The sequence below is a fragment of the Paenibacillus sp. CF095 genome (assembly GCF_900101225.1).
Classification (GTDB): Bacteria; Bacillota; Bacilli; order Paenibacillales; family Paenibacillaceae; genus Paenibacillus.
The window spans coordinates 346029-403699 of record NZ_FMZN01000003.1 but is presented as its reverse complement, the minus strand read 5'-3'; the positions used below and the strand labels follow the sequence as shown (position 1 = coordinate 403699).

The window sequence follows — 57671 nt, the reverse complement described above, 5'->3', positions numbered from 1 at the left end:
GTTGAAGAGATTGTGTTCCCATTAGGAGTCGTGGTCTCCATTAGGTTGCCATTTGAATCATATTTGTTATCAGTCACCTTGCCAATGGCATCGGTCTTTTTCATTAACTGATTTTGACCATTGTATTCATACTGAACTACAGCCTGTTTTGGATTAATCGTTTTAGTCAAGTTTCCGGCTGTATCATACTCATACGTTGTCTCTTTTTGCTTGGGATCAATTACTGATTTCAGGCGATTTAACTTATCATAATGGTAATCAGTACGATTGTTATTTCCGTCGGTATTTGCGGTCATATTCCCAACCGCATCTGTTGTTACTGTTGTTGTGTTCCCTGCTGCATCAATTACCGATTTGATATCGTTACCTTTATCATCGTAGCTGTACGTTTCTATTGATTGGTCTGGATACGTCGTCTTTTTTAAGTTTCCATAGGCGTCATATTCATAACGCGTAACATTTTGCTTGGCATCCACGATGGTTTCCAAATCACCAGCTGCGGTATACGAGTAATTGGTAACATGTTGTCTAGGATCAATTTCTTTGAGAACATGATTCAGGTCATTGTACTCATAAGTTGTAACATTTCCAACCTCATCGATTTGAGTTAGAACATTACCTTTACTATCATATGTCTGCTCAGCAACAGTTCCATCTGGATTGGTTACTTTCTTGACATTATAGTTTGCATCTAGGACAAACTGAGTGATTTCACCCTTGGCATCTTGGATTTTCTCCGCCACAAAGTTAGCGTTCAGCGTATAGTTTGTCGTATGGCCGTTTGCATTTGTTACGTCTGCTGTACGTGCAGTGGTGTCATATTTGTACTGGGTTGCCGGCCGGTCACTTGCATCTGTAACCGAAACGGTTGAAGGTTCCTGCACTTTAACCAAGTACTCTTGATCATAGGTATACGTGGTTAATCGATTATTCGGGTCAAAAATGGTTTTAATGTAATTTCCACCATAACTAAACTGTGTTCGGCTATAAGTGCCATCCTCACTATACTGATCTACAGTGACTAACTTTCCATTCTGATACGTATAATCCGTTTTACGCCCTTCTAGCATGGCATAATCAACTAACCCATCTGAAGTATATTCAAATGCAATGGTACGTCCTGATGGGTCCTCTATACCCGTAAGTGCTCCGTCCCCATTCCGTTTATACGTAATTCGGTTTCCATGCATATCTTGTTCATAACTGAGTTTGGCTTGAGTGATGCTTACTTGATCATCGTTAGAAACCGTATCGAAATGCATCAGGTATCCATGTTTGTCCGTTAAGTCATAACCCGTCGTGGCCCCTGAGCTACTTTTCACCTTTTTTAGTGTCAGATAATCGCCCGCTGAAGGTGTATACGTATTGTTTGTTGCGTTATATTTAAATTCATAAGCAGCTCCAGTGTGGTCTGTAAACAATACGTCTCCGGTTTTGTATGCATCTACGATGGTTTCACCACCCGTATAATACCATCCGTAGCCAAACGGTGAAGATTCGCTAGATTTTGAGTTATATGTCCGCATGAAGTCTACGGAGGTATCTCCTCTACCCGTTAAGGAATAATCATTGAACTGGATGATATTGTTCCCCGTGCCCAAATTCGTATAACTAGTTCCGTTAGCTATCGGATGACTATCATATGTCCAATAATCTTTTAGACCAAGTCGGCTAGCAGAGGTGTATGTCACGCTTAAAAGCGGTGTGTAATCGGGATTGGCCGTGTCATCACCGGATATAAACTTCTTGTAGCTGTTTGTTGTTTCTGAATTGCTTTTCAACATAAAACCTTTGTTTGTTGTGGGGTCATTGATCCACTTTTCTAGCATATTGGCAGGCAAGGACCACTTATAGTTTGCTGAAAGTGATGTTAACGGTCCGACAGCAGTTGTAGCGACCTGCGAAGCATTGAAATCTCCACCCTGCTTACTCCACAAGTTCGTAGCATCTGCATACATCCAGGATGCAGAATATTCCGTCCATGCTGTATTGACACTATTTAGTGTGATATCTACATTAGTATTATTTGAAACGGACGCTAACCAGAGATTCAAGTCAGCCGTTAACACCTTTGCCCCCTGTGGGATGGTCGATGTGTCAAACTGAATAAGAGAACGGATGACATTAGAGCTAGTAGTGTCTTTATATAGACCTACCCCTAGTGTCGTGTCGGTTGCTCCAGTTTGTTTGGGAAAAGCACTACGTATATTGGTATCCGCTAAGCGGTATGTCGGTTGAAATTTAACAATGGTCGGATCGATGGTGACTGGGTATACACGGGACGCATCATTAAGCCATGCGATACTGGGGATCACGTCGATGTATAACTGTCCCTTTTTCTCTTTCAATTCATAGTGAATATCGTAGGAAAGAGATTCTTCAGGGTAAGCATTAACTCCCGCTACCTGCTGATAACCTTCGGGTATAAAAGAGTCATACATCAACGGTTTATCGATGATATATTCAATATCGCCAGTAGATGGGTTAATCAAGGAAACGGAGCCATCCTGTTCCTGGCGATAATCCAGATTACCTAGAGTTAAGGCAAAGGAGTAAATCACTGACTTTTTTCCTGTCGGCTTTTTGCTGAGTTTAAGCTCTTCTTTGAGTCTATCGTTTCCCAGGGTATAGATTAAATCAGTATCGGGATAAAGTCCCTTATACGTCATTACATTATTCTTAACAATCCCTGCCGGCTTTGTGCTAGAGATGCTTTGCGTAGTTGTTACCGAATTTGTTTCCGCTATGGGGTTTAAACCAATGCTGAATTTATCCTCTTTGATCTCTACCAAATTATCAGAAACAGAATGTTTCTTGTTCATTTCTACTTTGAATTCATGATCGTTATTGTAAGCCGTTTGACTCGTCGTATTTAAACGGTTATCAATAGGCTTCCACTCTTGATTTGAGGAATCTTGATAGTGAATAGGAGTTTCAGAGATTTGAGTTGTGTACGTTCCATTTTCATTTGCGAATGTCTTCGACTTCTCACTTCGAAGCGAAGCGATTTCTTTTGGGGTGTTGTTGGACGACAAGTTAGAATCGTCGGAAGCGTTGCTTTCTTGAAGCGTTGATCTTTCGGCTGAGGGACTCCCCCAAGCAGTGGTATTATTGAGAGATGATGTAGAGATTAAGGAACCAGCAATAATTAAGCTAATTACCTTATTCCAAAATTTGTGTTTCTTTTTCATGTTGTATCCCCTTGTCTATTTTTTGACAGCAAGAAGAGTTATACCATAACATTGGAATATTTTCTAAATGAAAAACTTTCCAATGTTAACCTTGCCTCCATATATTTATTGTATTCTGGGCTATGCACATCGCTACCCTAAGGTTGGTTTTATAAATTAAAAGCAAATTTCCTAATTGGGGATAGGAACATATTCATGTCCTTTTTCCCAATGCCTCTGTCGTAATTCTCTTGCTCGTTCAGCGACCTCTGTAATATCAATTCACTCTGGATTGAAGTTATTTCCAATCCCTTCATATTAATTCTCTTCTTTCTTAGTAGCTTCTTGTTAAATATAATCAAACACAGGAGTGACTTTCTTCAAATAGGTACTCACTAAAGTGAAAATCTGTTCTTTATAAAAGACTAGGGGAAGATTTTTAAAGTCTTGTTTATATCCCCCGGTACAAAAGACCAAAGCAACGTATGGGCATTCTGAAAGGTGACACCTCGGAATAGACAAATAGGACGGCTTCATCGCCGTCCTAAGTTGTGTGAACTATTCAATTATCGTCCGACTCTACGAGACAGACTGTACCAGCCGTTTTCTAAAGATTCACGCATTCAAGCTAATCAAATTATTGTTGTTTGTATAGCTTATTCTTTCACTTTAGAATTGAATTTAAATGATCACGTAAACGGTAGATCATTACAGCTGCCTCAGCACGTGTCAATCCGTGTTTCGGACGGAATGTATTGTCCGGATACCCTTGTACGAATTTCTGCTCGGTTGCCATTTTTACATCATCTAATGCCCATACTGCAATATCCAAATCATCAGAGAATGGTTGAACTGTAGTTGAAGCTGCTACACCTTTCTTAATCAACACATTGACGATCATCTTGGCTGCCTGTTCTCGATTAACTACAGCATTCGGTCGGAATTCATTGCTATTGAATCCTTTTGCAATACCATTAACAATAGCTGCGTTTAGTTCTGCACTATACCATGCATTATCTTTAACATCCAGGAAAGTCATTGTTATGGATTCATCCGGATTTACGTTTAGGACACGCACAATTAATGCTGCAAATTCCATACGTGTGATCTGTTTATTCGGAGCAAACGCATTTGTGCTAATGCCTTTTATTACACCATCTTTCGCTAAGGTTTCGATTTCATTCTTAGCAAAACTTGAATCGGAAACATCCTTAAACACACCCGATACCGGTCCAGACTGTTCATTATCCTGATGATCTCCTTTAACATGATCATCAGGTTTATCATTTTCAGGGTTATTAGAATCTTGATCATGATTTGAGTTAGGGGTCGGAGCTGAAGGACTACCTGGATTTACAGTTTGTTCCTGTTTCGTGATTTGTTCCACTTTAATCCCCTTCGTACTCTCTCCTCCAAGATTTACAGCCCTCACTTCGTATACATGCTTGGTATTTGGTGTAAGATTTTTGTCTGTCCAGGATTTTTCCCCAGCACCTACACGTCCTACTTCCTTCCCAGCTTTATAAATCACAAATTCAGTTAAATCTTTTGTATTCATCACATTGCTGAAGTTGAGCGTAACGGCTCTCTCTGAAGCACTAGACTCAATACCCGTAGGCACTGATGGTAGGGTCCACACAGGGACTGAAACCGGTTCTGATGGATACCCTGCTGCATTCTCTGTCACAATGTTTAGCATAGTTTTTATTCCTGGTTCTAATCCTTCCAGACGGATCAGTAAGGTACCTCCACGCCACAATTCGGTTCCATTCGTATCCAGAACCACATACTCATTTGCTTGATCTACGGCTTGGAAACTAATTTCTGCCCAACCATCCCCCGATTTCACCTCTGGAGCTAACACGGGTTTTGTTGCCGTTAAAGTAGTTAGTTTGACACCTTTTCCTTCGCCGCCCTCATTTACTGGCACAATCTCATATTCATATGACTTACCCGGTTCCACCTTTATATCTGTATAGCTCACTTGGCTTTCTGCTTCTACCTTCGTAATTTTCACACCATTTCGTAAAATGGCGTACTCCTGGATTTCCTGTCCTGCTGTCACGATTTCCATTGTTACTGAGTGAGATTTCACGTCAGTAATTTTGACATTGCTTTTCTTCAATTCAGCACGAGTCACCAGTTTTACAGGTACACCTTTTGACGCATGGTCCGTTTTATTGAATGCTGATAACGTTAAATTATACACATATCCCACTTGCAACTGTGTAAGCTGTGCAACAGGTTCCGAACCGCTGTAATACACTTGACCTGTTGCTTTATCTGTAATCTCGTATCGCAATGCTCCCTGAGGTTCAGTCCAACTCAATGTTGCATCTGAATTTTGTACATCCACTCGTTCCAGTTCTGGCGCTTCAGTTCGGGTACTCCACACGATCTCAGATTCAGAACTCATGCCAGTCTCATTTTCGGTTGCTACTTTAAAGCGGTATTCTGTTCCTGGTTGCAAGTCCGTAACGTTAAATTTTGATCCTGTTACATCCGTTACATTACCTTGCTCATCCGTGATCCAGTAGCGAGATGCCTTTTTATCTTCCTCCCAGGTTAATGTCATCCCCGTTTCACTGAATGTACTCACCGTCAATAATGATGGTCGCATAGGTTTAGTCAAAAAGCTGAATGATGTCGGTTTGCTCCAACCGGAGCTATTACCAGCTTGAACGGTCCCGCTATATTCTGTGCTTCCTTGAAGCGGTGACAGAACATAGTTAAGATCATTCGTCAGGAATTCTTCTCCATTCAGATCTATTTTATAATGAGTTGCACCCGTCACGGATGAAATACTGAATTCCGCTTCCGTTTCTCCAATCCCAGTAACTTGTACAGATTCAACATTACTCGGTAATGTAACCGTCCTTACAATCTTCTCTTTCCCTGCACCTGTTCGATTGAACGCCACCAGTGACACGCTGTATTCCGTTCCTGGTTCAAGTCCTGAAGCTGTATATTCCAGATTTGGACCTTGATACTCGGCTACCAGATTTTGTTCCAGATCATACACGTGAAGGTGATACATAATTCCACTCGGTACGCCGTTCCATTGCGCTGTGAATCCAGTCGTACTGAAACTGTTCAGTTTTAGGGAATTATCCTGATCAGGCAATGTCATTACATTCAAAGGTTCCGAGACATCACCTTCACCCGTTTCATTTTCAGCTGCGATTACGTATTCATACTCTGTTCCAGGGGTTAAGCTTGCATCCTTGTAGTTTAGATCGGCCCCGTTATACAAGAGTTCGTTAAACCGATAGAGATTATAATAGGTTGCCGTTGTAGCGCTCTGCCACTTTGAATTTACACTATCTTCTTTAATCTCGATAGTTGTGAACCCAGTTGGCGTTTCCGGAAGGGTTATAAATCCGACACTAGTTGCCAAACCCTCACCACTATCATTAATTGCTGATATTTGAACTGTGTAGCTGGTTCCTGGAATTAGTCCTGTTAATGCTTTTTGAGTGCCTGCAACTAATCCGTTTTCTATGATCTGACCGTTGTTATCAATCAACTTCAGACGATAAACGGTTGCAGTCGGTACAGGATCTATGTTGATCAACATTTCTCCTGGTGTCCGAAAGACAGGACTGATCTCGACTCCAGGGCTACTTGGATATGTTAATGCAGAGGCTTGTATCTCCACTGATCCGACATGATTTCGAATCGTCAACTGATAGTTATAAATTTGACCACCTTGTAGCTGTTGGTCCACGTATTCATGAACCGGATACTCCAATATCTTCTCTGTACCGGTATTCATGTTTTTGATGGTATACGTGTAGCCTGATGTGTATCGCTTTCCGCCAGGTAGATCCCAGCTTAGTTTGACTTCAGAAGCACTAATCGCTGTTGCTTCCATTATTGGTTCATCAGGTTCAGTCTGTACTTGATAAGGGTTGGACGTATGTATAACGGTATTGCCAGCTTTGTCCTTCACTTGTGTATGCACATACCAGATACCTTCTTTGCCCTCTACGGTAACTTTGCCGTTGTCTGGCATTGCCTGCCAAGCTTCACTCGGTTGTTCGCTTTGACTAATTTCTACATATACTGGTTCAATCACACCAGACAACCTATCAGATGCCTTAATTTGAACATCGGTCCCCTGCATAGACCATTGAAGTCCATTGGGTACAAAGTCTACAAGCGGTAATTCATTATCAATTCGGATGTCAAAATGAATTTCTGGACTGATGAGGCCTACTGCATCCACGGCACGTGCTGTAATTGTATGCTCACCTGATTCTGTAAGGGAGGCACTGTTACCCCTAACGTAAGGACTATCGCCAATTTTGTACTCGTAATATACATCCGATGCATCTTGACTACCAGTTAGGTGGAATGTCACATCTTTGTTTGTCCATTGACTCTCTGTGAGAGTATAACTCGGTTCTGTCGGTGCAGTGCGATCGATGAGAACCGTTGCAGTTGCTTTAGGACTGATATTACCAGCGACATCAATCGTCCGCGCCCAAACATCCGTTTCTCCTTCCTCATCGACAATCATTTCCCCATTATATGTTGTCCAATTCCCTGTCCCCACTTTAATCTCGGTCCGATCTACCCCGCTCAGGTCATCTATTCCATTCTTCAGGGTAATCGTTACCGGATCTTGTGTATAGGATTCCTCAGACAAACTCAACTCTGGTGCTGTGGGTGCTTGCTTATCGACTCGCACAGTGACTTCCGTTGGTTGGCCAACATTCCCTACCTTATCCGTTGTACGGAACTGATATGTCCATTCTCCAGAATCCCCGATGATTACAGGTTCATTGTACGGGTTCCATGTTTCTCCGTCTCTCGTATATTCCGTGTAATTCGCACCACTACCAATATCGACCCCGTGCTTAGCTATCAGCTTCACATCTTTGTTTGTCCATGTGTTTTCAGATAAGGTTACCTCTGGCTTTCCAGGAGCTATCTTATCGAATATGACTCTCCCGTTGTATGTTATTGCGTCAGTCCCTTGATTACCATCCGTTCCATTAATTTTAATATTGGTATACGTTCCTTCTGGTATTTCATTAACAGACCAATCAAGTTGCCAAGCTCCTGAACCAGTAACACTGGTTGATTTAGTTATTCCATTCAAGGTTGCTGAAATAGTAATTTTATCTCCATCTGAGTCAAATGCAGTACCCTTCAAACTAATTTTCTTAGATGCGGTACCGATCATTTGATCAGAATTCTCTACTACAAGTACTGGCGGCATATTCGTAGTTGACTTTTTGATATACCAATACCCATCGGTGTGTAAACCATCATCAGGATAGGTTTTATCTATATCTAGTATATTACTCTGCTGCAAGGTATCTTTAACTTTTACTGTTGTATTAGCTACAGCTTCATAGCGTGTAACTTGAGTTTGCTCTAGATTAGTAACTTCATACTCTGTCATACTTTTATAACCTATTGCAAATAATCTAGTACCTGCCCAAGTTGGGTAAGTTGGGGCCGTTTCGTACTGACCCACACCAGAGAAATCTCCGGTAGTACTATTAAAAGTGTAGTTTCTATACCCAGAAATATTAGATATATCACTTTTATACGTTGTACCTCTAGATTCCCTGTAACCTGTTATCTGATTCTTTGTACTATACTTATCCCAGTAGTACAAAGCTTTTGTATCTACGGATAGATTTCCTGTGTAAGTTACTGTAGAAACTCCTCCCTTACCGTCCACCACTGTAATAACCGGCTTACTGAAAGTTCCGCTATGACTAAACTCGGATGTACGCCAGACAAGAGACCACGCCTTAGCATCCTTCGTTTGGCTTACAACTACTTGTTTTTCTACCCCATCAATGCTTGCTGAAATGGTTACGGTATCATTATCCGCATCAGAGACAGTACCTGAAAGTGTAAAGGTATCATTTCCCGATTTTAAGTTAATAGACTTATTGCCTGACTGCGTTACACTGATCCCTGGGTTCGTGTTAGGTACTAGACCAATTCTAGTGTACCAGTACCCATCGGTATGAATGCCATCTATCGGATAAGTGTTTTGTGTTGCCTTAATGTTAGCTTCCATCAAAGAACCCTTAGTGGACTGACTACCTTGAGCACTCCAGTATAGATCTCCTTGCTGATATGCACTGTCACTGATCCTTGTATATCTAATTACATTATACGGGTCATTAAAGTGAGTGGTGTAGCCTACCGGTTGTTCGGCACTTAAATGATAAAAGTAGGTACCTTGAACTTTTGAAGTTCTCATATCCGGATCTGCCGTAAACCCAGTGTAAAACCCAGGAACATTTGGACCTTGGCCGGTTAATTGCCAGGTACTCCAACTGTAAGGTAAGGTTTTAGTTACCCTAAATTTGCTCCAGTAGTAATAGATTTGCTGTTGTATGGTGAGCTTACCTTGATAATACAATTCGCTTCCTGTTGTATAATCTGTTACCCACACCATTGTAGTAGCATAGACACCTACAGGTATCTCTTTCGCTGACCACGTAAGACTCCAGTTCTTGGTAGTTTGAGTATCTGTTATTTCTATAGACTTTGTTACACCACCTACAGATGCAGTAATGTTAACAGGATCATTATCTGCATCTTGCACTGTACCAGTAATACTAAATTCTCCACCATCGTTATACAAAGTTTTGTCACCAGATGATGTAATCGTTGCTACAGGTGTAGAATTTACTAATGAATCTTTGACATACCAATAACCATCAGTGTGTATACCATTATCTGGGTATGTACCATCGGGAGCAGTGGTAGACAAAATAAAAACATCACCTTTACTTCCGTTCACAACGTTGTAAGCTTCGTAATGATACATATTTGTTGCATACATACGTGTATCGCTGAGAGTAGCCGTAATTAAAATAAAACAGAAAAAGGTAATGATGGACTTGTACAGATATTTGCGAATCATTATATCCTCTCCTTTTTTCATAAATTTCGTTTTCAAAACCATTTTTAGACGTAATACACCGTTCTTGGACTTTGATTTAAGAGTATGTACAAGCTGTTTTTATCTCGATGTGAATGATGTGAAATACCACTATCGGACCGCTCATACCTTTACTAAACTGCTAAAATTAACATCATTTATAAAAATTGAAATGCCCCTTTTGATTAGCCTCTCTCACGCTCCCTACCTTTTCTGGTCTTATTGATAAACTTTGAATAACGTTTGCTGTTGCCTTACTGAAACTACAAATAAAAACAAAAAAAGCACGCAATTATCCCTCGGTTAGGATAATTGCGTGCTTCGCAATTTAGAGTTATTCAGTTATTATCAATGTAACATTAATTAATATATCTATCAACATACAAGCACAGATTACTATAAATGGACGAAGAATAATTCAATACATACATTGGCATATCAGCTCCCACGCCGAAAATAACGCCCTGTTAGCTTCTTCTCTTCAAGCTTGGCGTAACTCTGAGTTGTATACTAAATCCCTGAGCTCCTCTGTACACACGTGTGTGATTGAAGGTTCGACCGTGAAAACACAGTGTTTTCATTCAAAGCAGTTTAAGTCATGACCTCCACCATCAAACGGCAGAAGTGCCTCTGTTAACTCATACTTTTCAGCAGTTCTGTGATACAAGTATACCTACGAATTCTTCTCCAATACCTTCTGTTTCATTGATTGTATAGTGATACTCACCAAACCATCGAAACGTGGACTCCCTCCAATATTGAATTATTGATAATTCAATATAGTGGAGGGAGTCGTACCAATACTTAAGCTACAATTAATGTTTTTGATCAATGTATCTCAACAACCGACTAACAACAGCACCCAGTTCTTCTCGAGTGACTGTTGCACCAGGTCTTGTACCATCGAAATACCCCTTGTCCGTTACTTCCTTCCAAGACGTTTCTGCCCACTTACTGGGAGCGTTGATATCCTTCTCTAGCTCTACTGATTTTTCTTCCTCTATTGAAGTGTCCGGCGAGTTAAACAGGTCTAACTCAGCTTGTCTACGGCGTACTAGCCCGGATAACGTAGTACCACTAGACTTGTTGTACTTGGGGATGCTTTGTCCTACCTGTGCAACGTTACGCCCGTCACATAACGTCTTTAAATTTCCAGCTCCACAGTTGTATGTAAAGGAAACCAATGCATCAAATTGGTATTGTGTGAGTTGATCAGTGATCGGGACATATGCCTTGTTATTAACATAATCCTCATATTTGGACAAGTCTTCTACCAGCATTGCATCAGCTTGCTCCTGTGTGATGGTTTGTCCCTGCAATACGTCTGGACCATAGTGCCCCCAGCCAATTGTCCAATGTTTCTCTGTTTGAACAGGCTTGTATGAAATAAGCCGACAGCCTTCAAATGATTTGATTAAAGCAATGCCTGATGTTGAAATTTTACGCATCCCTGATATATCTCCTTTTTATTTGATCTAATCACATTTTTCATATTTGTTGAGATCGATGCATTTAAAACGTCAGAGTTCCCAATTCCTCAAAATAAGAATGAAACTAATAATCCTGGTAAAATTCTAATATTGGTCAGCCTAATCACATCAAATCAACATTGGCGTGTTCTTGCCTTAATTCATAACATCGGAATTAACAGTCTTATAATTTATAGTGTTTGGCCAAACTTGTAAATAGTTAACGGTTATCACAAAAAGATTGAAGATCAGCCCCAAACTACGGCATCCCAAAGGCACATAATCTGAGCTGTTTCTGTGAGGGAGGAAGAAGTTCAGAAGATAACTAAAAAACCGTCTCCTATTAGAATACTGGGAAACGGTCGTGGCTTAGTGGTGTTTATTTTCCATAAGATATTTTATGTTTTGCTATTGTAGTAACTGATTTAATTGATGTTTTTTAAGCCAAGGCCGCATGCGATGAAGCATTTGGTGGCAGTTTGAACACACCAAAGCAATATCTTCTATTTTGGTTTTAGAATCTTCATCCAATTCACTGAGAGGAACGGTGTGATGGGCTTCAATAAAGTTTTCTCCTAAAGCTCCGTAGACTACTTTAAAATCAAAACCACATACCTGACAAATTAATTTACCCTCACGTTGCATAGCTTGCTGCTTAGCAAGTTTAATCAAAGTTGAGTTTCGCTCTCTTTGTAAGTGACGTTTCTCTAACAGGCGACCTTCCGGAAACTCAGTCATTCTATCGGGTATTGCTATTGATAAGTCATCTGTCGTCATCCTGATTTTGCACAGCAAGAAGAGATCCTCAATAAAAACCTCAACCTCTGAGTTAACTTGAGGTAGAGATAAAGTAACGTTCAAATCACCATAGTAATTTTTAAAATACTGTTTTCTTTCTTGATTTTTCCCATCTCGTTTCATAGGTTTATACTTCCAGACAAGTGAAGTAACCGCCGTGTTACCGAAAGTTTCTGTTTTATGTAATTCTGTGATAGGTCGTGACCTATTATAAGGGAATGTTACTAAATAATAATTATCCTTAACTTTTTGATTCCATGCAATTATCAGAAAATAAAGTTGTTCTCCTCCAGCGTTACCTATTAGAAAAAGACCAAGAACTGGCTTATTATCTGCCCATTGATGGAATGATGTTACCGTATCTCCCCCACTGAGCTCAATGACTTCAAATGTATAATTTACAAGCTGATGTGCACTAGTAGTCAACATCGAAATCAATTTTTCTGCCGTTTCTCTTTTCATAAGTCACCCCGAATTGGTTAGCTAAATCATAAGCAGTATTGCAAGTGGCCACGGATCTTCTCCTAAGGCTAAACTATATATCAATAATTCATAGTCAAACTGGAAGTTGTATCGGTAGGTAGGCCGCAATAACTGCTTTAGATTTTTTTAGAACTAATTTCCGTTGATAAGAAGTCTTTTTAATTGGGAGATGCGTCCTTGACTAATGCCCAACTTATCTGCTATTTGCTGTTGAGACAAGTCAGGCTGTTGTTCAATGATTTCTTTTAACTGTTTGAGTTTTATGGCAGTTTTTGGTCTTAAATTTGGGTAATCCTTGGTGGCTTTCTCATTGAATTCGTTAGAGGTATCTTGTTTAGAATCAGGAATGATACGCTCTGGGGATGTAGGAGTTTTTATTATTTGAGGAACGAACTCTTGGGGAATGTCATCTTGAAGTTTTAAGTCTAATGCACAGGTTCGACATATGAATTGTTCTTTAAAATACATATCGGTATCCATATCTCCGCAGAACACACATAATGTAGATTTATACTTTCTTAAAATCAACTCTTTGCCCTCAGTGAAAAACTCAAGCGGATCGCCGATATGAATCCCCATCGTATCCCTTAATTCCTTTGGAAGGACAATACGTCCAAGTCGGTCCAAAGATCTCTTCATTCCGGTGCGTTTCATCAAAATTCCTCCCACGAAAATATTAACTGCGTGCCTTACTTTTATTGTAAGAGTGAACATGATTTTTTACAACAAGTTTACGTTATTGAGTGTTATTAGTGCTAGACCAAAAGCAAATATTTTATGAGAACATGAAACACACGTGTAAGCAGTAATCTGAATCCGTCCTTCTCCCCCTGATAGAAGAATAATGCCTAAAAAGACAAAAAGCCGCCTAAAGAGCGACTTATATTGCAACTACAATTATCATCTGAGTAAACTAAGACAGATCATTATAATACCGTTGTTGTTCAATTTTTCCACCTTTGATGTGATGGGTTGACTACTGGACAGTTAAAAGCATAAGCTTCTTGTCAAATCCACCGCGCTCATCATGTTTTTGTTTACGAATATTCTCTAGTTCCTCGACCGTCGTACCTTGGCTAAAGGCAAAACTATAGACCACCTCTAACAAGTCAGCCAACTCAAGTATCTGCTCGTTACTGTCTTTTGCTTCGAGAAATTCGTTTAATTCTTCTTGCATTTTCAGCTTAAGTGCGGTTTCATATTCCTCTTCATTAAGGACTTTCACATTATATGATTTGCCGCTTGTTTCAATAATTTGCGGTATCTTATCACGCACAAGTTTGTTATAAGTCTTCATCTCAATCCCCCTATCTTTTTCAACCCTGACATGCAATCCAGAACTTCCGTACGATGTTGCTCTCGATAGCCAATTCAAGCTCAGATACATGTTTATTCAGCTTACTACTCTCCTTCAAACGATGAAGAAGCACTTGATTTCTTGCTTCTAGCCGAATAATCTTTTCCTCATGCGGTATCACATTTGACTTACTACTGTTACAAGATTGATGTGCAAAAACCAAATTCCAAAGATCATCGGAGTAGAGGTATGACCATGGGATAACATGATCAATAGCAGGTGTCTCAGTTACTATTTTTTCTCCACATAAAAAACAGTGAAATTCAGGGTTCTCAGCTTCAATGAATTCTGCAAACTTACCTAGTGGTTTTCGACGTACCTGATCTTCGTCAATTATTCGTACTTTCTTAGAAAGTCGTGGAGAGTGATTGAAATTCTCTAACATCTGGGTCCATCGATAATTAATGGCATCGAATACAATTAGGCGACTACCTTTAAGCGCAAGTACATCCTCTCCTTGCATAAATAAACTATCCGCCTTCTGTTCATACTGATATACGCCTTCCACGTCCTTACCTTCAACACGTAAGAAGCGGTAACTCACGTCCGATTTCAGTGCTCTTACGGTAGAAGAAACAGCCTTCTCATACTCTGAACTGCATACCGCCTCAATATTCGACTTAAACCATTTTACTGGCTTAATCGAGCTTGTACGGGCCTGATAAATAGCTATCAGTTCCCTCGTAATGGTCACGATGACAGGCGGCTTCACAGGATTCGAACTTTGCTGAAGACCAAAGAATAGGGTTTGTTCAAAATAATAGCGAAGAACCTTTTTGGCAATATCCCTTAACTGAATTTCAACCAGAAATGCTTCTTCTATTTGAATTGAATTTTCTTGCTCTACTGCGATTTCTGTAATTGCTTTAGCCCAAGCCATTTTGTAGGTGTTATCAAAAGAACAATTACGGATTATGTGTAGCCATTTTTCTAAGAAGTCCACTATTTTACCCCGATCTATCATATTGTGATTTCACAATGCTGATACAACATCCATCTATGAACTATGAGAGATTTTACTTTCATTACCAATACTCGCAATCGAAGTTTGTCCAATGAGAATTCGGCAAGTCCACTGCACTGCAACTAACAACATTCTATTCGATATTAAAGTGTATATTTACTCACATTACTAGTCAGTGGATCCACAATGTAAACAACCCTGTTACCGGCATAATTAAATTGTTTATCCGAAGTGTCTATTTTATATGAGGTTATGGTTTTTAGCGTTCTTCGATCTAAAATTAGAAGTCCATCTTGTTTTTCAACGAGAAGAGTTTTGTCATCTGCTGATTCACGTATCCAAAATGAACCTGTAGTTGAAACTTTCGATTTAGTTACAAAACCCTTAGAATTAAAAGCATAAATGGAGCTAATACTTTGTAGCATAAATGAGTTAGATGAATTTTTTGTGTTTCCAATTAAAAAATCAGCAGACTCTGATATTGTTTTCGTCCAGATCGTTTTTCCTTGTGGATTTTTAGCAATGACTGCCGTTGACCCAGCTTGATCAAATTTTGTAAATATCATCGTTTTATCTTTCAAGATTCCCCGAAAAGACAAACCATTGTTTCGATAACTAAATTCTTTTCTCAATTGATCATCATAAAAAGAAAGTGTACTTTTATACTCCCCAGCAAAGGACCAATTAGAAATGGTTGAGATATATCCATTTTGTTGATAATACATAAATTCATTAATCATTTTCTTACTAAGTAATTTTCCATTTACACTATAACGGTATGTCATATATTTAGAAGAATTAAGTTTTAAATAAACGAGCAATGTACCATCGTCCATAATATAAGACCCAACTTCATTCGTAGTTTTTTCTGTGAACGTGTAATCCAAAAGCTTATTTCCTTTTGGTGAAAAAATGCGAAGTTGAGGGAATTCTCTATTTTTTTTCTTATCCTTGTACGATGTAATAAATGACATATTTCCGTTGGATAATATTTGATTCTTATAATCAAATCCACCACTATATTGCACCCATGATGAAGAAATGACATCAACAGATCCTATTTTAGTCTTTGTTTTTTCTTGATAGACGGTGACCTTTCCTGAGGAATCCATCAAATAAAGATAATCTTTTATTTTTCCAAAGTTACTAACTTCATCGTGTGTAACAACCCAGTCTGGCTTAGGTAGGGAGTCATAGGATGTTGGTGCTGCATACATAGGAGTAGCCGTCATTAAGAGTAGAAAAATAAAACCGGTCAGTGTTAATAGTGTTTTTCTCATAAAGTAGCTCCTTAAAATTATTGATTTAAATAATGAATTCGATCTTGTAACTTCATTGTGGAACGTTATTTTATTATCTGCAGTTCTCTCCAGTCATTCGACGTTAGATAGTTAGTGTCAACCAGGAGCTTCAGGGATATCCCGGTTAATAACTCCCGTAATGGATAATACACTCTATTCTTCCATACAATTTGCTTACTGCGATTTAGAGTAAAAGAACTCTCCTGGTAAGTCACAGTGATCTTGCCATTGCTGTTATCTATGTTACCCCCCAGCAGTTTTACAAGTTCATCTACTGGAGAATATATTGTCAGGTCCGTCGTTCGAAACGATCCTTGTCCCCCATATTGCATATACTTGCTTTTGAATTTAACTGGTATAGGGTCATTAATAGTTAAATAATTATCCATGCCAAACGTATAGAAATAGGAATCTGCGTGTGAGTAATCAACGACATTGCCGTATCTTCGAGGTGTCATCAGATCAGAGCCTACAATTCGATACGCTCCAAAATTTAGCAAGCCAGATTGAATAATATGATCGGTGCCACCCATCCAACTCATGCCATAGTCGATGGCAGAAGATGAACCTGTCGAATTAATCGGTATTGTTTGAATTAACTTCCCATTAGAGGTATCAAATATACGGTACTCCTCTTTACCTTTGACTCTTCTACCGTTCTCTGTGTAGTTGACCCACAGCACAACATATTTCCCATGAGGGCTAAATTGAGCGATACCAAATGCATAATTTGCTCTGCTCGTATCAGACTCTAACAAAGTATGTGACTTACCATGAATAATAAGCTCATGCTTGTATGACCTTTTTTTCTTCGTTTGCTTATATACAACAGAAGAACTTAATGTTCTTTTGTACACAAAGTCATCTGAGTTGTTTTTTTGATAAGATTTAAGTTTCAGTTTACTTCCATCAGGCCTGATCTCGTAGGGGAATTCACCAGGATATGTAACATAGGTATAGTTTTTTGAATCGAAATATAATCCTGCCTCGACATATAATGCGCCTACTTTAGGTGCTGGATCAAAATAATTACGATACAATACATTCGTCACAAATATATCGTTATGCTCGGTAGGTCGTTCTTTGGCTGTATGTATAAGCTTATTGGTCGATATAGAGTACACCAGGTATTCGCGACTTCCTTTCTCTACTACATACATGTTTGCATCTGGATAAACGCCGTCTATCCTTCCATTCGCTGTATTTCGGTTAGCAATAATGGAAAATACCTTAGTGCGGCTATCATACTTCACAATTTTTTCGGTGGAACCACTCTGTAGGATCGAATAGCTTATCAATGGATTTTTTGTATTCATGCCTTTAATCTTTCTGAAGTTGTACTCTGAAGACTTATCTACATAATCTACCACTGTGTCTTCACTGGTAAATAAACCTGTATGATAGTCTACTGTAGTTTTCCGAATAATGGCGTCTCCTGTTCTATTACGAAAGTTCGAATCTTGCATCCATTCAAAATAGATCTTATCTCTACTATCGGTTGGAATCTCATTAGCCATAGCTAATTTTCCAGGAACAGTCCACTCTAAAACAAGTAACAACACGATTATAACCGCTATATTATGTATCTTTTTCATTAGTACTCTCCGATCCAAATCAATTTATTTTAGGTATATCATCATTACAAACTAAGGATTCATTTTCAATCTTCTCGAGTGAGATAATTGCCATAATTAATGGTTGGATGCGTTCGTCTTGGAATGGAGTATCAACGATAAACTCTCAGCTTAAATAAACTACCTAACAATTCTTTGTCAAAATAATAGATCTACCTTCTGCTATAGGTTAAAAGAAAGCTAAATATTGAGTAAGCACAAAGAAACGCAAAGACTTACATAAATTTTGTATCACGAACAGACATGGGAATGAGGCGAAATGGATGGCTATCGAGCAAGATGGAGATCAATCATAAGCTGAGAGCAGAACAGGCGCCTTCAAGGCAACATATGTTGTTTATCGTAAGGACATGAATCCTGTTTGCAAAGCAGTTCTTATATTGCATTATTTGATTCCGGCACGTATTACGAAACGACTTACAGGATGAGGAAAGCCATCATTGCAAGAAAGTCTTGAGTTAACTAAAACGTTCAATTAGATCCTGAAGAAGCTCTTCTTTCTTTTTTCTTTCTGAAGATTTCTGAAATAGAAACGACGGCCTCCTTTTGAGAGGTCGTCATTCAATTCAATATGAAAGAGTAAATTTACTCACATTACTTGAAGCATAATTCAGGACGTAAACTATCCCCTTACCTTCATAGTATAATTGTCCGTCTCCTAAATCCATGTTGAATTTGTACAGTGATTTAATTTTTAGTGATTTTCGATCCAGAATTCCAAGTTGGTTTTGATCTTGAAAAAGAATGGTTGAACCTTCATCCGATTCAAATAACTCAAAAGAATTTGATGATATTTTGGTTTTGTTTATAAATCCTTTTGAGTCAAAAGCGTAAATCGAAGTCTTACTTTTCATTAAAAATGAGTTAGTTGAAATTTTCGTATTACCAATATAAGGACCAGCTGACTCTGGCAGTGTTTTTGTCCAGAGTGTTTTTCCTTGTGAGTTTTTAGCAATAACTGCCGTTGTCTCTCCTTGATCAAATTTTGTAAATAACATTGTTTTATCTTTTAAGATACCCATAAAAGACAAACCAATATTCCGGTAACTAAATGATTTATTCAAGTGATCGTCATAAAAGGAAAGCGTAGACTTGTATTCACCTGCTGAGGACCAATTAGAAAGAGTGGTAATAAAGCCATTTTGTTTGTAGTACATAAATTCGTTAATTGATTTCTTATTGAGTAGTTTACCATCGGCACTGAAACGATATGTCACATATTTGGAGGTGTTTAGTTTTAAATGAACAAGCAGTGTACCATCATTCATGATGTAAGATCCTACTTCGTCGGAGGATTTCTCTGTAAATGTATAACCCCATAGTTTTTTACCATTTGGAGAATACACACGGAGTTGGAAGAATTCTCGATTCTTTTTTTCATCCATGTAAGCAGTAATAAATGACATATTTCCATTAGAGAAAATTTCATTTTTATAACCAAATTTCGCAAAAATCACACGGGAAGATGAAATGACATCAACTGTCCCAACTTTAGCTCTGGTTTTTTCTTTATACACGGTGACCTTCCCTGACGAATCCATAAAATAAAGATAATCCTTTGTTCTTGCAAAGTGTGCCACTTTTCTTATAATGTCAGAGCTATCCTTATGTGCAATGCTCCAATCTGGCGTAGGCAGAGAATCATAGGATGTGGATGCTGCTGATATAGGATTAGCCATTAGTAAGAGCGATATAACAATAAGAAAGCATAAGTTAAGTTTTTTCATAAGGTCCCCTTAATCGATAATTTGAAAAAAATAAATTCAATAATAAGTCTTTTGAATCACATTGGTAGATGATCCACTTCGCCATTTCTTCGCGTGTCAACGTCGTGCTCGGTTTAAACCTATTCGGATAATCCGAGGGTTTTAGGAAACCTAAAGAACTGCATCATTTACTTCTTCCTCACTCAAGCCAGAAATGTTTCAAACTCTGCACGGGTTACCATCATACCCGGCTTAAATGTGCCAACAAATATATCCTTTGAAATAGCCATTCGCTACGGCTGCATCGATGGCAGGCAGGTACATCTTTAAATAAGGTAACTGCAGCCTGATTTGTGTTTCCGGTGAATCAATACATCCCCAATACCAATGCACCACTTAATAAGAGTTGAGTCGGATTTTTCAATTCTTTCACGCTCCACATGTTAAAAGCAGACTATACTTCCTTGATATAAGCTATGTATTCTTTAGGATTGACCTTTTTTTCAGATTGAGATTAAACAGATTTGTTAATTTGAATCTAAATGTTACGTGGGGTGTTTCTACATTGAGTTAGTTTTATTAGGGATCTGCTCTTATGTGAATGTGTTATGCTGCTCATTTACACGTCCTTCCCATAATCTTGAATGTAGTTTTCTGTTCCGTAATACCTATAAAACTTGCCAATAACAAGAATATTCTACCACTAAATGATCAAAGGATATAGGTATAATATCCCAAAAATACTTATAATCCATTTTGCTCCTGATCTTTTAGTTAAGTTGATGTTTCACAAGCTTGAAGAAAATAAAAAAAGCAGCTCGCGGCTGCTTTTTGTTTACCCAGTTATTTGTTCCATTTTATTATTTGATATCTTATCAGCGAGTCTCATAAAAACATTCATGTCAACAGCGTTAATTATTTCACTTTGTAAGTTTGCATATTCACTTTTCAACTTCTCATTCTTATTATTCGCTTCTTCGAGACGACCTGCTAATTCTAGAGTCATCTGTCTTAGCAACGAAATATGTGAATTCAGATTATCCATAATTTCATTAAAGGTAACTACAAACTCTTGGTCTAGTTGAATGGGGTCTTGAAGCGAATAAACCGTATTATCTTCTTCTATGGGACTCAGTTCATGAGCAATCGTATTTGAATTAGTTATAGTTACAATACTTCCATCACTTTTGTTTTGATTTCGGATTTGTTTAGCTTTTCGAATAGCGTCCTCATACTTTTTACGTAAGGATCCATTCCAGCGGAAACCACACGCTGCTTTTGATCTTTTTAATTTTTCACTAGCTTCTTCAAATGCTTTTAATTGTGTACTTCCAGATTCGATATGTTGTAATACAGTCTGTGCTAAAAACAAATCTGCTTCAACGTCCCAACTGTCTTTACGCAATTCCATAATGAACACTCCCCGAATTTGATATATTGATATTTCTATTTATATCCCAAAATATATGAACATATTCCCAAGGATCTGAATTTTATCTCTTTACATTTCTAAAAGATATCTACGAACATTAATTGATATTTAAATACCTATGTAGTACTAGCAACTCTGGACAAAAGATTCAATGTTTTTATCATAGTAATTAGCTTAAATACTTATTCATCTGGTAAAGCCAACGACTTACCTTCTGCAGCATTCAGTCACAATACAAGCGTACAAAATAGTTAGCTCAGCATCGACGAAGAGATCAATAACTGAGTTAATCAGTAAGTATGACTATTCAAATTACAATTTCGTCGACAGAGATGATGCTCACTGTATCCCTTAGAAAAATTCCAGGGTGGAAGCTCCTTAATTTTACTTTCTATTTGGATCTAGAGCTTTTGACTATCACCGAGCCGGTGAAGATCTTCGAAGTATTCTCTTTTTTCGTACGTTCCTCAAGAAAAACATCAAACAGCAGAGGATCCCCCCTGCTGTTTGATTTCTCTAGTATGTAAAATTAAATTGAACAACTAATTCCCCTGTTGAAAACATAGCAAATTTAGTGATCATATAAAATGAGTTTGAGTTAATATCTACATATTTGATTCTATGATCTCAGATAACTGTTCTAAACTAGGATTAACATATTTATCTTCCCCTACAACAAATGTTGGTACACTCGCAACGCCATTAATGGAGGTGATTTTAAAATCTTCTTTTACTTCATATAATCCCTCTAAATTATTCAAGCTCTCTTCAACCAATTTTGAATTACCGTGCGGTACATAATCATCGATTAATTTAAGTAGAAACTTTTCATTCGCCCAAACGGTTCTTTCTTCTCCTTGGTTCTTATAAATTGCATGGTGATACTCCCAAAACGCCTCTTGATTTTGTTTCCAAAGAATTTCTCCTACCATTGCTGCCTTTATGCTGTCTGGGCCTAAGAAAGGATAATTAACTATATAGAGTTGGGCTTTGCCTGTATCAATAAACTTATCTTTGAATTTATCGAAATTGTCATTATTCCAGGCCATACAATAGGGACATTTGTAATCGACAAATTCAATGACCTTAACCGGCGCTTGTGGATCACCTATATAAGCTTGTTTATCAAGTTTGTACTCTCCTGCCATGACTTCTATCTTACCGTCTACATCCTGAAAAGTGGGGAATTCCTCTTTTGATTTAAAACCTGATAAAAGAACCATAAGAAGAACTACTAGTAATCCCATTAAGGTAAATACCATTATCCCTTTCTTTAGTGAGTTCCTTTTTTTCTCAATTTTCATTGATAACACTCCCTCGTTAGTTTGTACCGAAAAAACAAAAAAAGCACCTCAATAAGGCCATGTGGTCCTATTGAGGTACTTCCTCTTCCCGGGTATTCAATTACTTTAGATTATACATCAGCTTGTACATAAAACCAAGTGAATATTGAATGAATTGGTGTCTAATCAAACTTTTAAGAATCTAAATGAACTCAAGAGAGATCTTAGGGGATGCTCTCTATTAGTTTAATACCCACAATATCATTGTTTAGGTCACGTACTACAAGGCTTTTATAGGTTGCTTCAAAGTTTATAAGAGTTTCTTTATCGAGAATATCACTAGTAGTTCTTTTGAAATTTGAATCCATTAGGACTTGTTTTCCTCCAAAAACATAATTTTTTCCGTCTTTCACAACAACTATAGGTACCACCTCTGTATAACGGTCCAATACTCTATTCACTTGTTTACCTGATAATATTGTTTCATCGTAAGCAATGAAGGAATTCTCGGTTAAATCATGCAAAGTAGGTAAGACACTTGTTGACTGATTACATCCATTAGCAATAAATAAAACCACGAATAATGAAATGCTGCGGATGATTTTCCTCACGATCCATTTCACTCCTTATAAATAGAAAAAGTACCTCATGCAACAGCCTAAGCAGTTGTAGGAGGTACTTCCTCATATCTTTATTCAGTTATTTTTATTATATCCTTTGAGCATCTAACGTGTAAACAAACAATAATGCTCTTAGGCAAGTACAAGTGGATTTAGATGTAGCATGCAGGAAGCTCATTTTGTAAATACATCAAATAAATACTCATTAACATCTAAAAGGTTCTTTGATCAGAGCCTGTAAGACATTCACGCGCTCTGTAGTTTCTTTATTTCAATATGATCGGCTTGTAATCTTAAAAAGGATGGGGTATCAACTTCTTCCCCCCAGTTATAATTATTTGGCAAAAAGATCTTCTCACTATGTATTTCTATATAATAATCCTCCAGTTGATGAACGTTAATACGCTCATTAAGAAGAGCAGTTGAAACCCTAACATCAATGAATCTTGCAACTTCTAACCCCAATTCCTTACATAATTTGATCCAAGATTTATTAACTTGCGATTTTATTTTAGCCTCAGCCGGTTTGGAGTTTTTTTTAAATTGCTCTATCCACTCGGGCCTATACTTTTTTAGGTGTTCCCTTTCTAGTGTTAAAACTTCTACATTCATATATAGTCCAAATTCCTCCTTAACATCCCAACCTAAAAAACTACTAATTTCATCGTTATATTTAAACCACTTTTCATGATATGTAAACTGATGATGGATAACACTCCATTGTTCTGTTCCTTTGTTTACTTTAAGATAATGAGCCATTCTCTTCTCCCCCTACTAATAAATTTAATAATTTCGATAGATGCTTTACTTTGCCAACCTTAACTGTAAAGCGTTCGATATAGCTATTTTCCACTTTGTCGAACCTTGTCCCAGGTATTTAATTATGGTTTCTGCACAAGGATAACCTTGATTGTTTTGCGCGAAAGTTGTGTAATCACTTCTTGAGAGAAAACTACCATATTGTTCAGAGGCTTTCCGAACAGCCTCAATACATTTACCATGAAAATATGACTTTACTGGATTTTTAATAGGTAGTGTGACTAGATTTGAATTCGGATAAGAATGTTCAATATGACCTACAATCGATTCTGGTGGATAAGAAATTGATATTTCGGTGTCTTTAACAACTAATTTAAGAATTGTATTTTTCAGATTCAACTTTCCATCAATATAATCTGTTACAACCGTAGTACGATCATAACCAAGGAGTTCATTAATTATCTGGGCAATTTTATGTATCGCGTCCCTTTTATTCATCTTTCCGTTTGTTTGATTATCTAACAAAGATAATGTTTTCCCTGTTTCAAGCAGATTGATTACTACATCCAACGTATTCATGACTAACCCCCTGTACTAATTTAAAACGCAAAAAAAGGAAGCAATCTCACACTTAGTAATGACTAAGTGCGAGGTGCTTCCTCGCTTCTCTTATTTAATTAGTTCCATTATATTCCCTGAGATACAATCTGTCTATAGAATTCCCATAAAGGCATTACCCAATCTGTTTTAAGAGGGTTCTCAGACTTTGATTCTATGTTCCTACTAGGAGTTCTGTGATAATCTATGTAATAACTAATCATACTGCATTGTCGCTATTCAGTTTGATTGCAACCGAATACTCTCTTTGTTATAAACTCGTTTTCTGACTTTTTTTCATTTGAGAAACTCTAGATCGAGAAATGCCTAATATTTCAGCAATTTGATATTGCTTAATCTCAGGATCTAGTTCAATTAACTTTTTCATTTTAATCAGATTAGAGGTTCTGCTTGTCTTATCAAGTAGTTCTTCAGTTTTCTCTAACGCTGTAGAGTTAGCTTTCACCATCTTTAGGCATTGATAACACACAATTTTTCCTTTAAAATCAATAGCTTCGAGCCTGTGTTCTTACAACAAAGTATACAATTTGATTGAGGAATTATAAGAATCAACTTATCCACTTCTGTTTTAATGATGAGTTCACTACCGCAATAAATATGTCTCCTATCTCGAAGTTCTTTAGGGATAGATAATCTACCTTCTACTTCAATTTTTCGAACAAAACTCATCGCTCACGTCCTTTCAACCTTTCTTTAGATATTACATTATATCACAATAATTTCCTATAACAATCAAGAAACATGCACCCCATCACTACATTTTATCTCATTGATTTTGATGGGGTGCTGGATTATTCATAAATATTCTTAATTCAACATGCTTACGTCATTAGAAATTAGCATCATAAATCATTAATGCAGTTAATATTAGACCGACTATTCATGCTAAAGTCTACGCTGCAATTGAACTCTCATACAATATTTTATTATAATGTCTCGATGTGATTCCCGTATATCTGTAAATTCTAATGCAATTTGAAGACCACTTTCAATTAAATTCTGATACACGAATCTCCCTCTAAAGGGAATTTCATGAGTGGAATCTCTTGTTTCGATAAATAATAATCCGTTGAGCCCTTCCGAATTGTATTCAAACAAATGTCCATCTTTTATAAATGAAAGCCCACCTCCACTTATATCCTTCGTGATATAACTTTTCATCGGATGATCACTTATTCCAACATCAAGTTTAAAACTCACGGTTGCAGGTACCCGAAAAAATTCTCTCTTTTGTACCGTTAATATGGAAACGTCCTCTGGAATGGAAAGCTGTAGCTCTACTGGTTCACCTCTAGATTGGGAAAGAACACAAGTCTTGAATTGAAATTTTTCTCCTGATCCTCCTGCAAAATATATGTAAACCTCCTTCTTTACGAGTTTAGGTATCGATATCCGATGTTTAACCACAATGGAGCCAATTCGAAATGTCTCTGAATCAATAGCTTTGATTTGTGCAACCAACATATTACCTTGTTTGTCTTCAAGCTCCACGTATTGATCAACAAATAATGCATCAAGAGCAATCATTATTGTTTGTCATCCCTCCTAAGTAGTTTAAAACGCAAAAAAAGCACGGCAGTCCTTGAGGACATGCGCGTGCTTCGCGTTAGATGTATTCATTTCTGATTCATTTTATCATAATCGGAAGAGACGGTAAACCTCTTAGAGAGAACAGATCTCTTTTGATTTTATAGGTATCGAAATAGTAAATGTGTTTCCATTGACTCTTGAATCAACAGTTATGCGGCCATGATATCGTTTAATGATCCTCTGAACTATATATAAACCCAATCCAGAATGATGTCCTTTATCTTTTTTGGTACTAAATCCTTTTTCGAAGAGTTTATCAATTAAATTTTCAGGAATTGGAGGACCACTACTGAATACTTTGAATAACAATCGATCATCTTCTAAGTAACCAGTCAGCTCTACTTTTCTTTCTTGCTCAGGTAGTGCTTTTACAGTGTCAAAGGCGTTATCAATCAGGTTACTTATTATTTTTACAAGATCAGTACTCTTTAAAAATTCGAGTTGCATGCTGCTAATCTCATAACTAAATGCAATTTTATGGTTTGAAGCATATGTTAATTTAGCTTGTATCAAACCTGCTAGTGCTGGAGAATTAATATTGATGATATCATTAATAATTGTTACTTCTCCAATCATCTCATCTGTAAACTTTCTAAGTTCCTCATATTGCTCAGTAGCTATTAGTGATTGAATAGTGGACATATGATTATTAAAGTCATGTCGTTGTTCCTTAACCGTAGTGAAGAGAAGATCCATGTTACTAAAAAATGCTGCCTCTTCAGATTGTAGCCCCATAATTATGTTACTTGTGTAATTTCTCGATATAATTCCTAGTACAATCAATACGAGTAGAGTAGAAATTCCAATCAGCAACTGCATTTTAAGAAGAAATGAGACCATGTAATTATTAATTTTGCTCATGTCCGATACTATACTAATGATCACCGGATACCCAAGATGGAAATAGAAGTAAGCTTTTAGAATGGGTTTACGGTCTATTTCAGTTTCAAAGGTGAATTCTTTTTTACCCTCATATGCCCTTCTCACGTAATCATAATCTTCTTCAATCTCATACTGGTAAGTACCGAAAAGGATTCCTTGATCATAATTCTCTGTATCACCAATTTTCTGATGTTTCCTCTGTTGTTTAAGAAAGATGGATGGATCAAACACCGTTACCTCTCGTAATGAAGTTGACATTACATTCTGTTCAATTAAATTCTCTAATGACCTCCCCCCCCTATGTGATAATTGAATAGAGATGCTAATGTTTAATGCTTCAGCTTTCATTTTTTCAACTTGCTCGTAAATTAGCGCTTCTCGAGTAGAGTTATAGTATGTCTGATTTAATAGACCTAAAATAGTAAGTAGTAAAATAGCAATTATAAGAATGATTTTCACTTGTTTCGTTTTGAACAGAAAAGCCTTCATGTTGTTCCTCCAGCTTGATTAAGTATACTTCTCTATCCTTATCGACACTATCCTCCATTATTTATTCAAGGATACTGAAAGATATGTACTAAAGTGATATTTTAAATTTAAATAACACTTCTAAATTAGGCCTACTAGTTGCTTTCTATACTGATTAAAAGGCAACAGCGTAATCCCTATCTATCTAATACGTAAAGACACTACCTTGACGCTTCTTAATTGACCAATTAATTTATTGCTCATCTGTTTTTCTTGTAATCGAACAATTTAATTATTACATGACTAAAACTCTCCACTATACAAGTACTAGACTCCTTAGTATTTTTTATAATAGACGCTTTTCTCTCAGACCTACTATCAAAGTATCAAATTCAATTTGAATAGATTTAAAAGCAAATTCGAATAAAAAAAGCACGCACCGCCCTTAAAGGACGATGAGTGCTTCGCATTTGTACGTTCTAAATTAATTTGACAGGGGCAAAAAAATGTTAAATTAAGGTTTAATTAATATGTAATTCCTAATAACTGAGTTATTTTGGTTTGTTCGGGCCAATTACGTACACCATTTTGTTCTTTTGTCGACCAAAAAGTATCGCACTGTCGAGATCTTCAATAAATACGTCAATGATATTACCTTTTACCGCACTACCTGTATCCTCCGCTTTTCGATAGCCTACACCTTCAATGTACACCCACCAACCCATTGGTATTACACTTGGATCAACTGCAATTGTTCGACCTTCTTCCACTGTAGCTCCTGAAGCTGTAATACCATACTGTGGATGCCCTCGATCCTTACCAGTAGACTCAACACCTGCTGTAAATGCAGTTAATTCAACCTCTTCCAAAATAAATTTATATTCTACCGGTCTTTCCTCAATCGTGGTGATTTTTTTCTTGTTTTCTACGAGAACTATTGAACTCTCTTGTGGTTGATTGATATTATCATCTTCTGTAGCAGCTATATTTTCAATTACATCAGTATGGTTATACTCTACTTTAGGTTCAGGAACCCTTGTCCCTACAGCAATAACCTCTGGCGTGTAGGGATGGACCACTCTTCGTGAACGTTCGTGTTCTAACGATACTTGACCATTTTCTAACACTGTAGATCGACTAACTATCTCTTTCCCTGGTATCCCTTGTTGTATTACTTTTTCCTCACCGATAAACAGATCAGGATCATTATATTTTACTATTGTGTACGGGATCTCTTCTTCATATTCTTTTTCAGATTTCGCAAGCCGCGTAACTCTAATTTGTGTATTAGAGGTCAACTTTACCGTCGCAGCAGGCTCTACAATGTCTTGAGTACCTAATTTAATATTTAGCTGTGTCAATACTTCTCCAACTGTTTCAGCATGCGTATCCACTGTAGTATTGTGGTTGTCAGACATTACGACAACACGATATTTGGGTAGCTGCAAGCTCCCAATACTCTGTTGCTTTTCTGTCTGGAGAATATACACCAAAGATGAGCCAGATAAGATAGGAACTGAAATTGCCAACGCTATTAGCCATTTTTTTGTTCTACGGTAATACATAAAGTCACTCCTTCAATAAAATAAAAAAAGCACCAAACCGCTTTTTAGAGCAGTCTGGTGCTTCCAGATTCAAGATATTTGATTAATCTTAGTATAAAGTACAACCATCAGTCAGACAAGCCTAAATACTCTTTGAGCATCTGAGTTTAATATGATAAAATTGAATGAAATAAATACGTTGAAATGTGGAAGCACCACTATAACCTCTAAGGTTTATAGTGGTGCTTTTTTTGTCTTTAGAAAGGGAGGATAAAACAATGGATTAATTCGGACAACGACGGTCCATCTAATTCTAAGAATTCAAAATAAGGAGTGTTGTTCATTATGGATGCCAACTGGCCAATAGCTATAATTTTATGTTTATTAATTGTGTTAAGCTTGATTTCTCTGGTAATTTTAAAAAAAGTAGAACTTCGGATGTATTTTATAGACACTGCCCTTATCACAGTATGTTTGGCCTTCTGTGCCGTAGCATACTTTACAGCAGTTGAAGCATTTTTTATTGGGATAATAGTCTATGTATTTAGATTAACAAATAGTGATAATATTATTAAATTTGTTTTTCTGTTTTCAGGATTAATCATTGGCTATTTTACGGGGAATGACTTTTATACAAACACTTCTATCTTGATCTTAGCCATATTTATAATTATACGTTTGGTGGAGTCTATCGTCGAAATAAGTCTCTATACTCCAGATTCTGAGCCAATTACAGGGCTAGACATGCAGTCTAAGAAGTCAGATGACTAGAAAAAAAAGAATTATAGAGAGGCGTTATCATGCCTCTCACTTTGAACTCACATTAAACTATATTTCATTAATGATATTTCAACTCATATCAATTCGATTTAGATGCGTTCAGTTCGTATCCTTCATTGCTGATGAGTTGTTAATCATCTAAGGATGAGGGGTCTCTTGCAAATAAACACTTGATTGGCCGATAGAATCTAAAGGAACATTCATGGTTGCCATAGCCAGTTTCTTTTGTTCATCGTTAACGTGAGTATAAATCATTGTAGTCTCTATTGATGAATGGCCCATAAGTTCCTTTACGACTCGTATATCAATTCCATTTTTGAGAAGCATCGTAGCAAATGAGTGTCTTAGCTTGTGACAAGATAGTTTCATATCACTTACATTTGGATTACTCTTTTTGAATGCTTCAAATGTTTGATTAACTAGCTTTTGAATCTGTCTGATCGAGAGTCTTCTCCCTTTCTGAGATACAAAGAATGCATCTTCCCTAAGGCTATAAGGCGAAATCCTCTCTTTTTCAACTTCTAGTAGGTAGTCTAGTAAAACGTCTGGAACGGGTATTTCATTCCATTTTCTACCCTTACCAAATACTTCTATTACTCCTTTAGTCTTTTTCAGGTCTTTTAAATTCAACCGGTGAACTTCCCCTACCCGTAATCCGCAGTAAGCCATAAGTAAGAATATAGCTATGTTTCTGTTTCGGTAACGCCCTTCGATAAATTTAAGGCTCTCTGTGAGATCCTCTTCCTCAAGATACACGGGCTTCTTATTTTTTTCCGTTTTGGACTTTTTTACTTCTGCAGCCGGATTCTTAGAAGCAAGCTCAAAATCCATTAATGCCGTATAAAATGTCCTGATAGCGGAAAGAGTTCTGTTCCGTGTTATATCTGCTGCTGCTTGTTTATCATTTAGAAACTCCATAATATGCAATTTCCCTACCTCCTGCGGCAGGGAACCGTTTAATGAGTCTAGAAAGGTCAAACACTCTCTCATATATTCTTTTTGTGTTGAGGCCGTGTATCCGGATTGCTTCAGGTATATTCGAAAAGCTCGAAGCTGCTCACTATACAAATCCTCGAGCTCATAAGGATTACTCATTAACTTTCCCTCCAAACATTAATCTCATAATCACATTCAAAATACATCTATAGAAGTAAATGAATTATAAAATATATAAAAATATCTATTTATATTTATATTTTGCATAAATATAAAACTTATGAAGATTGAAATTCATATACAACTTCCCATCATCAGTAGTAAAATTACCTTTAAACTTAAAGTGCGCAAAATATGGATTTGGCGTACTTTATTATAGCACATACGTTCCTTTAATAGATTATCTCTTTTTTCTTAGAACCTAATTCAAAGATGAATTCCCAACTCTATCTTTATAAAGTATAGCTGGTTCAGGTCTAAAGAGCTTGAAATTTAGAATAAATACGTTTCTCCCCTTTTTTTAGTTTACATAATAATTAATACGGTAAACTTATGTCAAGTATCTTCTTTAACTTACTATTAGAATTGATGGATTTGTTAGTTTTAATTTTCAACTTTTTTGTGATTCAAACTTAATACTTGAATATTAAGTTTAGTATTCATTAACATGTTTAAATTAACAAACATATTACTTAATACTTTAATGAATATATTTATATTTATTGTTTTAAATACTTTTATTGAATTTTGTGAAAATTGATACAAAAAAAGAGGCAGGGAATGTGAGGTATGGAGAAAAAAAATACGTTACGCATTAGATTTACTTCTATGCGAAGGTATAGGTTTAAACGCTTTTGTTATTTTTAATCGGACTGAGATCGGGCACTAGTATCAAGTGAAACGATTCTTTCCTTCTGGTAAAGAAGCAGCAGAGCATGTTATAAGAGAGCCATGTAGAGTTTCTCTATGGATATTTTTGTTGTAAACCATGAACCAGACAAGAGGAAGAAGAAGGACTAATGCGTATAAAATAATTACAGCACGCGAAGTAAAGTAACTTGTTACAAATCCCTATGAGTAGTTTGTATTGACCAAGGGGCTATAAATTTTCAAGAGCACGGGGAAACATTCAGAAGGATCTCTAAAACGAGAGATAAACTTGAGAGTGAAGAACGCGAGACTCGAAGCGCAGATGCACCTGCGCCATGCAGAGAACGAACACTAAAAAAATCCGCTTGATCGAACGGGGGAGGAACAACGAGCAAAAATAACGACTGGTTTGAGATACAGTTAGATCTAAATAATGTTAAAAATCAGAAATAATTGTATTTTTTAGAGTTATTCTGACTTAATGGTGGCATGACAATCCATGCCCCATTTGACAGAGTTATGACTAATCTTCATTTAAACCTTTCTTTTAGAATTTACTCGATCTAACTGCTCAAATTTCAGATTTGCAAAGTGAAAGTCCAGTATCTACGCTTTTTTAAGTTTTTTTTGTGAAATTTAACACCTTTACTTTAAAATCGATAACATTTTGATTAACGTCCAATATAACTAGGTAACCTCTATGCAACGGAGTGTCATTGCTATGTCAGCTTTCTCGATGCAGAGACTGTTTATTCGTCTCTAAATATCGATTGCCGGTACTGCGGTAGTATACTATCCGTTAAGTAAGTTATCAATATTTCACTATCGAGCCCCATACAGTTCGTGCTCCCGTAAGATCTGTGAAGTATTTAATATTTGAAAAGAAATAGTACATTGGATTACCCTTGACCCACACACCTCATCTAAAATCAAATAACCTTTTTTGATTTCCGCGCATTCTGAAGCTTATGAATTTATCTTTCTGATCTAGCTGAAAATAGATATTTTTTTTCATCAACTCACTGATCGTATATCCGGGCGAATGGCCATAGGAATGGCCTGGATATATACGTGTCGAATCCGGAAGCGCAGTCTTAATTAGCTCGATGCTTTCGAACATTTGTTCAGCAGATCCACCTTTAAAATGGCATGTACCGCAGCCTTCAGTAAATATTGTATCCCCGGTGAATAGGCTAGATGGGAGATAGAAACACATCCCTCCTGCCGAATGTCCGGGTGTGTGTAAACAAGTGATTTCCATCTCTCCTATCACAATCCGATCGAGGTGATGAAGACCATGCAGATTATCGCAGTTGAATTGATAGTAATCAATCTCGATCTTTGACATATAAACATTGCATCCATACATCTTTACAAGCGGATCGGCTAAATGAACATGATCATAATGCGAATGGGTCAGTAGAACAGCCCGGAGCCGGACACCTAGCTCCCCAATCCTGTTCACAATTGTATCTAGCTCCCAGGCAGGATCAATAATTACTGATTCTCTGGACACGGGGTCAGTAATAAGGTAGCAATAGTTAATGAATTCTGAAGAGCTGGTACGTAATATATCTATTTGATGGTCATAGTCTTTGGTCGCTAACGTCGTCATCATCCCCAATCAGAGCGATGATTCGCTCTGTATTAAATTATCGTTCATCATCCTCTTCAATCCCCTTGTTAAGTTTAAAACGTATTCAATAACCGAAACCCTAAGGGAATACTGATAAAATAGCCCTAAGAACTAAACTAATCTTATTTAGCTTCAGATTGCCGCTGTCCCTCAGAAGACATTACGATGCGTTTAGAATTGAAACAGCACTTCTTATGTAATACTTACTCGAAGTCATTAAGATATTCCCGACAAAGATCGCTGCGTTTAAACGAATCTCACCTGTAGTCCTTTTCATTAGGATGAATTCCTTAAAAAAAATAGTCCCCTGTAGTCAATTAGACGCCTAATACCTAAAGGGGACACATTTTAAAAATTCATTTCATTCAGACCATTGCTTATTCTAATTCAGTAAAGCGATAGATTTATACCACCCTTATCTCATCCAAAGCAAAATAGCCATTATAACCTTCCACATACACCGCTGCCCTGTGGCCAAATAGCACCTGGGCTTCGGTTCTTGTTATCAATACATCCTCATATCCTTTGCAGGTCACCTTCGTTCCAATTGGATAGACTTGATTCCATTCCGTCGTTTTTTGAAAAGCCGTATCTATTTTTCGTTTGAATTCAGCTTGGCCTTCTGTATCCTCTTCCTTGCGGTCAATAGATTTCGTCACTCTCACTCCGACGGAACCCCTTTGCTGATTGACCGGAGGTTCGACTTTAATTTTTGCGATAATTTTAGTCAGCACACTCCCCGGACCAGTTTCTTCAAACTCCATTCCCCCTTGGCGTATCAAGTACCTAATGCTATCCGTCCATCTGACGGATGAACGCAGCTGTTCAGCCAAATTGGGTACGATCTCGGCAGGATTATAAGGTCTTGCGGTGACATTCGAAATCACAGGAATGGTAAGCTCTGAATAGGAGAACTCTCTCAGGTACTGTTCAAACTCTTCCTTTGCTTCCTGCATGTGACGGGAGTGGAATGCCGCGCTGACATTCAGCGGGATATAATCAGCGCCCTCCCTTTCAAAATAAAGCTTGGCACGATCGATGTCATCTTTGTTTCCTGAGATTACAATTTGCGTCGTTGTATTCAAATTCGCGATATCAATTTCCGTCAATCTGTTGTTTACCAGTACCCCTTTTATTTCACCTTCGGTTAGACCAACCACAGCAGCCATTGCACCACCGGAGGCCTGGCTCATCAATTCCCCTCTTTTTTTCACCAACATTAGGCCAGTTTCGAAATCGAAACCACCCGCTGCCAAAATGGCGTTGTACTCGCCCAAGCTGTGCCCAGCCAGAAAATCTGGCTTAGGGGCTCCATCTCTTAGTTTTTTAAAGTACGTTAGTGCGTTGACTACATATAAGGCAGGCTGCGTATATTGTGTGTAACGAAGTTTTCCTTCGGGATTGTCGAGACAAAGTCTTTTGATAGAATAACCTAGAATTGCATCAGCCTTCGCGACCAAATCAGGGAATGCTTCGAAGAGCCCTTCTCCCATGCCTTTCGCTTGCGAGCCTTGCCCTGGGAATATATAGGTTTTCATATGTGCCTCCTTTTCCTTTGTCATTGATAGCTTCGAATATTTGAAACGGTTCTTAATCAATTAATCCCGGAATGATGTAATCCTCCAGAAGCTCCCAGCGGTCGATAAGCATTTTGTCCATCTTAGAAGCAACGATGACAACCAATTCTTTCTCAGGCATGCAGTAAATATATGTTCCTCCTATTCCTGCTGCTATATATGTGAAAATGCCGTTATCTTCTCGTAACCACCATAAATAGCCATAATCCTCAAGATGTTGTGACAACGACTCTTCTATCCATTTCTCGGAAACAATTTGTTTGTCGCCCCATTTGCCGCGATTCACGTACAAATAACCAAAACGGGCCATTTCTCTTGGAGTTAAGGTCAGTCCCCATCCGCCAATGTTATAATCCTGAGGGTCTTTAATCCATCCGGTAATGTTTTTTCCAAGCACATCTTCTTTCGAAAACGACTTCATTTTCTGATCCGGAATTTCTCGGATGCCGAGCGGACGAAATAAATGTTCATTCGCATATTCGCGAGTCGAGACGCCAGTGCTTCTGGTTAAGATGGCCGACAGCAAGTGTGCGCTAGACAAACTGTACTGAAAATCACCAGCTTTTCCTTTCTGGCCGATCATTTCGAGAATAAACGTCGTCCAATTCTTTTGTCTGCGAATTCGATCCAAAGGGTCGCTCCCCTTCCAGGCATATGGCGCAGTCATCGTGAGAAGATGCTTAATGGTCAACGTACTTTTCAATAAAACACTTGCTTTTCTAGCTACTTCCGGGAAAAAGTCGATAATTTTCTGGTCAACACTTTGGATATGACCTTGATCGATGGCAATTCCGATCAAGGCTGAGATGATTCCTTGCGTAACCGAAGTCACATCATGAGGATCCTCTGGTCCAAATCCGTGAAAATATTTCTCATAAGCAACGCTTCCTTTTCTTACAACGATGACACTATTAATAAACCCAAGCTGAAAGTTCAGACCATTATCTAGTTCTTTCAACTTTTCTGGACTAATGCCGATTGATTCAGTATCTTGTCTTTCCCACTCTATCACTTGACTCATTTCGCTAACCCCCTGTTTTATGAACGAAGCTCCAAATACTTGCCGGTTATCGAATTCGGATTGTTTTTTAACGCTTGAGGCGACCCCTCCGCTATGACGCTTCCTCCGCCAGATCCACCTTCTGGACCTAGTTCAATAATCCAGTCACACGATTCCAGTACCTCATGATTATGTTCAATGACGATAACAGAATTTCCGTTCGCAACTAGTTCGTTCAACAGCTTAATAAGCTGAGCAGTGTCATATAAGCTTAGACCGGTTGTTGGTTCATCCATCACATAGAGGATACTCCCCTTCCTCTTTTTGCCGATTTCTTTTGCGAGCTTGAGTCTTTGCGCCTCTCCTCCGCTCATTGTCGAGGTCGGTTGGCCCAACGTGATATAACCCATACCAATCCGTTCCATGACCTCTAGGGTAGCAACGATCGCCTTATGTTCCTCAAAGAAGGAAACAGCTTCCGACACTTGCAAGTCAAGGACTTCTGAAATCGTTTTGCCTTTGTAGCGAACCTTGAGCGCCTCATCATTGTATCGTTTGCCTTTGCACTCTGTGCACGTCGTATAAATCTTCATCGTTGCGCCAGGAAAAACAGCTTTACGGCCGCTACCACCACACTCTGGGCAAGCGCCATCCGAATTAAAAGAGAAGTGTCCCGCGGACAAGTGGAGCTGCCGCGCTTCCGGTTGCTCGGCAAAAAGCTTGCGGATTTTGTCCCAAATTTTTATGAAGGTGATCGGGTTGGAGTTAATATTTCTTCCTATCGGTGCCTGCGAGACTTCCGCGAATCCTGAAAGGTATTCTACGCCGTCCAGGCTTTCTGCTATCGTTTCGATAAGAGTCGAATCGTCATCGAAGTCGTTAGAGCTATCTTCAATATTTGCTGCACTGTTGCTCTTTGTTTGATCCCGGAAATAGCTTCTTAAAAATGGGACTAGTGTATCTGAAATAAGTGAGCTTTTACCACACCCGGAAACGCCAGCAACCCCTACAATAACTCCGAGCGGAAGCGATACAGTCACATCTTTCAGATTGTTTGTTCTGGCATTCCGGATGGTAAGCCTTGGAGACGTATCATCCTGAAAAATATCAGTTTTCAACCTTCGATCTGGCATCTTGGCTCTACCGGATAGATACTGACCCGTCAACGAATCTTCACATTGCAGTAACCCCTCATAGCTTCCCTCGTAGATGACTTTACCGCCTTCTACCCCCGCTTTGGGTCCGATGTCGATGATATAGTCCGCCATTTCTATTGTACTTTTGTCATGTTCTACAACAATAACGGTGTTGCCCAATTCCTTGAGTGCATAGATCGACTTAAGCAAATCGGCCTTTTCCGATTCATGCAAACCTACCGTCGGCTCATCAAGAATATAAATGAGCGACTCCATCTTAGATTCCAGATGCGAGTTAAGAAATAACCGTTGAATTTCACCACCACTTAATGAAGACATTTCTCTGTAAAGAGACAGATGCCCAAGACGTGCATTAATTAACGAAGATGTCTTACGTAAAATATCCCGAATCAGGTTTATCCCGGACTGCGTAAAGCGTCCTTGTTCCAACACAGAATCGAAAAATGTCTTCACCTCTACCAGAGTCATCTTGCCTATTTCACCGATATGTTTCCCATTTATGAACACTCTACGAGCTTCTTCTCCAATACGGAACCCATCACATTCAGGACAGGCAATTAGTTCGTACAAACCATTCATGTATTCGCCCTTCTTATGACGAATCTGCAATATTCTAGACAAGCAGAAGCTTTGATTGGCACTATTATTATTAAGATAGTGACCATTGATCACTTCATCTTTAATATCTTCTGGCAATTGCGAGTACGGCATATCCATGTTGGATTTGAGATTTCTTTCAAGTACTCTACCGATGCCGGGTGTTACGCCGATCGAATCAAAAATTTCGCGAACCGTAATTCTATCGTTCGGAACCAATTTCTCCATATTGACATGATAGTAAGCACCTCGTCCAGAGCACTTCATGCACATACCGTTGGCGTTGTTGTGTGAGAAGTAACTCATTTCCAGCCGTTCCTCTTCATTCCCGCATTCGCTGCAGGTTAAGCCGTTCTCAATAAGTGCCTCGCACTCGGAACAAGAAATTTGACCTTCGCTCGAATAGAGGAGACCGAGAAGGCCCAGTAGTTGTGTCCTTGAGCCGACTGTTGACCGGGGATTGCTTTGTCGAATAATACTTTGCTGAACAGCGACAGTAGGTCCTATTCCTGAAATACTATCGAACTTTCGTTCGTCTTCAAGTCCCGCGAACATACCAATCGATTGGAGATATTCCCTGCGCCCTTCCTCGAAAATGATATCGAACATAAGACTGGATTTACCTGATCCACTAACGCCTGTCGCAACAATTAACTTGTTTTTTGGAATAGAAATGTCGATTTCCTTAAGATTGTGAACACGCGCTGCCTTGATGTCTATACTTTTCATTTATTCATCTCCATTGCTGTAGAATACTTCCTTTCTTGTATACATTATACTAAAAAAAGAATCAAGCTCCTTTGTGAGCTTGATCTTAAAAAGAGTGGATGAGAGTAAGGGCGCAACCATGAATATCACGCTGTTTTTCCACTCATAGAGGGCTACAACGCTCTATGGGGCTGCGATCAATTTATAAACTACAGACACATTATATGTGTATTAAATTCCTGCTACTGTAGGTTCCAACGGCTATCAACTCAACTCTCATCCCTCTGGTAAATTCATCAACATTCTATTATTAAGAGAAAAGTTTTATTCGATGGATAACGATTTTAAATAGGTATCAAGTATAGGTTCATCGGAGTATAATTTCTTGCAAAATGTAACTATTCGTTCTTGTGACTCAGGCTCCGTCAACAAGGTCAAGTGATTTGATGCCTCTACCTTTAAGGCTGTTAACGCAGGCATCTTCTCCTTCCACTTCGAAGCAAAGCTTAAGTAATCATATACTCTTCCTTTATCGACGAGCCGGAAATAAGATTCGTCTTCTCCGAATAAAGTGCCTGCCGGGTTGCAGAAGTAATAACACGGTACGTTTTCGGGAGCAGACAGAGGCAATCCGTCATAGATTGCCGTGCTCATATCAAGCGTATCTAATATTTTCTCATATTGAACTACGGATTTACGCAATTGCTTAGGCGGCTTCGTGACGCCTTTTTGTTCGGCCAGCAAAACGAGCTGATCGAGGAATGCCTCATCGGAAACGTCTATTTGGACTTCATGGTCAGCAATGAGCACTAATTGATCGGCTGTCGAGAAAGCTAAGAGTAGGTTGATGGCCCTTAACATTCTGTCCTTCTTTAAGTTAGCCTGTGATATTGTCAGCCAATCCTCTCTCATCGCTTCGTCTACATAGATCGATTCCAGCATGACGATTGAATTCACCGTCTCGCCCTGCTCTTGCATCTGACGGGCCACTTCATAAGCGATCATGCCACCCAATGACAAGCCACCGAAATCATATGGACCATCAGGCTGAACAGATCGAATCATCTGGACATAATAGGCGGCCATCGCTTCAATTCCCTCGATTGGCTCATAGTCAGTCATGTATCCTTTTGCCTGAATCCCGTAAAAAGGGCGCTCTATTTTATTCGAAATTAACCGATAAATTTCAACGCCACCAAAACCGCCATGGAACCAAAATATAGGTCTTTTCTTATTCCACTTGTTTAATCTGATAAGCTCCGGATACTCCGATCCCTGGTTGAGCTGAATCGGGGCAGCGGGCTCATTATCCACTACGCGTTCTTCCTGTTCGTATGCTGATTCCTTAACGATAATCTCATTTTCTGACTCTTCCGGTATAGAGATGACGTCAACGATTTCGCGAATAGACGCGCAATTATATAAGACTTCAAAATCAATGGATGAATCAATAGATTGCAACTGCTGCAGCACTTGTGTCAGGATGATCGAATCTACCCCAAGTTCTACAACGGATTGATCTTTATCGATTTCGGAAGCTTTAACGCCTAATAACGAGGCAAACAGGTTGACGATCTTGTTACCAATCGAGACGCGGGTTATACCGCTTTCTGTACTACTGTTTATGCTCTCTTTCATTGCGGCGATTGTTGCTGTCTGCCGACTACCGGATTCCTTCTCCGCATAACGCACCTCAGCATTAGAAATCTGCAACCAGTGGCGCTGCCGCTCAAATGGATAGGTCGGAAGGGATACACGCCGAGGCTTAGCGTTTGGATAGAGCATGTTCCAGTCCCAAGCCAAGCCTCTCACCCATAAACTCAATAACTTGTTATACTCCCCCTTCTTGATCCATGCTTCAATGACATCTTCCATGCCTTTATCTTGCGCCAGCAAGGCAAGAACATCATCACGTTTATTAACCTTTCCCTGGTATACCCCGTTACCTCGCGTGCTATCTCCCTGAAGCCAGGTTGAAAGCTTCTTCCGGAGTTCATTGATGGAAGTTGCGGTTAACGCCAATCGCTCCTCGTGTGCCTCGCGCCCGAGCTGCAGCGTATAGGCGATGTCTGGCAAATCCTCATCTTGGAATTGCATTTTTTCCATCGTGTCCACTAGCTGCTTCGTCTGTTCCAAAAGACGCTCTCTATTGGCTGCTGAGAGTACGATGAGAACAGGAGTTTCTAACATGATCTTCTCTCGTGAACGGCCCAGATGCTCTCCCACATACTCCTCAATCATTACATGGGCATTTACACCACCAAAACCGAATGCGCTGACTCCTGCTCTGCGCGGAATATCCGGCTGAATTCGATCCCATGGTGTACTCTTCTCGTTAATGTAAAACGGGCTTTCAGATAATTTAATATAAGGATTAAGCTCTTTAAAGCCCGGCGTACCCGGAATAATTTTGTTTTTTAACGAAAGTATCACCTTGATGACAGCCCCAATCCCTGCAGCTGTTTCCAGATGCCCGATATTTGTTTTCAGCGAGCCTAGAGCACAATGAGGCTGGACTGATGAAACACCGTTCTTGCTGTACAGTTCGCTGAAAGCATTTTTTAGACCAGCAATCTCAATGGGGTCTCCTAATCGAGTCCCTGTGCTATGAGTTTCGATATAGCCGATGGTTGTCGGGTCCACTTTTGCATTTCCGTACACATCTAGTAATAGGTCAGTCTGAGCGTTCGCATTCGGAGCAGTTAAGGAAGCGCTTTTGCCTTTATGATTCTGTGCCGAGTTTCGGATTACTGCATGGATGTGATCCCCATCAGCAATGGCATCACTCATTCTCTTCAGCAAAATCGCGCCTACGCCTTCACTCCGAACCGTACCGCGAGCGTCTTTGTCGAAGACATTACATTCTCCGTTATCACTGAGCATCCCCGCCTCGCTGAAATAGAGATGAACCGATGGCGTAAGAATCACATTAACGCCACCAGCGATTGCCATTCTGCATGTGCCTCTACGTATAGCTTCCGTCGCTTTATGCAGCGCTACAAGCGAACTAGAACAAGCGGTATCGACAGGTTCACTTGGGCCATGTAAATTCAACATGGAAGAAATACGATTGACCAGCATGAAAGGCGTCCTTCCCGTAAGCGCATACGGGTTATGCTCGGTCAGATGCTGATCGATAAGCTGAGCATAATCCTGGGTACCGATTCCAACAAAAATCCCAGTGTCTGTTCCCGATAAATCTGAAGGCTTATATCCCGCTTCTTCAATCGCGCCCCAAGCGACCTGAAGGAATAATCTATGTTGAGGATCCATTACTTCCGCTTCTCGCGCGGAAATGCCAAAAAAGGCCGCATCAAATTTATCGACCTCTTTCATAAACCCGCCCCACTTGATTTTAGCGTCGTCAAATACTCGCCAATCGAATCGTTCTTCAGGAATTTCCGTAATCAGCTGCCTCTCCTGGACGAGATGTTCCCAGAACTCATCGAGGTTTTCGGCTTGCGGAAAAATTCCGTTCATGCCGATAATGGCAATCGGCTCCTCCACATCCTTGGTGTTTTGACCGACGGGCGCATTTCGCTCGAAATGACTAAACCGCATTGGTACTTTGGCCTCATCTGCTTTGAACAGTTCATTCTCTTTAAAAGAAGAAGACTGCGGAACTGGATCCGACGGCACAACCGCAACTCGATCGGCTCGAGGCGTAACTACGCTTTCTATAAGGTCATGCCGGTAATGGTGCCGAAGATGATCATCATGCTTCTCGTACAAATGTTGTGTCAACGACCGGATCGTTGGCTGCTCTAACTCAAAAATGACCGTCGGCATCACATCCAACTTGTATAGATCGTTAATTTTATTGGTGAGCACAGTTATGCTTATGGAATCAAAGCCATATTCCATCAGATCATGATCGATATCCATATTCTTCATTTTTAGCAAATTGCAAGCGATCTCCACCAAGTCCTCGTTAACCTTTTCGAGCAGCACATTAATATCCGATGAAACTGTGTTGGGACGGTCTGCTACTTGTTTTGGTTTGGCTTCAACCGGTTGGGGCCCTGTATTGCGCCTAATTTTAACTGGGTCACCATGGTATACCATGATTTCATTATTGCTTTGTAACATGGCTTGCTGCAGGGCATGTAGTCCGACTTCGCCAGTAACCGGATGAATGCCTTTTGTTGTTTTAAGTAGCTTGATCGTTTCTTCATTTAACTGCATTCCGCACTCCCCTTTCTTCCCAATAGGGCCAGTTTATACTGATCGTCTTGCCTGAACGTTTGTTCCGAATCTGAAGGTTCTCACGATATTTCGCGAAGGAGTTGAGAAAGCTGTTGGCATAAGCATAATCCGCCTGTCCGACATTACCCAAGTGCGACACAGATGAGAATAAAATAAAGAAATCCAACGAGTCCTCTTTGGAAGCCTCATCTAACCAAATGGTACCGTTCACTTTAGGAGCGAGCACTGTCTTCATTTCTTCGTAGGATTTATTTACAATTAACTTGTCATCAAGGACGCCTGCACAATGGATGATACCGTGCAGCGCTTGGAATCGGCTTCGTATCTGTGCTAGAGCACTTTCGACCTCTTCGCTTACGGACATATCCGCCTGAATATAGAGCACTTCCGAGCCTAACGACTCCACCTCATCAAGTAAGGATTGTTTATCTTCGTCCAGAGATGAGCGTCCAATCAGCGCCAATCTTGCTTGTGTAGTGCTAGCAAGATGCTTAGCCAAGACAATCCCGATCCCCCCCATTCCCCCAGTTATAAGGTAGACTCCGTTATTTCGGAAAGGCATCGGCTTATCGGTGGTCTCTTGTTCGAGAGGTCCTTCCTTTAAACGCTTCACAAATCGACCCTCTTCTGTGTACCGAATTTCATCGCCATCCTCCGCCTCAAATTCGACTGCTGCGATGTGTTCAGTAAGAACAGATTCCGATTGAAGCTGGACAGTCTTGTAGACGAATTTCGGAAATTCCAGCCGGACGGTTTTGGCAAAGCCGCTTATCGCTTCACAGAGAGCCGAAGCAATTGTAATCTGCGCGTTATAGACTAGTAGTAGCTTTACTTTTTCGTGCGGAGCGACTTCCGTTAAAGACTTCGTCAAATAAAACAACGAGTATATCCCTTTGTTCATTACCGCATCCAATTCATAAGACGACGAATGATGCGACCACATGTGAACAATCTGATTTGGTAGTCTATCTTTCTTCACAAGATCAACAAGAAGCTTGTGATAATCCTCTTGTCGCTCAGGATTAATCACATAATTATCATTGAGACCAGCTTTAAATACTTCGCCAGGATTCACGAGAATGATAGGAAAATCTGATATGAAGGCATCCTGCGCTTGTTCGCTGTCGGTAAAAATAAGTAGCGGCCCGGATATAGTTCCAGAATATTGCTCCAAGGTCGTCTTCTCCCAAGAGTTATGATAATACAAGGTTTCCAGCTTATCTGAAGTTGAGGAACTCGTTTCCAAAGTTGCCGTGATAGTTCGTATTGAATAGTTCCGAATGAAGGCCACCATGCGGCCTTGAGGATCATATAGTTTCAAATTGAACTTTGAAGCTCCTGTTTTGTTAGAATCTTGATCCGCCCGTGTCGCATAGACGTAGCATTCCTTCGGGAACGGCCGTATGACTTCGACCTCATCGATGGAGAACGGCATGAAAGGCGAAGTATCTCTTCCCTGCAGTAATCCGACGATCGTTTGCAGGCACCCTTCCAGCAGAGAAGGGTGAAGTGTAAAAGCATCGAAGTCTTCTTCTCTTTCTACAGGCAGCTCGATTCGCGATATCGCTTCGGATTCGTTATAATAAAGCGCCTTAATTGGCCGGAATGTCGGTCCGTATTGGTAGACATCCGCGGAAGCACTCGATCCATAGAAATCGGTATGATCGATACGATCTAAACATCTTGCCAAGCAGCTTTCTATATCAAAGGTTTCATTAGATTCCTCGACATTTTGCTCCGTATCCCTATTCGAGTTCGAGCGAACTTCTAGCTTACCTTGCGCATGTATGACCTGCTGTTCCTCTTCGTAAGTACATACTTTAAATTCAATCTCATTATCAAGCGGAGTAAGTACAATTTCCATATTAAGAGACTCCTCCACAATAATGGGGCGTGCCCAAACGATCTGTTTAATCTTATGGATCTTCCGCTTTGCCGCTAGCTCACCGGCTGCTCTGCCCATTTCGATGTAGGCTACACCTGGCAATACCTTTTGATTATGGATGACATGATCCACAAGGAAAAATTCGCTACCTATTAGCGTTGTCGTATATTTTTGTGACATGAAATCCGACGTATTACGGTCGACGAACGGATGAAGCTTTTGAACTGTTTCCTTCGCTATTGCCGCCACAGGCTCACTGGAGGATCCCGGTCTCCAATACCTCTCTTGCGCAAACGGATACGTCGGAAGACTTACGCGGCGAGGACGCGGCGAATGATTATAGAACAAGGTCCAATCCAGATCCAGGCCGTTTACCCACAACATGGCCAGTTTTTTCTTTTTATCCTTCATGATCCATTTGACAATCAACTCACCTGAATCCTCATCCCGTTCAAACCATTGAATAGAATCCTCAGCCTGATTGGCCTTCTTCTCGAAACAATTATCGATGTTTGTCTTTCCTTCCACAAAAGCCTCCAATTTGCTGATTAAATCGTGGGCATCGTTAACCAAAAAGATGACTCGGCTATTCATCTTTTTGCGACCAACCTGCAGTGTAAATGCGACGTTCGATAAATTCTGATGGCGATTTTCGCTTCTCATATAGCGAAGAAGATCATGCGCGTACGCTCTGAGACGATCGTCGTTTCTGGCTGATAGAGGAATCAAATAAGAACGACTGTTATCCAATTGTGCAAGGCTTTCAACTGAGTTCATCTCGGTATACTTCTCGAAAATGGCATGCGCATTCGTCCCTCCAATCCCGAATGAACTAAGTGCAGCCCGGAAGGGATAAGGACGATTCTCTATGCTTTGCAGCTGATCTACCACATAGAATGGTGATTGACGTAAATCGATCTCACGATTTGCTTCCTTGAAATTCAGTGACGCCGGAATCTGATTGTGATACAAGCTTAATGCGACCTTAATACAACCGGCCAAGCCTGCGACAGTATCCAGATGCCCAATGTTCGTTTTAACCGATCCGATTCCGCAAAATTGTCGTTTAGTTGTGTATTTATTGAAAATTTGACTTAGAGCAGCAATTTCGATCGGGTCGCCAAGCTTGGTGCCTGTTCCATGCGCTTCAATGTAACCGATAGTTTCCGGATCAATTTTCGTTGATTCCAGTGTACTTTGAATGACGTTGGCCTGCCCTTTTATGCTGGGTGCATAAAATCCTACTTTGTCTGAACCGTCGTTATTCAATTTAATGTCCCTTAGCATTGCATAGATATTGTCCCCGTCTTCGATAGCCTTTTTCGCAGACTTCAGTACGATGACAGCGGCACCTTCTCCGCCAATCATCCCATCAGCCGTAGCATCAAAGGCCTTCAAATGCCCATCTCCCGAAAAGTTCAAACCTGGCATATGGACATAACCAGCGCTTGTTGATGAGTGAATCGTCGACGCACCGACCAGTGCGTAATCGCTCTCCCCCGAACGCAGGCTTTGAAACGCTGAATACATCCCGGCTAAAGAAGAGGAACAATTGGAATGGACAGAAAAACTCGGTCCTTTCAGTCCAAGTTGGTAAGAAATCATTGTCGGAATCGTACCAGCTTGGCCTAGTATCCACGATACATACGTATCGGCGTCATCGATGACATGAACCTGTTGCGGATCATCTGGCGCCTGATAGAAGTTATTGCTTGAGGACATGTACACGGCGGTGTTCGGGATATCATTAGAACAATAACCGGCATCTTCCACCGCTTTCCAAGAATGAAGCAGTAAGAGCCTCATCTGCGGATCCATCATCTCCGCATCCTTTGGCGAGATTTTGAAAAACTCAGGATCGAATAGTTCTTTGCCATCTATAGTTAATTGAATCGGCACGAATGCAGGGTTATCAATAAGCTTTTTATCGATGTTTAACTCTTCTAACTTCTCATCGGATAATAGACGAACACTTTCTTTTCCTTCCCGCAAGTTTTCCCAAAATTGACGGTAGTCGTTGGCATCGGGAAATTGACACGAGATGCCTATGATAGCCACGCTATCTTCAACATAGTCTGGATAGTCGTTTTGCTGGTTGCCAATCTTTCTATTTTCATCTGTTGAGTACAATGGAGTCTGTATTGCTTCAGGGGGACTTTTCACTTCAACATGGTGCTGTCCCTCTCTTTTCAGATCAAGAATAAATTTACTTAGCTCTCTAATATTGGCATACTCAAAAAGGTCGGTTACCTTAATTTCACAGTCCAGCTTACTGCTAATCCGATCCGCTGCCGTTACCGCAGTGAAGGAGTCTCCACCTACATCAAAAAATCCGTCTTCCATGTTAATTTCATTAACGCCGATAACATCTTTCCAAATCGTTACAATAACTTGCTCCGTTTCCGTCTCGGACATTGTAGTTTTTGTTTTGCGGTCCGGTTGTACTTCATTTCGTTTGGAAAGTTCCAACCGGTTCACTTTACCGTTCGGTGTCAGCGGGATCGATTCAATTTCCGTAAATACACTCGGAACCATATGAGCAGGAAGCCATTTCTTCATGTAACTACGCAACTCTTTCAGAACGAGATTGCGATGACCCGCCTGACCATTGCGTACAAAATATGCTCTTAACTGTACATGCTCTTGATGATTGTGGATGACGATGGCACTTTCACGAATCCCCGGATATTGATTGAGCCTCGATTCAATTTCGTCAAGTTCGATCCGAAATCCATGCAGTTTCACTTGGTTGTCGATCCGTCCCAAATATTCAATTTCCCCGCATGCGAGCCATCTTGCCGAATCTCCAGTCCGATAAAGCTTGGTGCCTGGCTGGAACGGATTGTCGATGAACCGTTCCGCCGTCAACTTGGGCAAATTTAAATACCCTCTTGCTAATCCATCTCCTCCAATATAGAGCTCTCCTGGAACGGAAACAGGAACCGGCATCATTAGGTCATTCAGAATATAGATTTGCGTATTGGCAATTGGCTTGCCGATAGTGATCGGTTCATGTGGTTTAATCTGCTTGAGAGTAGACCATATCGTCGTTTCCGTCGGGCCGAACATATTCCAAACCTCGCTATTCGTTTCCATAAAGAACTGTTTTAACCGTTCGGAAAGAGCCTCGCCTCCGCAAAGAATTTTAATTCGTTCTTCGTTCCGCCAACCATAAAGAAAAAGCGCCGTCCACGTCGCGGGCGTCGCTTGCATTATCGTAGGTTGAACCGCTTGAATTTCCCGCTGAAGTAGCTCGACATTCTTTTGTTTCGTTGTGCTGCAAATATAACAAGCAGCACCGTTGATTAGAGGTAAGTACAATTCCAAGCCAGCAATATCAAAGCAATACGTAGTTACAGCGAGCAACTTATCTTCTGGTGTAATAGCAGGCTTCTGTTCCATCGATTGCATGAAATTAGTCAAAGCGACATGTGGAATCATAACTCCTTTTGGTTTACCTGTACTTCCAGACGTATACATCACGTAAGCTAAGTGATCTGAACCCGATTGTGTCCGGATAATGTCCTGCCCAATCGCCGTTTGCTCGATGGTCCCCCAATACGTATCCAGCGGGATGGCTGTAACTTCAGTACTTAATAGTTCATTCAACTTGTTCATTAATGCTGATTGAGTGATAACTATGGATATCCGGCTGTCTTCAATCATATAGCTTAAGCGTTCAGACGGATATTCCGGGTCTAAAGGAACGTATGCGCCACCAGATTTTAGAATCCCTAACAAACCAACGATCATGTGTATCGATCGTTCGAAGCTGATCCCTACCAGGATGTCGGGTTTTACACCTTGTTGCTGCAGATAAATAGCAAGCTTTGTACTTCTCTCATCCAATTCCCGATAGGTTAACGACTCGTTCTCATAGATAACTGCGGTCGCTTCAGGCGTTTTCTTAACCTGTTCTTCAAACAATTCATGTACGCATTTGTCCTTTGAGTAAATTGTCTGAGTTGCATTCCAATCCAAGAGAATGGTTTGAAGTTCATCCGCTGAAAGGAGCGGATATTGTCCAAGCGTACACTCTCCTGTGCCGATCACTTCTTCTGTTAATCGAACAAAATGCTCAGTCATTCGCTTGACCGTGGAGTCATGATAAAGATCAGGATTGTACTTCATATTAAGTTGGAACCGCTCATCGTGCTCAAATACTTCTAACGCAAGTTCGTACTCTCCTTCCTGATGAATCTCATCCATTAGCTCAAAACCAAGAGTAGTATCATAATTCGCAAACTGCTTCATCTGACTGGACGAAATGAAGTTTTGATAGAAATATCCGACCTGGAATACCGGAGCATTCGATATTGAACGAGGCAAATTCAATTCTTTTACCATTGCAGAAAACGGATAGTCCGAATGATCCATTCCGTCAAGCATCGTCAACTGTAATTGCTCAGCAAACTTCGTAAAGCTCTCCATTTCGTCAATTCGGCTACGAATTGGAATCATGTTGATGAAATAACCAATTAACGATTCGAATCTTTCCTCCGGCCTCCCCAAGCTTGCCATCCCAACGATCAGTTCACGCTGATTTGTATATTGATGTAATAGCATGTTAAATACAGCCAGAAAGAAAGCTGGCAGACCGATGCGCTGAAGCTTAGAGAACGATTTGACTTTATCTTTAAGCTCGGACGGGATAGTCACGCGATGTGTCTTCCCTTTAAATGTTGATGCAGAGTGACGTGGTAGATCAGTAGGAAGATCTAAAATTGGCAGCGTACCTGACAATTGCTGCTTCCAATAGGTACGATGCTCTTCACCCCTCCTGCTTACCAGCATTTCCTGTTCCCAATCGATAAAATCATAATAGTGAGAGTAAGAGGAGCCGCTAGCTAGCGGTTCCCCCTTTACAAGAGCAAGATAAGCATCCAATAAGGACTTTAAGAGAATTGCAACTGAACTGCCGTCAAATATAATATGGTGGATATTGATTAACACCCAGTGCTCGGTCTCGGATCTCTCGAACACATGAACACGCATCAATGGACCTTCATTAAGAGAGAAGGCCTCGCTAGCCTTTGTACGTATAAATTGGATTATCTCTTCATGAAGTAGGTGGGAAATATTCTCTTTTGTGAATGCTAAACTCTCTGATTGCTGAAAGATCTGAAAAGGTTTACCATTCTCCTCTTCAATGATAGTCTTTAATATCGGATGCTGCTCCAACATATACTCCAGCGCTTGCCTGAACAAATTAACATCCAGTCTCTTTTGAATACGGAAGCAGATCGGCAGATTATAGGCACTCATGCCAGGTGCTACTTTCTCTAGCATCCATAGACCCTTTTGTCCCATGGATAGCGGTTTTTTCTCCAAAAATTGAGGGGTAATTTCTTGAAGCTTTTGGCGTAGCTCGGATGTTGATAATTCGCCTTCTCTGTATTTATCCAATAACTCTTTCGCTATCATTATCCATCTACTCCTATACATTTTTCTAGATCATCAAGCTTGATAATTCCCTTAACAAACTTTTCCATCGCTTCGATAACTTCTAGATCTTTGTATTCACGGTGCAATCTTTTTTTAGCATCCAGATAGTTAGGTAGACTAGTTCCGAGTTTCGGAGCCAAGTATGCCGAAATGGTACGAATCGTCGGGCACTGTAGGAGTTCTCGGCCTGATATCGTGAGATCGTATTTTTGCTCCACATTCCGAATAAATTTCATCATCAAAATTGAATCTGCACCATAGTCTTGCAGGTAACGATTCACGTTGATATTTTTTTCATCGATTTCGAGCTTCTCTGAGAAAAACTCGATAAAATCCCCCTCCAGATCTTCCTGAGTTGACCTCTCGACGTTGATCAAAGCATTTTGATCCACCCTAACTTCCTCATCCGACTGAACACTCTCCGTTATAGGTCTATTCGATTCCACTGGAATCCAATAACGGTCCTTTTTGAACGGATAAGTAGGTAAAGGGACGGTCCGCCCTCTCTCTTCATTAAATAAAGAATTCCATGACACTTTCCCTCCATTTACCCAGTGTATGGCGATGATGTCAAGATTTCCGCTCTGCACAAACTGTTGTACCATAGACTCTTTTCCATTCATAAAGGAGAACGCACTCACTTGTGATTCGTCCTCTGCGTTCCCGGTAAAAATCGGAACTACGCTATTGATCTTTTGATTACCTTGATCGTATTTCAAATAATCATTCAGAGCCTGAATAAGGTCTTCTTTTTCTTTCGTTACAATGGCTAACCGGCTTGTCATCGCTTCCCTTCCAGATTGAAGCGTATAGGCAATATCTGACAATGAAAGATGATCAGCCTTACAAATGTAATCACGCATCTGCTTGGCTACGGCATGAAGTCGTTCATGATCTGAAGCCGAGAAAATAAAAATTTGGCTTTGATCCTTAGCGATAGGTTTATTCGATTCTTTTGAGTACTCTTCTATAACAGCGAATGCATTTGTGCCACTGTTGGCGGATGTACTGATAGCACCTATCCGCGGTTGATCAACGGGTCTATTCCATGGCTGATCGCTTGCACTTGCTAGAAACGGTGCTTTTGAAAAATCGATATCTGGGTTACTCGTATTAAAATTGTGCAGACCCAGCATCGTCTGCTCTCTCATTGCCATCAGCATCGTTATTAAACTGACGATCCCCGAAGCAGCAAACGTATGTCCGATTAACGGCTTAACAGAAGTAATGTACCCTAATGGCTTTTCAGATGCGTAGCTGCCGAATGCTTTGCGCAAGCCATCAATTTCTGCAGCATCTCCGAGTTTGGTTCCTACGCTATGCGAAATCATATATTGGATACTTGACGGATTGATCTGGTATTTATCCAGCGTATCGCTAATCAGATCCGCTTGCCTGATCGGATTTGGCGCCATCATTCCATGGCCCTTCCCATTATAGTTGACACCGCTACCTTTGATGCATCCGTAGATATGATCCCCGTCGCGAATGGCCTTAGATAGAGGTTTAAGCAAGACCGCGGCAACGGCTTCGCTCGGAACCATACCGTTTGCGCGTTCATCAAATACATGAGAATTCCCGGTAGAGGAAATCAAATCTAACATACTCATTCCGATATGCGCAGATGGTGAGACGAACAAGTTGATACCGCCAACTAGAGCCATCTCGCAGTCATCCTGGCGCAAAGCTTGGCAAGCTTGATGAAGGGCAACTAGACTGGAAGAGCAAGATGCCGTAATTGATAAATTGGGACCTTTAAGATCTAGTAGATAGGCAATGCGAGCAGATAGAATGGCATTCTGATTGCTGTAAAACTGTCCCTGCTGCTTAACCATAAATCCGTAATCGCCTTCTTCAATCCCTACATATACGCCGCACGATTTCCCTTTTATTTTCTCATCCATGTATCCTGCATCTTCTAGTGCATGCCAGGCCTCTTCCAGAAACAAGCGCTGGCACGGGTCCATGATATGAGCTTCCTTCGGTGAAATTTTGAAAAACAACGGATCGAAACGATCGATATCGGTAAGAAACCCTCCCCATTTCGAGCTATTTATTTTGTGTTCATCCAAAAATTTTCCTCCGCCGAAGTCCTGCCAATTCCACCGATCTTGCGGTACCTCAGTAATGCATTCTTTACGATGCTTCAGATTTTGCCAAAACTTCTCCACCGAATCTGCCTGAGGAAACCGCCCGGACATCCCAATGATGGCGATCGGCTCAGTTAATTTTTCCTTATTGGCTTCTTGAAGGTGGCCGAGATTCGATCCAATATTTTTACGCTCTTGTGTGGTATTGTCGCTTTTGATCTCAGCTTTTCTTTCGGTCTTCAGTTCAAGTTCACCCTCATAAAACCTTTCGAGCGTTTCTTCATGTTCCCTCACCAAATATTCTATAATTTTACCAATTGTGGAATAACCGAGAAGCGAAGATGGCGTCATCTCAATGCCATATAAACCCGTGATCCTTCCAGCAAATTCGAACAAATTGATGGAGTCAAAGCCGTACTCTAACAAATGCTCGTCCACATCCAGTTTCTCGACCGGCACATGATGCAACTGGCTGATTTCTTCTTTTAAGTCCCGCTCCACGAACCGCGCGACGTCAAATGCTTCATTTGCTTTGCTGTTGCTAATGTTTGAGACAACGGGAGCTTTGACATGAACGATTTCTTGCTCCTTTTCCTCCTGTAATCTTAAAAACCTGTACACCATGCTCCTTTGGCCTGAAATAATAAGGTGTTGTGATTGAGGTGCCATCAAGATGCGCTCAAAGATGGACAGTCCCTCTTGGGTTTCCAAATAACGCTGCCCGCTAGATTTTAAATATTTTTCATTATTGTCCTGATCAAACCCCATGCCACCATCTCGCCATAGCGGCCAGTTGATGACAACGGTCTTGCCCAATGCTTCCTGCCTTGTCTCCAACTTGTTTTTATAGCGGGTATAGGCCATTTGAAACCGATTCCCGACAGCATAGTCGCAGGTACCGAAATCTCCCAAAATAGCTGCAGACGACGAAAAATAACAAACGAAATCAAGCGAAGTCCCCTGCAATAGTTCATCCAGCACGAGCGTTCCATTAGTCTTAGGAGAGATGACCTTCTCAAAGTTTGCAATCTCTTTCTTGAAAATACTTTGAGGATCCACTAGTCCTGCGGCGTGGATAACACCGTCCACATTCCCGAATTTTCGTCTCGCCGTCTCCAGCCCCTCATTCATCCGCTTCTTGTCGCAAGTATCCGACTGAAAATAGTAAACTCTGCCGCCTGTATTCTCAATTTGTTGGATGAGTTCTAGCTTTGCGTCATCCAACTTCGATCTTCCGCTCAAGACCAGATTAGCACTGTAATTCTTTGCGAGGTGTCTCGCAAAAATAAGCCCCAGCTTGCCGAGTCCGCCAGTTATAAAATAGGTGCCTCCGGCCTTCAGCGGGGCTGCTCCCGAGGTTATGCTCGTCTCTTTCATTTTGCATTCGTATCGTTGTCCTTCTTCATACAGCACGCTTTGAACGCTCTCCGCTGCCTCAAGTTCTTTATATAGACTCATCATTATGTCTTCATTCAGTCCATCTGATTTGACATGGTCCTCTTGCTGAATGACTGCTTTCACACGCGTCTTCGATACCATCGGTCCGATGGACCGTTCAAAGCCAATCCACGACTCAAGATAGCAACGTTCACGTTCATTTCTATACGAGGCACCTAGAAGAAGCCTTTCTGGCTCCAATTTAGCAGATGCGATCGCTTGTAAAATGTAGACGATGCTGCTGTAGTCCTCTATACATGCCCGATCTTCATATGGCCATAGGTAAAGAGCAGCAGAAATTTCGTTGTATTTCGCTCTTATGCTACGGAATGCTTCTTCATACGCTTTCTTATTTTTCTTGTCGATGTAATACGTCTGCTCATTATCGTTCCTAGGACCAGTGTGTTGGGACAAAAACACGATATTGGCTCTTGGTTTCCGAGTTTGAATGTACTTCTTTATTTTGTTCTGATTATCCCGCTCCGAAAGAAAGCATACGATAGTGTTCAATTCAATTGCCCGATAATCTAATAAAGGCGTTACTTCCCAATTCTCGGTAAACAACATAGTTTCAACATGCTCTTTGTGCTTCTCACCATTTGCTTCTAATAGTGAAGAATCGGAGGTTGAGCAATGACGGGCAACAATTTCCTCGGTAGTGCGTTTGCTCCCCTTTTCATTTGTCTGAATCCAACATCGTTCTTTGGCAAAAGGGTACGTAGGCAAAGAGATGCGCTTCGGTCTCCCGTTACTATAGAACTGTTCCCAGTCAACTTTTGCGCCATTCACCCATAGATTCAACAATTCACTCGCATTGTTAAGTTTCAGAAACCGATCTGCTGCATCAAGTATCTCACTACTTGTTACCGACCTTTTCGATCCACCTTTTATTGGTTTGGCTGGACTGCGATAGATATCTTCGCTGCTTTCTCCACCTTCCAGATAGCGCCTCAACTTTATCTCCAGCTCATATAACGAGGTTGCTGTTACTGCCAACCGGACATCCATACTTCCGCGACCAACCTGCAACGTATACGCGATATCTGCTAAGTCATTATTAGAATAACAGTCCTTTTCCAACGCTTGAACAAACTGATGGACATATTCATTCAATCTGCATTTGTCCTTTGCCGACAAGACAAACATCATTGGCAATGGATTCTGAACTTTGCTACTTACTCTTGAATCAACGTTTACCTCAGGGAGGTATTCTTCGATAACCAGATGCACGTTCGTTCCTGTTGCCCCAAACGAATTGATCCCCGCGCAGCGCGGATGATTCGATACCGGTTCCCACGACTTCAAAGTTGTATTCACAAAAAATGGACTGTTCTCGAAAGACATTTTTGAACTTCCATTCTTATAATTTAAAGTCGGAGGAATTTGTTTATGCTCCATCGATAACAGCACCTTAATGAGCCCTGCAACCCCAGAGCCGAAGAAAGCATGACCGATATTACTTTTTAAAGCCCCCAACGCACAATAGTCCGTATTTGAAGTGAATTTCCGGAATGATTCTTTCAGTGCCTCATATTCTATGGCGTCGCCTAGTTTCGTTCCCGTTCCGTGTGCTTCAAACATCGTGATATTCGCTGGATCGATATCGAATTTCTCGTAAATGCTGGTTTGAAGCCGGCTTTGAGCCAATCCGCTCGGAGCAGTCATTCCATTCGTTTTGCCATCTTGGTTCATTCCCCAGCCCCGAATAACCCCATAAATATGGTCATTGTCTTCAATCGCCTTGTCGAGAAGTTTGAGAACCACAACTCCTATTGCTTCAGCAACTACGGTCCCGTTCGCCTTTTCGTCGAAGGTGTGGCAGAGACCATCTGACGATAAGAGTAGCGATTGACTTGAACCTATCATGACATTCGGTGTCGTATATACCGAGCCACCGCCAACAATTGCGCTTTCACAGTTGCCCAATACGAGACTATTGCAAGCTTCCGCGACCACCGTTAGAGTGGAAGAGCAAGACGTATCTATCGACATCGCCGGTCCAACTAAATTCAGCAAGTAGGAGAGCCGACATGCGGAATAAGAATCGGTTGGAAGGTAGTATGTTGGCATCTCTTGTTGTATCGTCATGGAGTAGTCCCCTTTGGCGCAGGCAAATACACCCCAAGGTTTTCCACTCAGATCTTCGGGACTATAGCCTGCATCTTCAATGGCTTTCCACGCTTCTTGAATAAATAAACGCTCGCTAGGGTCCATCAGCTCCGCATCCCGCGGCGATATTTTAAAAAATAACGGATCGAATTTATCGATATCCGATAGAAACCCGCCCCATTTCGAATAGGTCTTACCCGGTGTTTTTGGATTAGGGTCGTAATAATCGTTTATATCCCAGCCGCGATCACGAGGCGCTTCCCTTACACTGTTACGTCCGTTTTTTAAGTTTTCCCAAAATTGCTGTACGTTGTCCGCATCTGGAAATCTCCCTGACATACCGACAATCGCGATAGACGGGTAAGTCCGTTTATCACTGTCTGTCTCATGTGTTCCATCTTGCAGGGATACATTCAGGCGTTTCGTAAAGATGTTCTTGCAATGATTATAGAAAATCTTAACGTTTCGATCTTCATGCAAAATATCGAAGTGGTTATCTCCAGCTAAAACCGTTGTTTTCAGCTTTGGCAAAAAGGTAGACCATCCTTCGAGAAGCGGCATAAACGATCCCAGTTCATACTGGATTCGTTCCAAATAGTCCGGGTTCCAGAAGGAATTTGATACAGCATCAGCAGATTCTGTTCGGAACAATACAGCTGTCAGATCATAAGGACGTGGCAGCTTCTGGACTTGGTAATTCTGAATAGCTCGCAAATTGGATTGATGTACCTCCGACATAGAGCGCAATTTGAATGCCAGTTCTTCTTCAGACTGCTTCAACCCTTTTTGTTTGCAAAGCTTGACGACATGCGAGACTAGAGCATCATCAGAAATGTCACGAATATCCTCGTCCGTGATTTGATAGAAACTCCAATCGATCTCTACGTCAGGTCGATTCCCTAGGGAAGCTTCATTCCGATTCAAAAGTGTGAGTAATAAGAAATTCGCATTCATCAAAAGGTTGTTTCTGAAGGTCGTTTGGAAAAATTCGGACTGCCCACCAGAGATATAGGGCGACTCCACAAGAAGTAGCGAATCGACCTGTTTGTCCTGCATTTGCAATTGCCGTACCATTTCATAAGCTACTGTCCCGCCAAATGAAAACCCGGCGAGGTTGTAAGGCCCTTCCGGCTGCACGGCTTCAATTATTTCGCAATAGTATCGAGCCATGTTATGAACCGATGAGAAGGGTTGATGCTCTGTGGATAGGAAGCCGCGCGCTTTTATAGCAATAATACGGAATGTGCCGTCCGTTTGGCTTGCGATTCGATTGTAAATGCCTACATCCCCAGAAAGTGGATGGATCCAAAACGTGCATGGCCCTTCTCCGTCTGCGGATAAAGGTACGATCTCTGGATATTGCCGAATAAGATGGCGTAGACGTTTTTTTAAAGGTTGATCAGCGGCTACAGAAAATGGAGTATTCTCTCCTTCGCCACACAACTGAAGGAGTTCACCCAAGCTTCGATCGTTGAGATCATGGATCGATATTGTAAGTCCAATCTTGTCGTGCATAAAGTTTAATACTTCTGCAAAGTCCAAGGAATCGAGGCCTAGCGCTTGTAGGTTCTGCCGTTCATCCAGCTGCTTGGTATTTAATTTTCGGTAGAGCAGCTCCAATAGTTGTTTTTTGGCTCCTGGTTGTTTCTTTTCCTGGCTTCTTATCGGCAACCTCCCGCCCCAGGGTCGATGTTCAACGTCGTATTCAATAAGTACGCCATAACCTTGATTTTCATCATCCTTCGGTCTGTAATTATCCAATAGTCCTAATATCGTTGCTCCGTGTAATTGATGAAATTTTAAAATTGGATCGTCGAACAAACCTTCCCGATGAATCTGAACCAAATATTGCTGTAGAGTAGCGCAATTCGATTTAAGAAAATCACGGCAGCGCGTGACCGCATAAACATGATGAATTTCCAGATGCAAGGAAAAATACTGAAGGATAAATTCAAGTAGTTCACTACCCCATCCCTTATCTTGATAGAGAGGCATAATATTGAGCGCAATAAACTGAATGCATGAACCACTTTGATTCCGAAAAGTAGGGACCGTCATAGATTTGATCTTTTTGATATCATCCTTCCGGATACGCTGCGTATAAATGACGCCTCTAACGAGCCCTTCATATTCCAACACAAAAGTGAAACATGCCGGATCGAACAATCGCTGCTCGATTTCCACCCGGTCCGTTTGAAGAGGGACTGCCCAGCAGTCCCCCTCAATTTCCATTAAAGCTTC

Annotated in this window: 28 protein-coding genes (2 of these 28 cut by a window edge); 1 reads left to right on the top strand and 27 read right to left on the bottom strand. The window is 40.3% G+C overall.

Features of this window, described 5'->3' with window-relative positions; all coding sequences use genetic code 11:
- The 19 genes from BLS69_RS23805 to BLS69_RS23710 all read right to left on the bottom strand — a co-directional run.
- Positions 1 to 3191: the 5' portion of a DNRLRE domain-containing protein gene (locus BLS69_RS23805; protein WP_091037189.1), read on the bottom strand. Its footprint begins 1693 nt before the window's first position; only the first 3191 of its 4884 coding nucleotides appear in the window; its start codon is at positions 3189 to 3191; its stop codon lies off the left edge, out of view.
- Between the two features lie 643 nt (positions 3192 to 3834).
- Complete coding sequence (locus tag BLS69_RS23800; protein WP_176872981.1) at positions 3835 to 10071, bottom strand: fibronectin type III domain-containing protein; 6237 nt, start codon at positions 10069 to 10071, stop codon at positions 3835 to 3837.
- Positions 10072 to 10904: 833 nt separating this feature from the next.
- Positions 10905 to 11537, bottom strand: coding sequence for a lysozyme (locus BLS69_RS23795; RefSeq protein ID WP_091037181.1), 633 nt, complete (start codon positions 11535 to 11537; stop codon positions 10905 to 10907).
- Between the two features lie 429 nt (positions 11538 to 11966).
- The gene (locus tag BLS69_RS32730) at positions 11967 to 12818 is read right to left on the bottom strand and encodes an HNH endonuclease (protein WP_256332404.1); all 852 of its coding nucleotides are present in this window, start codon (positions 12816 to 12818) and stop codon (positions 11967 to 11969) included.
- A 153-nt stretch (positions 12819 to 12971) separates the two neighbouring features.
- Complete coding sequence (locus tag BLS69_RS23785; protein WP_091037179.1) at positions 12972 to 13493, bottom strand: AbrB/MazE/SpoVT family DNA-binding domain-containing protein; 522 nt, start codon at positions 13491 to 13493, stop codon at positions 12972 to 12974.
- 322 nt (positions 13494 to 13815) lie between these two features.
- Positions 13816 to 14136 carry a nucleoside triphosphate pyrophosphohydrolase gene (locus tag BLS69_RS23780; protein WP_091037176.1) on the bottom strand — a complete coding sequence of 107 codons (321 nt, stop codon included), beginning with the start codon at positions 14134 to 14136 and terminating at the stop codon, positions 13816 to 13818.
- A gap of 19 nt (positions 14137 to 14155) precedes the next feature.
- Entirely contained in the window at positions 14156 to 15139 is a 984-nt protein-coding gene (locus BLS69_RS23775) for an HNH endonuclease (RefSeq protein WP_256332403.1), read from the bottom strand.
- Positions 15140 to 15303: 164 nt separating this feature from the next.
- The gene (locus BLS69_RS23770) at positions 15304 to 16440 is read right to left on the bottom strand and encodes a hypothetical protein (protein WP_091037169.1); all 1137 of its coding nucleotides are present in this window, start codon (positions 16438 to 16440) and stop codon (positions 15304 to 15306) included.
- 65 nt (positions 16441 to 16505) lie between these two features.
- Positions 16506 to 18056: a hypothetical protein gene (locus BLS69_RS23765; protein ID WP_091037166.1), complete on the bottom strand. Its 1551-nt coding sequence runs from the start codon at positions 18054 to 18056 to the stop codon at positions 16506 to 16508.
- A 605-nt stretch (positions 18057 to 18661) separates the two neighbouring features.
- Complete coding sequence (locus BLS69_RS23760) at positions 18662 to 19822, bottom strand: hypothetical protein (protein ID WP_091037163.1); 1161 nt, start codon at positions 19820 to 19822, stop codon at positions 18662 to 18664.
- 814 nt (positions 19823 to 20636) lie between these two features.
- The gene (locus BLS69_RS23755) at positions 20637 to 21212 is read right to left on the bottom strand and encodes a hypothetical protein (RefSeq protein WP_091037160.1); all 576 of its coding nucleotides are present in this window, start codon (positions 21210 to 21212) and stop codon (positions 20637 to 20639) included.
- 626 nt (positions 21213 to 21838) lie between these two features.
- Positions 21839 to 22537, bottom strand: a complete 699-nt coding sequence (locus BLS69_RS23750; protein WP_091037158.1) for a DsbA family protein — start codon at positions 22535 to 22537, stop codon at positions 21839 to 21841.
- 203 nt (positions 22538 to 22740) lie between these two features.
- Positions 22741 to 23127 carry a hypothetical protein gene (locus BLS69_RS23745; protein WP_091037154.1) on the bottom strand — a complete coding sequence of 129 codons (387 nt, stop codon included), beginning with the start codon at positions 23125 to 23127 and terminating at the stop codon, positions 22741 to 22743.
- Positions 23128 to 23382: 255 nt separating this feature from the next.
- Positions 23383 to 23895, bottom strand: a complete 513-nt coding sequence (locus BLS69_RS23740) for a hypothetical protein (protein WP_091037152.1) — start codon at positions 23893 to 23895, stop codon at positions 23383 to 23385.
- Between the two features lie 45 nt (positions 23896 to 23940).
- Positions 23941 to 24474 carry a hypothetical protein gene (locus BLS69_RS23735; protein WP_091037147.1) on the bottom strand — a complete coding sequence of 178 codons (534 nt, stop codon included), beginning with the start codon at positions 24472 to 24474 and terminating at the stop codon, positions 23941 to 23943.
- Positions 24475 to 24963: 489 nt separating this feature from the next.
- Positions 24964 to 25182 carry an AbrB/MazE/SpoVT family DNA-binding domain-containing protein gene (locus tag BLS69_RS33000; RefSeq protein ID WP_091037142.1) on the bottom strand — a complete coding sequence of 73 codons (219 nt, stop codon included), beginning with the start codon at positions 25180 to 25182 and terminating at the stop codon, positions 24964 to 24966.
- A gap of 216 nt (positions 25183 to 25398) precedes the next feature.
- The gene (locus tag BLS69_RS23720) at positions 25399 to 26040 is read right to left on the bottom strand and encodes a flagellar brake protein (RefSeq protein ID WP_091037139.1); all 642 of its coding nucleotides are present in this window, start codon (positions 26038 to 26040) and stop codon (positions 25399 to 25401) included.
- Between the two features lie 135 nt (positions 26041 to 26175).
- Positions 26176 to 27474: a sensor histidine kinase gene (locus tag BLS69_RS23715; RefSeq protein WP_091037137.1), complete on the bottom strand. Its 1299-nt coding sequence runs from the start codon at positions 27472 to 27474 to the stop codon at positions 26176 to 26178.
- 530 nt (positions 27475 to 28004) lie between these two features.
- Positions 28005 to 29018 (bottom strand): G5 domain-containing protein, encoded by a 1014-nt coding sequence (locus tag BLS69_RS23710; protein WP_091037134.1) that lies wholly within the window; start codon positions 29016 to 29018, stop codon positions 28005 to 28007.
- Positions 29019 to 29342: 324 nt separating this feature from the next.
- Here BLS69_RS23710 and BLS69_RS23705 point away from each other — a divergent pair, with 324 nt between their 5' ends.
- Entirely contained in the window at positions 29343 to 29768 is a 426-nt protein-coding gene (locus BLS69_RS23705; protein ID WP_091037132.1) for a hypothetical protein, read from the top strand.
- A gap of 147 nt (positions 29769 to 29915) precedes the next feature.
- Here BLS69_RS23705 and BLS69_RS23700 read toward each other — a convergent pair whose 3' ends face one another.
- From BLS69_RS23700 to BLS69_RS23665, 8 genes are all read right to left on the bottom strand, one after another.
- Entirely contained in the window at positions 29916 to 30872 is a 957-nt protein-coding gene (locus BLS69_RS23700; RefSeq protein ID WP_091037129.1) for a tyrosine-type recombinase/integrase, read from the bottom strand.
- Between the two features lie 1630 nt (positions 30873 to 32502).
- A complete protein-coding gene (locus BLS69_RS23695) occupies positions 32503 to 33198 on the bottom strand; it encodes an MBL fold metallo-hydrolase (protein WP_091037126.1) in 696 nt (231 codons plus the stop codon).
- Between the two features lie 425 nt (positions 33199 to 33623).
- On the bottom strand, positions 33624 to 34757 hold the full coding sequence (gene fabD, locus BLS69_RS23690) for an ACP S-malonyltransferase (protein WP_091037124.1): 1134 nt from the start codon (positions 34755 to 34757) through the stop codon (positions 33624 to 33626).
- Between the two features lie 52 nt (positions 34758 to 34809).
- Positions 34810 to 35817 (bottom strand): serine hydrolase domain-containing protein, encoded by a 1008-nt coding sequence (locus tag BLS69_RS23685; RefSeq protein ID WP_091037122.1) that lies wholly within the window; start codon positions 35815 to 35817, stop codon positions 34810 to 34812.
- A 17-nt stretch (positions 35818 to 35834) separates the two neighbouring features.
- Positions 35835 to 38279: an excinuclease ABC subunit UvrA gene (locus tag BLS69_RS23680; protein WP_091037120.1), complete on the bottom strand. Its 2445-nt coding sequence runs from the start codon at positions 38277 to 38279 to the stop codon at positions 35835 to 35837.
- Positions 38280 to 38582: 303 nt separating this feature from the next.
- A complete protein-coding gene (locus BLS69_RS23675; protein ID WP_091037117.1) occupies positions 38583 to 42443 on the bottom strand; it encodes a type I polyketide synthase in 3861 nt (1286 codons plus the stop codon).
- Positions 42430 to 49773 carry a non-ribosomal peptide synthetase gene (locus tag BLS69_RS23670; RefSeq protein ID WP_176872979.1) on the bottom strand — a complete coding sequence of 2448 codons (7344 nt, stop codon included), beginning with the start codon at positions 49771 to 49773 and terminating at the stop codon, positions 42430 to 42432. The genes BLS69_RS23675 and BLS69_RS23670 overlap by 14 nt, the downstream gene beginning before the upstream one ends.
- A protein-coding gene (locus tag BLS69_RS23665) for an SDR family NAD(P)-dependent oxidoreductase (protein WP_091037110.1) crosses the window boundary here: on the bottom strand, positions 49773 to 57671 show its 3' portion. It continues 168 nt past the right edge of the window; only the last 7899 of its 8067 coding nucleotides appear in the window; the start codon falls outside the window, past its right edge; the stop codon is at positions 49773 to 49775. The genes BLS69_RS23670 and BLS69_RS23665 overlap by 1 nt, the downstream gene beginning before the upstream one ends.

Bases quoted from the DNA above. Each gene is read 5' to 3' on its own strand.
- BLS69_RS23705 (WP_091037132.1), top strand. From the start codon at position 29,343: ATGGATGCCAACTGGCCAATAGCTATAATTTTATGTTTATTAATTGTG.
- BLS69_RS23735 (WP_091037147.1), bottom strand. From the start codon at position 24,474: ATGAATACGTTGGATGTAGTAATCAATCTGCTTGAAACAGGGAAAACA.
- BLS69_RS23785 (WP_091037179.1), bottom strand. From the start codon at position 13,493: ATGAAACGCACCGGAATGAAGAGATCTTTGGACCGACTTGGACGTATT.
- BLS69_RS23675 (WP_091037117.1), bottom strand. From the start codon at position 42,443: ATGCAGTTAAATGAAGAAACGATCAAGCTACTTAAAACAACAAAAGGC.
- BLS69_RS23760 (WP_091037163.1), bottom strand. From the start codon at position 19,822: ATGAAAAAACTTAACTTATGCTTTCTTATTGTTATATCGCTCTTACTA.
- BLS69_RS23700 (WP_091037129.1), bottom strand. From the start codon at position 30,872: ATGAGTAATCCTTATGAGCTCGAGGATTTGTATAGTGAGCAGCTTCGA.
- BLS69_RS23715 (WP_091037137.1), bottom strand. From the start codon at position 27,474: ATGAAGGCTTTTCTGTTCAAAACGAAACAAGTGAAAATCATTCTTATA.
- BLS69_RS23755 (WP_091037160.1), bottom strand. From the start codon at position 21,212: ATGGAATTGCGTAAAGACAGTTGGGACGTTGAAGCAGATTTGTTTTTA.
- BLS69_RS23740 (WP_091037152.1), bottom strand. From the start codon at position 23,895: ATGGCTCATTATCTTAAAGTAAACAAAGGAACAGAACAATGGAGTGTT.
- fabD (WP_091037124.1), bottom strand. From the start codon at position 34,757: ATGAAAACCTATATATTCCCAGGGCAAGGCTCGCAAGCGAAAGGCATG.
- BLS69_RS23770 (WP_091037169.1), bottom strand. From the start codon at position 16,440: ATGAGAAAAACACTATTAACACTGACCGGTTTTATTTTTCTACTCTTA.
- BLS69_RS23795 (WP_091037181.1), bottom strand. From the start codon at position 11,537: ATGCGTAAAATTTCAACATCAGGCATTGCTTTAATCAAATCATTTGAA.
- BLS69_RS23710 (WP_091037134.1), bottom strand. From the start codon at position 29,018: ATGTATTACCGTAGAACAAAAAAATGGCTAATAGCGTTGGCAATTTCA.
- BLS69_RS23780 (WP_091037176.1), bottom strand. From the start codon at position 14,136: ATGAAGACTTATAACAAACTTGTGCGTGATAAGATACCGCAAATTATT.
- BLS69_RS23685 (WP_091037122.1), bottom strand. From the start codon at position 35,817: ATGAGTCAAGTGATAGAGTGGGAAAGACAAGATACTGAATCAATCGGC.
- BLS69_RS33000 (WP_091037142.1), bottom strand. From the start codon at position 25,182: ATGAGTTTTGTTCGAAAAATTGAAGTAGAAGGTAGATTATCTATCCCT.
- BLS69_RS23750 (WP_091037158.1), bottom strand. From the start codon at position 22,537: ATGAAAATTGAGAAAAAAAGGAACTCACTAAAGAAAGGGATAATGGTA.
- BLS69_RS23670 (WP_176872979.1), bottom strand. From the start codon at position 49,773: ATGATAGCGAAAGAGTTATTGGATAAATACAGAGAAGGCGAATTATCA.
- BLS69_RS23765 (WP_091037166.1), bottom strand. From the start codon at position 18,056: ATGAAAAAGATACATAATATAGCGGTTATAATCGTGTTGTTACTTGTT.
- BLS69_RS23695 (WP_091037126.1), bottom strand. From the start codon at position 33,198: ATGACGACGTTAGCGACCAAAGACTATGACCATCAAATAGATATATTA.
- BLS69_RS23800 (WP_176872981.1), bottom strand. From the start codon at position 10,071: ATGATTCGCAAATATCTGTACAAGTCCATCATTACCTTTTTCTGTTTT.
- BLS69_RS32730 (WP_256332404.1), bottom strand. From the start codon at position 12,818: ATGAAAAGAGAAACGGCAGAAAAATTGATTTCGATGTTGACTACTAGT.
- BLS69_RS23720 (WP_091037139.1), bottom strand. From the start codon at position 26,040: ATGATTGCTCTTGATGCATTATTTGTTGATCAATACGTGGAGCTTGAA.
- BLS69_RS23680 (WP_091037120.1), bottom strand. From the start codon at position 38,279: ATGAAAAGTATAGACATCAAGGCAGCGCGTGTTCACAATCTTAAGGAA.